Origin of the sequence: Alteribacillus sp. JSM 102045 (assembly GCF_041949975.1) — a bacterium.
Lineage (GTDB): Bacteria > Bacillota > Bacilli > Bacillales > Marinococcaceae > Alteribacillus.
Genome location: NZ_JBHFQG010000003.1, coordinates 57,672 through 113,112, shown reverse-complemented (window position 1 = coordinate 113,112; position 55,441 = coordinate 57,672). Strand labels below are relative to the sequence as shown.

63 protein-coding genes and 3 pseudogenes (1 of these 66 running past the window's edge) are annotated in these 55,441 nt (G+C 40.8%); 45 read left to right on the top strand and 21 right to left on the bottom strand.

The annotated features are described in order from the left end of the window. Positions 1–460, bottom strand: partial view of a YhjD family protein gene (locus ACE1TI_RS03270; RefSeq protein ID WP_375006152.1) — the 5' portion only. It extends 11 nt beyond the left edge of the window; only the first 460 of its 471 coding nucleotides appear in the window; its start codon is at positions 458–460; its stop codon lies beyond the left edge, outside the window. A 1,305-nt stretch (positions 461–1,765) separates the two neighbouring features. On the opposite strand from ACE1TI_RS03270, the gene ACE1TI_RS03265 reads away from it, so the two are divergent. The 4 genes from ACE1TI_RS03265 (at position 1,766) to acsA (ending at position 6,473) form a co-directional block, all read left to right on the top strand. Then, positions 1,766–2,065: an IDEAL domain-containing protein gene (locus ACE1TI_RS03265; RefSeq protein WP_375006151.1), complete on the top strand. Its 300-nt coding sequence runs from the start codon at positions 1,766–1,768 to the stop codon at positions 2,063–2,065. Positions 2,066–2,432: 367 nt separating this feature from the next. Further along, positions 2,433–3,773, top strand: a complete 1,341-nt coding sequence (locus tag ACE1TI_RS03260) for a polysaccharide biosynthesis protein (RefSeq protein WP_375006150.1) — start codon at positions 2,433–2,435, stop codon at positions 3,771–3,773. 119 nt (positions 3,774–3,892) lie between these two features. Beyond that, positions 3,893–4,435 carry a dCTP deaminase gene (gene dcd / locus ACE1TI_RS03255; protein ID WP_375006149.1) on the top strand — a complete coding sequence of 181 codons (543 nt, stop codon included), beginning with the start codon at positions 3,893–3,895 and terminating at the stop codon, positions 4,433–4,435. 316 nt (positions 4,436–4,751) lie between these two features. Next, entirely contained in the window at positions 4,752–6,473 is a 1,722-nt protein-coding gene (gene acsA, locus ACE1TI_RS03250; protein WP_375006148.1) for an acetate--CoA ligase, read from the top strand. Positions 6,474–6,740: 267 nt separating this feature from the next. Here acsA and ACE1TI_RS03245 read toward each other — a convergent pair whose 3' ends face one another. Continuing rightward, positions 6,741–6,863 carry a hypothetical protein gene (locus ACE1TI_RS03245; protein WP_375006147.1) on the bottom strand — a complete coding sequence of 41 codons (123 nt, stop codon included), beginning with the start codon at positions 6,861–6,863 and terminating at the stop codon, positions 6,741–6,743. A gap of 314 nt (positions 6,864–7,177) precedes the next feature. On the opposite strand from ACE1TI_RS03245, the pseudogene ACE1TI_RS03240 reads away from it, so the two are divergent. From ACE1TI_RS03240 to queF, 6 genes and pseudogenes are all read left to right on the top strand, one after another. Then, positions 7,178–7,357, top strand: a pseudogene (locus ACE1TI_RS03240) (EAL domain-containing protein); the annotation flags it as partial. A 20-nt stretch (positions 7,358–7,377) separates the two neighbouring features. Further along, positions 7,378–7,575, top strand: coding sequence for an EAL domain-containing protein (locus tag ACE1TI_RS03235; protein WP_375006146.1), 198 nt, complete (start codon positions 7,378–7,380; stop codon positions 7,573–7,575). A 213-nt stretch (positions 7,576–7,788) separates the two neighbouring features. After that, positions 7,789–8,457 (top strand): 7-cyano-7-deazaguanine synthase QueC, encoded by a 669-nt coding sequence (gene queC, locus ACE1TI_RS03230; RefSeq protein ID WP_375006145.1) that lies wholly within the window; start codon positions 7,789–7,791, stop codon positions 8,455–8,457. Next, on the top strand, positions 8,457–8,906 hold the full coding sequence (gene queD, locus ACE1TI_RS03225; protein WP_375006144.1) for a 6-carboxytetrahydropterin synthase QueD: 450 nt from the start codon (positions 8,457–8,459) through the stop codon (positions 8,904–8,906). Before queC ends, queD begins: the two co-directional genes overlap by 1 nt. After that, positions 8,903–9,622 (top strand): 7-carboxy-7-deazaguanine synthase QueE, encoded by a 720-nt coding sequence (gene queE / locus ACE1TI_RS03220; protein WP_375006143.1) that lies wholly within the window; start codon positions 8,903–8,905, stop codon positions 9,620–9,622. The genes queD and queE overlap by 4 nt, the downstream gene beginning before the upstream one ends. Positions 9,623–9,626: 4 nt before the next feature. Next, positions 9,627–10,118, top strand: coding sequence for a preQ(1) synthase (gene queF / locus ACE1TI_RS03215; RefSeq protein ID WP_375006142.1), 492 nt, complete (start codon positions 9,627–9,629; stop codon positions 10,116–10,118). Positions 10,119–10,639: 521 nt separating this feature from the next. Here queF and ACE1TI_RS03210 read toward each other — a convergent pair. The 4 genes from ACE1TI_RS03210 to ACE1TI_RS03195 all read right to left on the bottom strand — a co-directional run bounded on the left by ACE1TI_RS03210 (position 10,640) and on the right by ACE1TI_RS03195 (position 14,028). Next, entirely contained in the window at positions 10,640–10,921 is a 282-nt protein-coding gene (locus ACE1TI_RS03210; protein WP_375006141.1) for a hypothetical protein, read from the bottom strand. Between the two features lie 183 nt (positions 10,922–11,104). Continuing rightward, entirely contained in the window at positions 11,105–11,944 is an 840-nt protein-coding gene (locus ACE1TI_RS03205; protein ID WP_375006140.1) for an ABC transporter ATP-binding protein, read from the bottom strand. Between the two features lie 15 nt (positions 11,945–11,959). Further along, on the bottom strand, positions 11,960–13,018 hold the full coding sequence (locus ACE1TI_RS03200; RefSeq protein WP_375006139.1) for a FecCD family ABC transporter permease: 1,059 nt from the start codon (positions 13,016–13,018) through the stop codon (positions 11,960–11,962). Continuing rightward, positions 13,015–14,028, bottom strand: coding sequence for a FecCD family ABC transporter permease (locus ACE1TI_RS03195; RefSeq protein WP_375006138.1), 1,014 nt, complete (start codon positions 14,026–14,028; stop codon positions 13,015–13,017). The genes ACE1TI_RS03200 and ACE1TI_RS03195 overlap by 4 nt, the downstream gene beginning before the upstream one ends. 191 nt (positions 14,029–14,219) lie before the next feature. On the opposite strand from ACE1TI_RS03195, the gene ACE1TI_RS03190 reads away from it, so the two are divergent. The 4 genes from ACE1TI_RS03190 to ACE1TI_RS03175 all read left to right on the top strand — a co-directional run bounded on the left by ACE1TI_RS03190 (position 14,220) and on the right by ACE1TI_RS03175 (position 19,617). Next, positions 14,220–15,191 (top strand): ABC transporter substrate-binding protein, encoded by a 972-nt coding sequence (locus ACE1TI_RS03190; RefSeq protein ID WP_375006137.1) that lies wholly within the window; start codon positions 14,220–14,222, stop codon positions 15,189–15,191. Positions 15,192–16,021: 830 nt separating this feature from the next. Beyond that, the gene (gene coxB / locus ACE1TI_RS03185; RefSeq protein ID WP_375006136.1) at positions 16,022–17,059 is read left to right on the top strand and encodes a cytochrome c oxidase subunit II; all 1,038 of its coding nucleotides are present in this window, start codon (positions 16,022–16,024) and stop codon (positions 17,057–17,059) included. A 127-nt stretch (positions 17,060–17,186) separates the two neighbouring features. Further along, a complete protein-coding gene (locus ACE1TI_RS03180; RefSeq protein ID WP_375006253.1) occupies positions 17,187–19,019 on the top strand; it encodes a cytochrome c oxidase subunit I in 1,833 nt (610 codons plus the stop codon). Then, positions 19,012–19,617 (top strand): cytochrome c oxidase subunit 3, encoded by a 606-nt coding sequence (locus ACE1TI_RS03175; protein ID WP_375006135.1) that lies wholly within the window; start codon positions 19,012–19,014, stop codon positions 19,615–19,617. The genes ACE1TI_RS03180 and ACE1TI_RS03175 overlap by 8 nt, the downstream gene beginning before the upstream one ends. 61 nt (positions 19,618–19,678) lie before the next feature. On the opposite strand, the gene ACE1TI_RS03170 is transcribed toward ACE1TI_RS03175, so the two are convergent. The 5 genes from ACE1TI_RS03170 to ACE1TI_RS03150 all read right to left on the bottom strand — a co-directional run bounded on the left by ACE1TI_RS03170 (position 19,679) and on the right by ACE1TI_RS03150 (position 21,593). Next, entirely contained in the window at positions 19,679–19,996 is a 318-nt protein-coding gene (locus ACE1TI_RS03170; protein WP_375006134.1) for a hypothetical protein, read from the bottom strand. Then, on the bottom strand, positions 19,986–20,444 hold the full coding sequence (locus ACE1TI_RS03165; RefSeq protein WP_375006133.1) for a DUF948 domain-containing protein: 459 nt from the start codon (positions 20,442–20,444) through the stop codon (positions 19,986–19,988). The genes ACE1TI_RS03170 and ACE1TI_RS03165 overlap by 11 nt, the downstream gene beginning before the upstream one ends. Positions 20,445–20,505: 61 nt before the next feature. Then, entirely contained in the window at positions 20,506–20,715 is a 210-nt protein-coding gene (locus tag ACE1TI_RS03160) for a DUF5665 domain-containing protein (RefSeq protein WP_375006132.1), read from the bottom strand. Positions 20,716–21,028: 313 nt separating this feature from the next. Further along, positions 21,029–21,211, bottom strand: a complete 183-nt coding sequence (locus ACE1TI_RS03155; RefSeq protein ID WP_375006131.1) for a hypothetical protein — start codon at positions 21,209–21,211, stop codon at positions 21,029–21,031. Positions 21,212–21,308: 97 nt separating this feature from the next. After that, positions 21,309–21,593: a 4a-hydroxytetrahydrobiopterin dehydratase gene (locus ACE1TI_RS03150; RefSeq protein ID WP_375006130.1), complete on the bottom strand. Its 285-nt coding sequence runs from the start codon at positions 21,591–21,593 to the stop codon at positions 21,309–21,311. A 126-nt stretch (positions 21,594–21,719) separates the two neighbouring features. Between ACE1TI_RS03150 and ACE1TI_RS03145 the strand changes: the two genes are divergently transcribed. From ACE1TI_RS03145 to meaB, 8 genes are all read left to right on the top strand, one after another. Further along, positions 21,720–22,562: a dimethylarginine dimethylaminohydrolase family protein gene (locus ACE1TI_RS03145; protein WP_375006129.1), complete on the top strand. Its 843-nt coding sequence runs from the start codon at positions 21,720–21,722 to the stop codon at positions 22,560–22,562. Between the two features lie 429 nt (positions 22,563–22,991). Then, positions 22,992–24,338 (top strand): acetyl-CoA carboxylase biotin carboxylase subunit, encoded by a 1,347-nt coding sequence (gene accC, locus ACE1TI_RS03140; protein ID WP_375006128.1) that lies wholly within the window; start codon positions 22,992–22,994, stop codon positions 24,336–24,338. Positions 24,339–24,359: 21 nt separating this feature from the next. Continuing rightward, on the top strand, positions 24,360–24,995 hold the full coding sequence (locus ACE1TI_RS03135) for a TetR/AcrR family transcriptional regulator (RefSeq protein ID WP_375006127.1): 636 nt from the start codon (positions 24,360–24,362) through the stop codon (positions 24,993–24,995). Positions 24,996–25,052: 57 nt separating this feature from the next. Beyond that, complete coding sequence (gene accB / locus ACE1TI_RS03130; protein ID WP_375006126.1) at positions 25,053–25,565, top strand: acetyl-CoA carboxylase biotin carboxyl carrier protein; 513 nt, start codon at positions 25,053–25,055, stop codon at positions 25,563–25,565. Between the two features lie 117 nt (positions 25,566–25,682). Continuing rightward, complete coding sequence (locus tag ACE1TI_RS03125; RefSeq protein ID WP_375006125.1) at positions 25,683–27,236, top strand: acyl-CoA carboxylase subunit beta; 1,554 nt, start codon at positions 25,683–25,685, stop codon at positions 27,234–27,236. 18 nt (positions 27,237–27,254) lie between these two features. Further along, positions 27,255–29,357, top strand: coding sequence for a methylmalonyl-CoA mutase family protein (locus tag ACE1TI_RS03120; RefSeq protein WP_375006124.1), 2,103 nt, complete (start codon positions 27,255–27,257; stop codon positions 29,355–29,357). After that, positions 29,354–31,534: a methylmalonyl-CoA mutase gene (gene scpA, locus ACE1TI_RS03115; RefSeq protein ID WP_375006123.1), complete on the top strand. Its 2,181-nt coding sequence runs from the start codon at positions 29,354–29,356 to the stop codon at positions 31,532–31,534. The genes ACE1TI_RS03120 and scpA overlap by 4 nt, the downstream gene beginning before the upstream one ends. Before the next feature lie 32 nt (positions 31,535–31,566). Further along, complete coding sequence (meaB, locus tag ACE1TI_RS03110; protein WP_375006122.1) at positions 31,567–32,583, top strand: methylmalonyl Co-A mutase-associated GTPase MeaB; 1,017 nt, start codon at positions 31,567–31,569, stop codon at positions 32,581–32,583. Positions 32,584–33,041: 458 nt separating this feature from the next. Here the strand turns inward: meaB and ACE1TI_RS03105 are convergent, their stop codons facing one another. After that, entirely contained in the window at positions 33,042–33,248 is a 207-nt protein-coding gene (locus ACE1TI_RS03105) for a hypothetical protein (protein WP_375006121.1), read from the bottom strand. A gap of 161 nt (positions 33,249–33,409) precedes the next feature. Between ACE1TI_RS03105 and ACE1TI_RS03100 the strand changes: the two genes are divergently transcribed. From ACE1TI_RS03100 to ACE1TI_RS03090, 3 genes are all read left to right on the top strand, one after another. Then, a complete protein-coding gene (locus ACE1TI_RS03100; RefSeq protein ID WP_375006120.1) occupies positions 33,410–34,000 on the top strand; it encodes an NAD(P)H-dependent oxidoreductase in 591 nt (196 codons plus the stop codon). A gap of 271 nt (positions 34,001–34,271) precedes the next feature. Beyond that, the gene (locus tag ACE1TI_RS03095) at positions 34,272–34,424 is read left to right on the top strand and encodes a hypothetical protein (protein WP_375006119.1); all 153 of its coding nucleotides are present in this window, start codon (positions 34,272–34,274) and stop codon (positions 34,422–34,424) included. 29 nt (positions 34,425–34,453) lie between these two features. Next, a complete protein-coding gene (locus ACE1TI_RS03090; protein ID WP_375006118.1) occupies positions 34,454–34,696 on the top strand; it encodes a hypothetical protein in 243 nt (80 codons plus the stop codon). 251 nt (positions 34,697–34,947) lie between these two features. Here the strand turns inward: ACE1TI_RS03090 and ACE1TI_RS03085 are convergent, their stop codons facing one another. Next, complete coding sequence (locus ACE1TI_RS03085; RefSeq protein WP_375006117.1) at positions 34,948–35,886, bottom strand: arsenic resistance protein; 939 nt, start codon at positions 35,884–35,886, stop codon at positions 34,948–34,950. Between the two features lie 112 nt (positions 35,887–35,998). Here ACE1TI_RS03085 and ACE1TI_RS03080 point away from each other — a divergent pair, with 112 nt between their 5' ends. Continuing rightward, complete coding sequence (locus tag ACE1TI_RS03080) at positions 35,999–36,199, top strand: YfhD family protein (protein WP_375006116.1); 201 nt, start codon at positions 35,999–36,001, stop codon at positions 36,197–36,199. Between the two features lie 135 nt (positions 36,200–36,334). Here ACE1TI_RS03080 and ACE1TI_RS03075 read toward each other — a convergent pair whose 3' ends face one another. Next, on the bottom strand, positions 36,335–36,541 hold the full coding sequence (locus ACE1TI_RS03075) for a hypothetical protein (protein ID WP_375006115.1): 207 nt from the start codon (positions 36,539–36,541) through the stop codon (positions 36,335–36,337). A 212-nt stretch (positions 36,542–36,753) separates the two neighbouring features. On the opposite strand from ACE1TI_RS03075, the gene ACE1TI_RS03070 reads away from it, so the two are divergent. The 7 genes and pseudogenes from ACE1TI_RS03070 (at position 36,754) to ACE1TI_RS03040 (ending at position 41,386) form a co-directional block, all read left to right on the top strand. Then, positions 36,754–37,944: an MFS transporter gene (locus ACE1TI_RS03070; RefSeq protein ID WP_375006114.1), complete on the top strand. Its 1,191-nt coding sequence runs from the start codon at positions 36,754–36,756 to the stop codon at positions 37,942–37,944. Positions 37,945–38,162: 218 nt separating this feature from the next. Beyond that, entirely contained in the window at positions 38,163–38,465 is a 303-nt protein-coding gene (locus ACE1TI_RS03065) for a hypothetical protein (RefSeq protein WP_375006113.1), read from the top strand. Between the two features lie 27 nt (positions 38,466–38,492). Continuing rightward, positions 38,493–39,061: pseudogene (locus ACE1TI_RS03060) on the top strand (cysteine hydrolase family protein). After that, complete coding sequence (locus tag ACE1TI_RS03055; RefSeq protein WP_375006112.1) at positions 39,058–39,612, top strand: DJ-1/PfpI family protein; 555 nt, start codon at positions 39,058–39,060, stop codon at positions 39,610–39,612. Before ACE1TI_RS03060 ends, ACE1TI_RS03055 begins: the two are co-directional and overlap by 4 nt. Positions 39,613–39,762: 150 nt before the next feature. Beyond that, on the top strand, positions 39,763–40,017 hold the full coding sequence (locus tag ACE1TI_RS03050) for a NifU N-terminal domain-containing protein (RefSeq protein ID WP_375006111.1): 255 nt from the start codon (positions 39,763–39,765) through the stop codon (positions 40,015–40,017). A gap of 194 nt (positions 40,018–40,211) precedes the next feature. Continuing rightward, the gene (locus ACE1TI_RS03045; protein ID WP_375006110.1) at positions 40,212–40,931 is read left to right on the top strand and encodes a YobA family protein; all 720 of its coding nucleotides are present in this window, start codon (positions 40,212–40,214) and stop codon (positions 40,929–40,931) included. A 2-nt stretch (positions 40,932–40,933) separates the two neighbouring features. Then, positions 40,934–41,386: a GNAT family N-acetyltransferase gene (locus ACE1TI_RS03040; protein ID WP_375006109.1), complete on the top strand. Its 453-nt coding sequence runs from the start codon at positions 40,934–40,936 to the stop codon at positions 41,384–41,386. Here the strand turns inward: ACE1TI_RS03040 and ACE1TI_RS03035 are convergent. Both ACE1TI_RS03035 and ACE1TI_RS03030 read right to left on the bottom strand, forming a co-directional pair. Continuing rightward, positions 41,379–41,540: a hypothetical protein gene (locus ACE1TI_RS03035; protein WP_375006108.1), complete on the bottom strand. Its 162-nt coding sequence runs from the start codon at positions 41,538–41,540 to the stop codon at positions 41,379–41,381. The genes ACE1TI_RS03040 and ACE1TI_RS03035 overlap by 8 nt on opposite strands. 15 nt (positions 41,541–41,555) lie before the next feature. Next, the gene (locus ACE1TI_RS03030; RefSeq protein ID WP_375006252.1) at positions 41,556–42,458 is read right to left on the bottom strand and encodes an SDR family oxidoreductase; all 903 of its coding nucleotides are present in this window, start codon (positions 42,456–42,458) and stop codon (positions 41,556–41,558) included. A gap of 218 nt (positions 42,459–42,676) precedes the next feature. On the opposite strand from ACE1TI_RS03030, the gene ACE1TI_RS03025 reads away from it, so the two are divergent. From ACE1TI_RS03025 to ACE1TI_RS03005, 5 genes and pseudogenes are all read left to right on the top strand, one after another. Continuing rightward, on the top strand, positions 42,677–43,249 hold the full coding sequence (locus tag ACE1TI_RS03025; protein WP_375006107.1) for a hypothetical protein: 573 nt from the start codon (positions 42,677–42,679) through the stop codon (positions 43,247–43,249). Positions 43,250–43,326: 77 nt separating this feature from the next. Further along, complete coding sequence (locus ACE1TI_RS03020) at positions 43,327–43,512, top strand: hypothetical protein (protein WP_375006106.1); 186 nt, start codon at positions 43,327–43,329, stop codon at positions 43,510–43,512. Further along, positions 43,509–44,186: a hypothetical protein gene (locus tag ACE1TI_RS03015; protein WP_375006105.1), complete on the top strand. Its 678-nt coding sequence runs from the start codon at positions 43,509–43,511 to the stop codon at positions 44,184–44,186. The genes ACE1TI_RS03020 and ACE1TI_RS03015 overlap by 4 nt, the downstream gene beginning before the upstream one ends. A 19-nt stretch (positions 44,187–44,205) precedes the next feature. Further along, positions 44,206–44,340, top strand: a complete 135-nt coding sequence (locus tag ACE1TI_RS03010; RefSeq protein ID WP_375006104.1) for a hypothetical protein — start codon at positions 44,206–44,208, stop codon at positions 44,338–44,340. Beyond that, positions 44,337–44,463 (top strand): annotated as a pseudogene (locus ACE1TI_RS03005) (acetyltransferase); the annotation flags it as partial. The gene ACE1TI_RS03010 and the pseudogene ACE1TI_RS03005, both read left to right, overlap by 4 nt. On the opposite strand, the gene ACE1TI_RS03000 reads toward ACE1TI_RS03005, so the two are convergent. Both ACE1TI_RS03000 and ACE1TI_RS02995 read right to left on the bottom strand, forming a co-directional pair. Further along, positions 44,460–44,963, bottom strand: coding sequence for a hypothetical protein (locus ACE1TI_RS03000; RefSeq protein ID WP_375006103.1), 504 nt, complete (start codon positions 44,961–44,963; stop codon positions 44,460–44,462). The pseudogene ACE1TI_RS03005 and the gene ACE1TI_RS03000 overlap by 4 nt on opposite strands. 45 nt (positions 44,964–45,008) lie before the next feature. Continuing rightward, positions 45,009–45,644, bottom strand: a complete 636-nt coding sequence (locus ACE1TI_RS02995) for a hypothetical protein (RefSeq protein WP_375006102.1) — start codon at positions 45,642–45,644, stop codon at positions 45,009–45,011. Between the two features lie 394 nt (positions 45,645–46,038). Here ACE1TI_RS02995 and ACE1TI_RS02990 point away from each other — a divergent pair, with 394 nt between their 5' ends. Further along, the gene (locus ACE1TI_RS02990; protein ID WP_375006101.1) at positions 46,039–46,617 is read left to right on the top strand and encodes a hypothetical protein; all 579 of its coding nucleotides are present in this window, start codon (positions 46,039–46,041) and stop codon (positions 46,615–46,617) included. Positions 46,618–46,653: 36 nt separating this feature from the next. Here ACE1TI_RS02990 and ACE1TI_RS02985 read toward each other — a convergent pair whose 3' ends face one another. Next, positions 46,654–46,869, bottom strand: coding sequence for a methionine aminopeptidase (locus ACE1TI_RS02985; RefSeq protein ID WP_375006100.1), 216 nt, complete (start codon positions 46,867–46,869; stop codon positions 46,654–46,656). A 222-nt stretch (positions 46,870–47,091) separates the two neighbouring features. Here ACE1TI_RS02985 and ACE1TI_RS02980 point away from each other — a divergent pair, with 222 nt between their 5' ends. Then, a complete protein-coding gene (locus ACE1TI_RS02980; protein WP_375006099.1) occupies positions 47,092–47,523 on the top strand; it encodes an Hsp20/alpha crystallin family protein in 432 nt (143 codons plus the stop codon). 249 nt (positions 47,524–47,772) lie between these two features. On the opposite strand, the gene ACE1TI_RS02975 is transcribed toward ACE1TI_RS02980, so the two are convergent. Further along, the gene (locus tag ACE1TI_RS02975) at positions 47,773–49,539 is read right to left on the bottom strand and encodes a B12-binding domain-containing radical SAM protein (protein WP_375006098.1); all 1,767 of its coding nucleotides are present in this window, start codon (positions 49,537–49,539) and stop codon (positions 47,773–47,775) included. 128 nt (positions 49,540–49,667) lie between these two features. On the opposite strand from ACE1TI_RS02975, the gene ACE1TI_RS02970 reads away from it, so the two are divergent. From ACE1TI_RS02970 to ACE1TI_RS02950, 5 genes are all read left to right on the top strand, one after another. Next, a complete protein-coding gene (locus ACE1TI_RS02970; protein ID WP_375006097.1) occupies positions 49,668–50,237 on the top strand; it encodes a hypothetical protein in 570 nt (189 codons plus the stop codon). Between the two features lie 205 nt (positions 50,238–50,442). Beyond that, the gene (locus ACE1TI_RS02965; protein ID WP_375006096.1) at positions 50,443–51,492 is read left to right on the top strand and encodes an ABC transporter substrate-binding protein; all 1,050 of its coding nucleotides are present in this window, start codon (positions 50,443–50,445) and stop codon (positions 51,490–51,492) included. Between the two features lie 79 nt (positions 51,493–51,571). After that, the gene (locus tag ACE1TI_RS02960) at positions 51,572–52,582 is read left to right on the top strand and encodes an ABC transporter permease (protein WP_375006095.1); all 1,011 of its coding nucleotides are present in this window, start codon (positions 51,572–51,574) and stop codon (positions 52,580–52,582) included. Beyond that, positions 52,569–53,363 (top strand): ABC transporter ATP-binding protein, encoded by a 795-nt coding sequence (locus ACE1TI_RS02955; RefSeq protein ID WP_375006094.1) that lies wholly within the window; start codon positions 52,569–52,571, stop codon positions 53,361–53,363. The genes ACE1TI_RS02960 and ACE1TI_RS02955 overlap by 14 nt, the downstream gene beginning before the upstream one ends. Positions 53,364–53,445: 82 nt before the next feature. Then, entirely contained in the window at positions 53,446–54,354 is a 909-nt protein-coding gene (locus ACE1TI_RS02950; RefSeq protein WP_375006093.1) for a fumarylacetoacetate hydrolase family protein, read from the top strand. A gap of 44 nt (positions 54,355–54,398) precedes the next feature. On the opposite strand, the gene ACE1TI_RS02945 is transcribed toward ACE1TI_RS02950, so the two are convergent. Further along, a complete protein-coding gene (locus tag ACE1TI_RS02945) occupies positions 54,399–55,142 on the bottom strand; it encodes a hypothetical protein (RefSeq protein ID WP_375006092.1) in 744 nt (247 codons plus the stop codon). Positions 55,143–55,441 lie beyond the last annotated feature (299 nt).

The following is a 55,441-nucleotide window of genomic DNA, read 5'->3' as shown; positions in this document are numbered from 1 at the left end:
CAGAATCGGATTGAAGAGGGGATGTTTTTAGAAAATAGGCTTCCATACAATGACGGGTCTGGCGTTTTAGATTAGCATTTAAGTAACTGCTCGATCCTTCATGCCCTCTACACACATAGCTGTAGCGTGAAAACATGCCGTCGTTCTCTTCGAAGGTGACGCGGATTTGCTTTTGATGCATGTACTGTTTAATATGGCGCATATCTTTGTGCAGAAGCCGTAATGCTTCTTGGACCATGTCTAAATAAGGATCTTTCACCTTAAAGGACCCGGTTTCAAAAAGCTGAAAATCTTTTTCAAGAACTTTTTTAACAAGAGGAAGCAAAATGAAGTAATGAATCATAATATGTTCTTCTTCTTTTATTTGCATAGCCATCCCTCTCTCTTTTTCGAACGTTTGTTTGTATTTTATTATACCGAAAAATTTCTCTAATATACAAGTGACGTTTTTTTCCTTCATTGGTGATCCCTTTTAGGAAAACTCGGCTTGCCGCCGTGTATAAAGGAAACCGCCTAAAAACGCTGCGTCCTGTAGCAATCCTGTACGTTGGAAGCCTTAGTCTTTACTTATACTTTTATTCCTTTAGCAAAGTTAAACTTTTTAAAGGATAAGAAAAAAGCTGAGATCAGTTATTTAAATGGACCAGCAACATACGTTATAATATAAGAAAGCGCATACAAAAAAAGATTAAAATCGAAACAGCGCTTTTTTAAAGAGAAAATAGCGACGTGGGGGTACACATTCTGTGCTCGGTGTTTGAGTCCTGCGGAGGGGCGGGTCACCCCTGCCGAACCGCTCATAAAAGTCAGAAAAGTTTGATTGCGACTGCCTATGGTCAAGTAGTGGAGCACCTGTCTGCTGTAACACTTAGAACGGATACGGCAATTAAAGGAAGTAAATGTCCCAGATAAGCCGGAAAAAGAAAGTAAAATAGCACAAGAAGGACGGAAAAACTGCAGCAGCCGAAAGAGAAAAAGCAGGAAAAAAGAAGTTTATGAAGAAGTTGTAAAGAAGGCTGAAAAAGCCACCCGGTACACACCTGACAAAAAGCCCGCAGCGCTGAAGAGAATCAGCAGAAGGTCGAGGAAGCCAAGGAGAGCAGGAAGGAGCGTACCCCGTTACGTGACCTGACTAAACGACTACAGCTGAGGAAGAGTCTCGTAGTTGGCTAGAGTTTTTGAAGAAGAAGCAAGAAGGTCGAGGAAGCCAAGGAGAGCAGGAAGGAGCGTACCCCGTTACGTGACCTGACTAAACGACTGCAGCTGACGAAGAGATTCGCAGCTTATTCTTCAAAAACCAGATTCTTCAAAAACAGGATAGAAGCCCGCATTTATACAAGAACTATCACATATAAATATAACAAACACGCTAAATAGTGTCCTGTAATATAATAAAAAAGAAGCCACCCACACAAGAAAAAATTGTATTTTCCGGCCGCTCCTCAAACAATCAAAAGCCTAAATGCTTTCCTTGTACCATAGGAGACACAAAAGCATTAGAAATAAGCGGCAGCAGAATAGTCATCAAGAGGGTTTCCTTAGAAAAGGAAGAAGCATCAAAGCCAGCCGTATACCCTAAGAAAAGAAGTATAAAGAAAGATGTAAGCAGAAAGCGTTTAGAGGAAGCGCCATGCGGGTATGTTGTCAGTAAACAAACACATGCTTGAGCCCGGGCCAGTACTTCATGCGCGCGTCGCCCGCCAAGGACAGGACAGAAAGCCAAAAACCGGTAAAGGCCGGTGAAAGGATAGGGGGTTCGACGAAAATGTTACATCCTACTCATGAACAGCATTTTATGAAAAAAATCAAGTCGGCAAAGCATGGCAGAAGACCATCAAGACAGGTGCTTCAATCGCTATATGCCCAGATGACTATGGAATACGCTGTTTATTACTTTAATAAAGAGCGGCTGCAGCGCATGATTGACAAGGCACTAGACCAGAAGGACCCGGAAAGCTTTCAAGTATTAACCAATCAATATAATGCCCTAATTGGAGAATACAAATATGGCAAGGTCATCTCAGAGCAAGGATATGAAGTTGAACTGGAATTTAAAGTGAAATAAGAAATAAAAACCGTCAGCCTGGATGAGGGCTGGCGGCATTTTTTTGCAAAAAGCTCGCTTAACAGAAGAGGGCGTTTTTTTGTAGAGGGGCCAGACCTCAAGTTATTCCCACATTTGAAGAAATTGATTCATAAATTTTGGAAATATGTGCATATGTTTCTCAAAATGAGTCATAAACGCTCGCACTTCCTTATATCACCTAGAACGTCATCCATTTCTCCGCAATCCTCCCTCCGTTTTTATATCATTTCTTCTCTTTTTCTTCAGTCATAAAGATGGATTTTCTTATTTAGGTCTCGAGGTGAATAAATACTTCTCCAACTTGTCTCATATGATAGAAGAGATGTGGAAAAGAAGGGGAGGCCATATGAAAAACACGTTTGTGGTCGGGACATTCTTACTTATCATTGCTGCCTTTTTAGGAGAATGCTTAGAATTTTTGATTAATATGGTATTAGCCCGTGAACTGGGAGAAAAAGGTCTCGGTTTATATATGTCCATTCTGCCAACGATCGTGTTTCTTGTTGTGATTGCAAGCATGGAGCTGCCTATTTCTATTTCCAAAGCAGTAGCCGAAAAAGAAAAGGCCTACCATAAAAGCTTACTGCATCACACGATACGTTTTACGACAGCATTTATCGTTGCTTGTTTAGCTGCAGCTTTTATTGTGTTTCCGCTGATTCCAGTTTTTGATAAGTATCACCCAGCACTGCCGTATTTACTGTTAACCCTTATTCCTATCATTGCGTTATCCTCGATTGCTAGAGGCTATTTTATGGGAACACAGCATATGGGAAAAATTGCCATAGCAAATTTTCTAAGAAGAGCTGTACAATTAGTCCTTTTAATTGCGGTGTTTAAATTATTTCATTTCCAGGCGGATATAGCTATACTTTTAAGCTTATGTACTTTAATAGGAACTGAGTTAGTCGTGTTTTTGTATCTATTCGTATTGTTTTTAAAAGAATTAAAGCAATTGAAGCAAAAGCCGTCTCTACCTATGAAAAAAGCATCCGTTCTGCAAACTCTCTTAGCTGTTTCCTTACCGACAACGGGGCTGCGTATCTTTCATGCAGCATCTTTTGCGGTCAAGCCGTTTTTAATTAAAGCAGCACTGATGAACGCAGGAGTAGTAGAAGAACAAGCAACCATACAATATGGAAAGCTTGCAGGGGTTGCGTTTACAATAGGATTTTTCCCGGCTTTTATTGCTCATTCGTTATTAATCATTCTTATTCCAACAGTTTCTGAAGCCTATGCCAAAAAACAGGTGTCTTCACTGAGCACTCTGTTAAACAAGATTATGGCCGGGACATTTCTATATGCCGTTCCTGCTGTTGGAATATTTTATTTTTTCTCAAATGAATTGACTAGTTTGTTTTTTGAAAAATCACCGGCCGCGGTATACCTGCAGCTGCTTGCTCCGTATTTTTTCTTTCATTTCTTTGTTATTCCTATGCAGGCCTTTCTAATCGGTCTTGGGCTTGTGAAGGATGCATTTCTTCATTCTATTTGGTCGACAACCGTGTCGTTTGTACTTATGTATGTATTGGGTTCTATTCCCCAGCTGCAAATGGATGGGATCATTATCGGTATGAATACAGGGATAGTGATTCTTACACTCATGCATTATGTGACGATCCGCAAACGAATGGAAGAACCTGTAGGACTGCGTTTTCAAGAAATATACAATGGCAAAACATTCTAGCTGTTATGCATGAAGAAGAATAAAGAATGAATTATCAAAACCTTCTCTAGCGTAAGCGGGCACAATTATATATACTGAATGAGGAGAAGAAATAAACGAGAGAGCAGGAGGCAATACTGTTGATTTTATCGGACCAAACCATCAAAACAATGATAGAGCAGGATGAGCTGCAGATTGAACCAATAGAAGACCATCAAGTACAGCCGGCATCTGTAGATATTAGACTCGGAACTCACTTTTTAAAAATTGATGAAAACGCAATTGAATCGATTGCACTGGATGAACCTGCTAAATATCTAGAATTTGAAAGTGAAGAAGTCATCATTCCTCCTCATTCATTTTTACTTGCTACGACGAAAGAATATATTAGGCTACCTGATCAGGTAACGGCGTTTGTGGAAGGACGAAGCTCGATCGGACGCATGGGGCTGTTCATTCAAAATGCCGGCTGGGTTGACCCTGGATTTGAAGGAGAAATTACACTCGAGCTCTACAATGCGAACCGCCTGCCTATTCGATTAAAAGCAGGCCGCCGGATCGCTCAGCTTGTGTTCGCGTTCATGGATAAAAAAGCAGCTGTACCTTATCAAGGAAAATATCAAGGACAGCGAAAAGCAGTCGGAAGCCAAGTATATTTAGATGAGGAAACAAGCAATAATTAATACATCACAAATGACGAAAAAGGAGCTATCTCAAAGCAGGGGATGGCTCTTACATTTATATGTGACACTTCCATTTCGTTATTGTCCACACAAGATGTGGTTGCAGAAATTCCTTCTAAAAAGCGCTCTCATGAAGTGCTCAACCTCCCCTCCTTCATTGCACCGTACTAAATTTAACCGTTCGAAAAATAACCCATTACTTATTAAAAAAACTAAAAATTCTTTATCTTTAGTTAAGTATTCCAAAATGAGTATCGCTGTTATATAATATAAAATGATAAATTTTCTGTTATAGAACATATTGAAGGAGGTTATTATGGGAAGAACAGTAGACGTACAAGAAATAAAGAGTATGAATAACAATGCTAATCTCCAAAACTATGAAGAAACGGTAAAAACGATGGATTGGAAAAAGGTGGAAGATCGTTTTACCTGGTCAAAAACCGGGAAGGTCAATATGGTATATGAAGCTATTGATCGTCATGTAGAGGAAGGAAAAGGAGACAAAACAGCATTTATTTATACGGATAGTAATTATGAAGCATCCTATACGTTCTCAGATTTGAAATCGCTGTCATGTAAATTTGCAAATGGTCTGAAAAAATATGGAATTGAAAAGGGAGATCGAGTATTTATCTTTATGCCGCGCAGTCCTGAGCTATATATCTCTATGCTCGGTACCCTTCGAATCGGAGCTATTGCCGGCCCGTTATTTGAAGCGTTTATGGAAGAAGCAGTAAAAGAACGATTAGCTGACAGTGGTGCAAAAGCAGTAGTAACCACGCCAGAACTGTTCGAACGTATCCCGACGGACCAGCTTCCTGATTTGGAATACGTTATTTTAGTAGGTGCAGACAAAACGATAGAGGACAATCAATTATTATATGACGATCTTTTATCTGTTTCAGAACAGGAAGTGATCGAATGGGTTGACCGTGAAGATGGAATGATGCTCATTTATACATCGGGGTCAACAGGGAAGCCAAAAGGTGTGCTTCAGGTACACGATGCCATGGTCCATCAATACATAGCAGGGAAATGGGTATATGATTTAAATGAAGATGATATTTATTGGTGTACGGCAGATCCAGGCTGGGTAACAGGGACATCAGCTGGAATGTGGTCTCCATGGCTGAATGGTGTTACGAATGTCCTTCGCGGCGGCCGTTTTAATGCCGAAGAGTGGTTTGCTACTTTAGAGAAATATCAAGTAACAGTCTGGTTCAGCGCGCCTACTGCTTTTCGTTTACTAATGAGCAGCGGAGATGAGCTGCCGAAACAATATGATTTGTCCCAACTTCGTCATATGCTCTCCGCTGGTGAACCGCTGAACCCTGAAGTCATTCGCTGGGCTCAAGAGGCATTAAACCTGCGAATCCATGATAACTGGTGGATGACCGAAACAGGTGCTCCAATTTGTGCTAATTTTACATGCAATTCCATCCGGCCTGGTTCAATGGGAAAGCCTCTCCCTGGAATTGAAGCTGCTATTATTGACGATGATGGAATAGAGCTTCCTGCACGGCAGATGGGCAACCTTGCGATAAAGCCGAAATGGCCTGCAATGGTTCGAACCATTTGGAACAATGCGGAACGTTATGAAAAATATTTTCTAAACGGATGGTTTATAACAGGTGACACAGCATATCGGGATGCAGACGGCTATTTTTGGTTTGAAGGCCGTGTCGATGATGTAATTAACACTTCCGGAGAACGGGTAGGACCTTTTGAAGTAGAAAGCAAGCTTGTCGAACATCCTGCGGTAGCCGAAGCAGGGGTGATAGGAGTACCTGACCCTATACGAGGGGAAGCAATCAAAGCATTTATTACATTGCGGGAAGGATATATGGAAAACGAAGAGTTATTAAACGATATTCGCCAGCATGTAAAAACGAAGCTGGCTGCTCATGCAGCTCCCCGGTTGTTTGAAATACGCAGATCTATTCCTAAAACAAGTTCGGGTAAAATCATGCGCCGTGTCCTAAAAGCCTGGGATCTTGGATTGCCAACAGGAGATTTGTCTACGTTAGAAGATTAGCCTTTTTCATTTTTTCGCAGTAATAATAACGAGATTGTCACAAATGCCATTGCATGGTAAACAGCCGGTCTTGGAAAAATCACGACCGGCTGTTTTGCTTGGTTTTTTCTTTTCTTTACAGGCAGTAACAAAGTTGGCAGCGGTACTTGATATGAACTGATTATAGGTTACATTCTTATCAATTTTTTGATTTTTGACATTTAGCAGATTTTTTAGGTAAAATAAAAAAAGAAGACATCTTTTAAAGATCCTTCATTTATAGCTTTATTATTTTAAGAAAAAGTGGTCAATGTGCCCTTTTCCATGTTGATATTCTTTAATAACCCGCGCCGCTTCTTTTTTCGAACGTGCAAATTTGCTTTCAAGAAAATCCTCAAAGAATTTCTTCATTTGTTATTCCTTCTTTCCACTCATTATATCTTCATTATCCTCCTCCATGAATAATCAAGCAAAATCCAAATATAAAAAGGAAAACGGAAACATTCGCTATGAAAACGGATAAAATCCGTCATTTTCTACTTTTTTCTTCCTATTACTCTTTATTTCTCCCTTATTCTGTAAGGGGAAAAAATAAAACGAATAACCTGTTTTAGAAATCCGAAATAAGGAACAGAAGTTGAATCAATTTTGTTTTTAAAGGAAGAAGCAAAAGCGTTTTATGAATTGGAAAATGATCTTTATCATGCGCTTCACAATCAAAAGCTTTTTTAGTCTATCAGCCTATTATATCCAGCTGGTCAGGAGGAGAAATGATGGGTATGGAGGCTTTGATAAGATGGAAGCATCCGCGAAAAGGATATATTTCTCCTGCTGTATTTATTCCAATAGCAGATGGAAATGGATTTATACATAGTATTGGGCGCTGGACCATTTATCAAAAATAGACCGTTCTTTTATAAAAGATATGAACGATAGAGAAGCCAACCTTGCGATTGTGAAAACGATCATTGCTACAGCGGACTTGAAAGTGATCGCAGAAGGTATTGAAGAAGAATCCCAGGAGAGAGAGCTGCAATTATTGCAATGTCACTTCTTTCAAGGTTATTATTACTCTAGGCCGAAAAAATTGTTAGAACTCCATCATTTCATTCAACAAGGCTAAAAGGTTCGGTTCCTTATAGAATCGGGCCTCTTTGTTTGTGAGTTGTGAACATCAAAAAAGCACTTTAAGTATTTTTGAACAGCTTAATGTGGTGGAAGATGTTATAATAGGAATATTGTCAAAAAATCGTCAGCAAAAGACCCAGGTCTTACGATGATAAATATATATTATGGAATGCTATGAAGGGCATATTTATAGAAAGAGGGTTTGGCCTTGAGTTTTGCGAATGAAAAAGCAGTAGTAGTATTTAGCGGAGGACAGGATAGTACCACTTGCTTATTCTGGGCGCTTGAACGGTTTAAAGAGGTCAGCGCCGTCACGTTCGATTATGGCCAGCGTCATAAAGAAGAATTAAAAGTCGCTAGAGCTATTACAGAAGAACTGGGAGTAGAACACCAGGTTATGGATATGGGATTATTAAACCAGCTTGCACCGAACGCTCTCACAAGAGATGACATAAAGGTGGAGGACGGAGATGAGGGAGAATTGCCAACTACCTTTGTAGAAGGAAGAAACCTGTTGTTTTTCTCCTTTGCGACCATATATGCATCTCAAAAAGGAGCAAAGCATATTGTTACAGGCGTGTGTGAGACGGATTACAGCGGATATCCGGATTGCCGGGACGTTTTTGTCAAATCGCTGAATGTATCCTTAAATCTAGCAATGGACAAAGACTTTGTCCTGCACACCCCGTTAATGTGGCTTGATAAAAAAGAAACCTGGGAGCTTGCTGATAAACTTGGCAGACTGTCATATATTAAAGAGAAAACATTGACATGTTATAACGGTATTCCAGGGGATGGCTGCGGAGAATGTCCTGCATGCAGGCTGCGCCAGGCTGGTTATGAACAATATATTACAGAAAAGGAACGGGAAGAATAATGCTTCATCAATTTTACCCGCAAGTACAGCATGACTATCGGTATGAACTGAATAAGGACATGCATTTGGCTGCGGCGCATTTTATTCCTGCAAGTGCGGCAGGCAAGTGTACAAATATTCATGGCCATACGTATGTAATTAACTTGACGATCGCGGGAGACGAATTGGACGACACTGGCTTTTTAATAGACTTTAAATTGTTAAAAGACATTGTTCATAAACGCTTTGACCATTCCTTGTTAAATGACCATAATGAATTTGGCGAGTCTGAAACGAGTGACCCAGAGACGTTTCCAACAACAGAGGTAGTGGCCCGGACAATATGGCAGCTGGTACAGCGAGAATTAGATCGCAGCAGCAACAAACCGTGCTGCATCCAGGTGCTTGTACGGGAAACACCGACAAGCTATGTAGTTTACCGCCCGAAGAAAGGGGATTTTCAGTCATGAAAAAAGTCCCCGTCTTAGAAATTTTCGGTCCAACCATCCAGGGTGAAGGAATGGTGATCGGGCAGAAGACGATGTTTATTCGGACTGGCGGCTGTGACTACCGCTGTTCGTGGTGCGATTCTGCCTTTACGTGGGATGGCTCGCAAAAAGCAGAGTTATTATACGTCGATGAGATTATCGCTAAGCTCGAAAGCATCGGCGGTTCTGCTTTTAACCATGTCACGATTTCTGGCGGAAACCCGGCTCTTCACAGCGGATTAGGTGAAGTGGTTGCAGCACTTCAAGAAAAAGGCATAAAAACAGCTGTAGAAACACAAGGAACCATATGGCAGCCCTGGATGAAAGATATTGATGAAGTGACGATTTCTCCTAAACCGCCGAGCTCTGGGATGGATACCAATTGGGAGCAGCTTGACCATTATATCCATCGATTACAAGGCCGGGAAGATAAAGAAGTCAGTTTAAAAATCGTCATATTTGATGATACAGATTTAGAATATGCTGCTCAGGTCCATGAACGCTACCCGGAGATTGCTATGTTTTTGCAAACAGGCAATGAGCATATAGAGACATCTGATGATAGCTGGCTTTTATCTCACTTATTAAAAAAATATGAAGAGCTGGTCGAAAAAGTCATTGCTTCTGAGCGCTTAAACGAAGTGAAAGTCCTGCCGCAGCTTCATACCTTGCTGTGGGGAAATAAACAAGGAGTGTAAAAACATGCCGGAAAGAAAAGGTGTAGAGCATCTTTCCCACTTGGGAAGTGAAGAAACAAGCTATACGTTTGAATATGATCCTTCTCTCTTAGAGACATTTGAAAATAATCATCCAAACCGGGATTATTTCGTGAAATTTAACTGCCCGGAATTTACTACCCTCTGCCCGAAAACAGGGCAGCCAGACTTTGCTGCATTATACATCAGTTATATACCAGAACAGAAGATGGTAGAAAGCAAGTCGTTAAAATTGTATTTGTTCAGTTTTCGAAACCATGGCGGCTTTCATGAAGATGCTATAAACATGATCGTCAATGATCTGGTGGAATTGATGGATCCTCGTTATCTAGAAGTGTGGGGGAAATTTACTCCGCGCGGAGGAATCTCGATTGATCCGTATGCAAACTATGGCCGTCCTGGCACAAAGTACGAAGAAATGGCGTCAAAGAGGCTCTTTTATCATGACATGCATCCAGAAAACATCGATAACCGCTAATCTTGACCTGGTCCGCAGATCTTCTGCTGGATCAGGTTTTTAGCAGATAAGAAAGTATACATTTTAGTGTTTTGATGTCTAGCTTCAGCACCCAGCCGCTCGGGCGCGCACGATAAAGAGGAACTTTTGATAAAATCGCAAAAGGTCCTGTTCCGGGGCACGATAGTCAGCATTTTACTGAGTCATTTCAGCGTTTTTAAAGGAAGTACTTTAATACTAACAGATTTTATTTATTTTCTGAAAAAATAGACTACTGACGCCAGGTAAATGAGGAATATGTATATGCTATTCAAACGCCGCCCATGGCTGGGAGTGTTAGAAAGTTTGTGCGCAGCTTTCGGGAAATTGCTACATGTGTCTTTCCATTATATTTATCTCGTACGAAAAGCAGCACGTTTTTCTTATTCTAATTTCTGTGCCATCAACGTTCTTTTTTTGTTATGCCGCATCTTCTCCAAACAAGGAGGGTGGAGCTTGATACAATAAAAAGGCAAAATCTTCTTTCAGCCATATTTATCGTTTTATCCGGAAAATCTTGTTTCCAACATTGATTCATCAAGCCAAAAAAGATAAATGGATGTATTTTCCCATAGTATTGGCTTCGGAATGTTGCTGATCTTAGATAAATTAGTCCATATAATTTGCAAATGGTTGGCAAATATAGTTTCCGCAACATTCTTTCTTAGCTGTACTCTTTCTGTGCGATTATCAGGCACTGTAACCTGGTGATCTTTATAACATATTTCAGGAAGCCAGCGATCTTTGACGCTGGAGCCTTCAACAACTAACTGATCAATGGACATATTATTTATTCCACACTGAAAAAGAATAGAAGGCAGGGACCATCAGAAGATAACTGTACCGTTACAGAAGCAGCGACCATAATGGTATACATATAAACGATCAAACGATCTCGGCTCAATAAATCTTTAGCGGGAATAGACAATCATTTAAAACAAACCCGAAACGGATGTAATTATTCTTGTTCATCCGATTTTAAATGCAGATTTTTCATGTTTATCCTCCACCTTATTAAATAAGCAGCGTCCCTTTCCGTAAGGGATGCAAAGTGGTGTACCAAAAAGTGGATCTTCGGTTACCTGGCATTCCATGTGAAATACATTTCTTACTAAATCACAAGAAATAATGTCTTCAGGCTTTCCTTGTGAATAGATTGTTTTATCTTTAATAGCAATGATATGGTCTGCATACCTGCAGGCTAAATTAAGATCGTGCAGCACCATTACAATGGTGCGGCCATATTGTTTGTTTAAATCAAATAATAGATCAAGAATGTCAATCTGATGAGTCATATCAAGGTAAGTTGTAGGTTCATCTAATAATAATGTTTCTGTGTTTTGAGCAAGTATCATAGCAATCCAAGCCCGTTGCCGTTGTCCGCCGGAGAGAGAATCGACAGGACGATCTTGAAAATCAGTCATGTTGGCTGCTTCTAGTGCTTTTGTTACAGCCTCTTCATCCTTTTTTGACCACTGCTTTGCCCAGCTTTGGTATGGATAGCGCCCTTGTTTAACGAGCTGAAGAACGGTCAGGCCTTCAGGTGCTGTTGGACTCTGAGGAAGAACAGCCATCTTTTTAGCTATTTCCTTTGTACGCATTTTTGAAATATCCGCACCTTCTAAAATAATCTGACCAGCATCTGGCTTTAGCAGACGTGATAAAGAACGCAGAAGAGTAGACTTCCCGCAGCCATTACCACCGATTAAAACGGTCACTTTTCCCTTTGGAATAGCAACGTCTAAAGAGTCAATAATGGTCGTATCACCGTATCCAATCGTTACATTTTCGCCTTCAATCGTTTTCATTACATATTCTCCCCCTTAGGATCTGTTTTTACTTTTATATAATAAATAAATAAAATAAGGAGCCCCGATCGTGGCGGTGAATACGCCGGCTGGAACCTCATGCGGTGAAAAGGCGGTTCGGCCGAGTAAATCAGCACCCATAACAAGGATGGCGCCAATAAGAGCAGATAAAGGGATAAGTGCTCCATAGGAAGAACCGACAAGACGCCTTGCCATATGGGGAGCCATTAATCCCACAAATCCAATCCCTCCTGCAAACGCCACAGTAGTACCTGCTAATCCTGTGCATAAAATAAGGATAAGGATGCGATCCCGCTGCAGATGAGCTCCAATGCTTAAAGCAAGTTCTCCTCCCAAAGTTTGAGCATTTACTTTTCTAAAGCTTAAGAGTGTGAATAGAAATAAGATAATAATGACAGGAGCAATCAATTGAACGTCTGTCCAACTGGCTCCGTTTACACTGCCTGTAAGCCAAAGGTTGGCTTGGGCAGCTCTATGTATCGGGCCTAGCATCATAAACATCGTTGTTAATGCTTGCGTTAGCGTTGATAAACCAATGCCAATTAAGATAAGACGTATCGGAGAAATTCCGTTTTTGTAGGAGAGAAAATATACAATAAACCCTAATGCGGCCGCTCCAAGAAAAGCTGCTAGTGGCATCCATTGCACGCTCACGATAAGGGAGTGATTATCGTCGCTAAATAAAGCAAGAAAAAGAACGACAGTTACACCCGCTCCCCCTGTAATTCCAATTATATCTGGTGAAGCTAGCGGATTTTTTATCATACCTTGCAGTATCGCTCCAGATATGGCAAGACCTGCACCGGCAAATAAGGCGACAAGCAATCTTGGCATCCGCAAGGTCTGAATGATGAGCTGATCGCCTGGTTCCCCATGTCCGAACAAAGTTTTCATAACTTGAAGCGGATGTATAAAAGATTCTCCTATAGAAGCGGAAACAAGAAACAAAAGCAGTAACACACATGTCATGAAAAGAATGTTAAAAACTGCTTTTTGATCAAACATGAATGAAAATCGATCGTTTTTCGTTCGGAAAACCTTATTTTTGCTCATGATTCTTTCCATCCTTTTCGGGCTAAATAGACGAAAAAGGGAGTGCCAATAATAGCGGTCATGACCCCGACTGGAACTTCCTCCGGCATAATAATAAAACGTGCACTAATATCCGCTAACAAGAGTAATACGGCTCCAAGAACACCAGAATACGGAATAACCCAGCGGTGATCCTGGCCTGCAATAGCGCGTGCAAAATGGGGGACAACAATACCAATAAAAACAATTGGTCCTGCTACGGCGACTGCCCCGCCCGCTAAACCGACAATCAGTATTCCAGCTATCGCTTTTATAACAGCGATCCGTCCCCCGAGACTTTGGGCAACATCTTCTCCCATGATAAGTATGTTAATGTGACGTGAAATAAGCAGCGAACCGGCCCAAGCACCGATAAAATAAGGGAGTACCGGAAATAAATATTGAAGTCCTCTTCCTTGTACAGAGCCGGCCAGCCAAAATAATACTTCATCTAAAGCTTTTTCATTTAGGACTAGCAGGCCTTGTGTTAGGGAAGAAAACAATGCTGCAATCGCTGCACCGGCAAGTGTCAAACGAAGCGGCGTTAAACCTTCTCTTCCTAATCCTCCAACCGCATAAACAATAAGAGAAGCTGCTGCAGCACCAGCAAATGAAACCCAGGTCATTCCTTGTAATGAAATGGACGGAATATATATGACAACCACTACAATAAATAAGGAGGCTCCTGCATTAATACCAAAAATGCTGGGAGAAGCTAGCGGGTTTCTCGTCAAAGCCTGCATTAGTACCCCAGCAATCGCTAGAGATGCCCCTACACAAATTGCAATAAGCGCTCTTGGAATTCTAGCTTCAAGGATAATAATATGTGTATTAGACTCTTTAAATTGTTCAAAGTGAAAAAGGACCTGATACAAGTGATTCAACGTTACCTCGGTGTATCCTAAGACGATACTTCCCATTGTAGCCAAGCATAACACTAGAATTGCTGCAACGAATCCCCATCCCTTAATTTTCGTTGTTTTCATTTCCATATTTAACCAAATCCCTGTTTTGAGTGATGTTTACAATACCAAAATATCCTCTATCTACATTAATTCTTCCGGTTCCCACTGTCAACGATTTTGAGAATCATTATCAATTTGTTGACGAAACAAAGTATTTATATTACGATACGATACGTAATTGAAAATAATAATCAGTTGCAGGGAGGATACATAATTTTATGAAAAAAACATATTTTGCATTCATGTTTGTATTAGCAAGTATTTTCTTATTAGCAGCTTGCGGAACAGATGAAGAAACAGTTGCGTCTTCTGATTCAGGAGATGATAAGTCAGAAGAAGAGTTTGAAAGTTACACAGTAGAACACGCAATGGGTGAAACAACCATTGAGGAAGAACCGGAAAACATTGTTATTTTAACAAATGAAGGAACAGAAGCTTTGCTCGCCCTTGGCAAAAAACCCGTTGGGGCCGTGGAATCATGGACGGGCGACCCTTGGTATGATCACATATCTGATCAAATGGAAGGGGTAGAAGTAGTTGGTGATGAATCCAACGTTAATATTGAAAAAGTGGCTTCGTTAAATCCAGATTTGATCATTGGAAATAAAATGCGGCAAGAAGATATTTATAATCAGTTAAATGAAATTGCGCCAACCGTTTTCTCTGAAACGTTACGTGGAGAATGGCAAACGAACTTTAAGCAATATGCTGAAGCCTTAAATATGGAAGAAGAAGGAGAGGAATTACTCACTGAGTATGATGAGCGTCTTTCCGATTTTGCTGAGAAAGCAGGAGAAGACACACTTGATCAAAAAGTTTCCGTCGTGCGTTTTATGCCTGACCATGTCCGAATTTATCACCAAGACTCTTTTTCAGGTGTCATTCTTGATGACATTGGGTTTGACCGCCCTGAAAATCAAAAGAGTGATGATTTTATAGAAAAAGCAACAAAAGAGAGCATTCCGGATATGGATGGAGATGTACTGTTTTACTTCTCGTATGAGACAGGAGATGGGGCAGCAACAGAACTTCAAGAAGAATGGACGGAAGATTCTTTGTTTCAAAATCTTGACGTTGTAAAAGAAGGTAATGCTCATCAAGTGAGTGATGCTATATGGAATACAGCCGGAGGCTATCTTGCTGCTAATCTGATGGTAGAGGATCTCGAACAATATTTCATAGAAGAATAAATAGGCACATGACGATAAGTGTCAGACCCGGAGTGATATGGCTTCGGGTCTTTTTAGTTTCTAAAAACAAACTACTCTTTCAAACCAATTATTACAAAATTATATTTTCTTAGTTATTAGTTGATATTTTCCAATTCATTCAGCATATCTTTTATCAGGTCAGGATCTGCTGCTTGCTTCTTTTAAAAATTCTTCTCCTACTGGAAAAGCAATTTCCTTCCATTCTTCTAATTCTTCTTCTGAAAGTTCTATAATTTTAATTCATTCCTCTTCCATTAATTCTGTTTTAATTCCAGCTATGAGAAAACAGGGATATGATATTTCGGCAGGTGTTAAGCGGGTATTATGTATGTATCCATTTTTCCTCCTACAAATCATGATATTTTGAAAATTTTTTCTAAACTCCCTCTTGACCTAAATTTCCTACCCTTCTTCGGTTATTATCTTTATGTGAATAAATTTATTCTGAGATGAAAAAAGATAACTTTTGCTGTACAACAATAGGTTTTGGTCACTAAATTTTCTTTATGCCATTTTTTTAACTACTCTTTTTCATAAACCGACGGGTAACGTTCTTGATCAAAAAAACATTTAACATTTGTAAATACATATAATAGAAAAATTTTGGATTTCATAGTGGGGTTTCTGATAGAGACGTTTGACTGTGAACGAAATGAACCACTGCTTTTTGAATGTGTCCACAAACAACGATGAAGCGAAATAATACAAGAACGAGAGAAGCAGATATGTCTCGACATTTCCATGTTTGCAGATAGAGCAAAAAGGAAAAAGTTCTCAAAAGAAGTGCAAAAAAGACGGGAGGCATATGGATGAAAGGAGCATGGACAAGTACCTGGGTTTTGTTGTTAATCATCCTGACTTCTGGCTGTCAAATCCGAATGGACGTTCTGGACCCGGCTGGCGGGGTTGCCGAAGAACAACGACATTTAATCGTTTTTAGTTTAGTTGTTATGATGATTGTTCTTGTGGTCGTGTTTATCCTGTTTACAAAGTTTATATGGAGGTACCGGGAAAATTCAAAAGCAGACAGGCCTGATCATACGCTTCGCAACGACAATAAAAAATTAGAAATTACCTGGACCGTTTTACCGGTAGTTGTACTGGGAGTACTGGCCGTACCGATGTTAATGCAAGCATATAATTTAGAAACAAAAGCAGATCGTGATGCTTACCGGGTCAAAGTAACCGGCCGTCAGTACTGGTGGCAATTTGATTATCCGAATGAAAACATACGAACATCACAGGAGCTTCATTTACCGGCGAATGAAGAGGTCGTTATTGAACTTGAAGCATCTGATGTGATTCATTCCTTTTGGGTTCCGCAGCTGGGAGGAAAAAAAGATGCCATCCCTGGAGAAACGAACCGATTATATTTAGAAACAGGTGATCCTGGAGTCTATGAAGGAAAATGTGCGGAGCTGTGCGGAGCGGCTCACACAGATATGCGGTTTCAGGTTGTAGTTGAAGAGGAAGAGGACTTTGAAGCATGGAGTGATGCGGTAAAGCAGGATATAACACCAGAAGAAACAGAGCCGGAAGAAGAAGGATCTGCAAATAAAGGCGAACGTATTTTTCAAGAAAATTGTCTGGCTTGTCATGCTGTGGATGGAGCAGATACAGAAAATGACAGAGGTCCTAATTTAGCTTTATATGGGGACCAGAAAAAAATTTCGGGGATGATGACAAACGACAAAGAGAATTTAAAAGCTTGGCTTCGTGAGCCGGAATCTTTTAAACCTTCAACAGAAATGCCGGCATATGACAACTTGACGGAAGAAGAAATGGATGCACTGGTCGATTATTTACACAGTATTACAAGCGACAAAGCAGAAGAAGGCAGGGATTGATATGGATTCTATCCCATTTTTTAATACAGAAATAGATTTAGTGTCAGACGTGATTTTTGGACATATCAGCGCGCTTCTATTAGGAGCCGCAGCGATTTTTGTCCTCTCGTATAAAAAAAAGTGGGGCATGCTTTGGGATTGGATGCGCACTACCGATCACTTAAAGATCGGGATAATGTATTTGGTAGCTTCGTTTGCTTTTTTCTTAAGGGGCGGACTTGATGCTATGTTTGTCCGTCTTCAGTTAGCTTTTCCGAACGCAGAGTTCTGGGTGTTTCAAGGGGAAAAGTACAACCAAATGATTACTACCCACGGCACCACTATGATCTTTTTTGTGGCAACTCCTTTATTAATCGGATTAATGAATGTAGCGGTGCCGCTGCAAATAGGAGCAAGGGATCTTGCTTTTCCATTTTTAAATTCCCTGAGTTTTTGGCTATTTATATGCGGCGGGGTACTTATTAATATCAGCTACTTATTAGGAGGTTCGCCGGAAGCAGGCTGGACGTCATATTCCCCATTAGCTATAGGCGGTTATTCGAACAATACCGGAAACAACTTCTATGCGTTAGGGCTTCAGGTGGCCGGTATCGGTACGATTATTACAGCCATCAATTTTATCGTCACAATTGTAAAAATGAGGGCTCCTGGAATGACATATATGCGGATGCCTTTGTTTACATGGGGAAGCCTGGTTGCTGTTGTTTTAATTTTACTGGCTTTTCCGGCACTGGGTGCAGCTGTCTTACTTTTAATGTTTGATAATATTTTTGCTGCCGAATTCTTTGCAGGCGGCAGCGGAAATCCCCTTTTATGGCAGCATTTGTTTTGGATTTTCGGCCATCCTGAAGTATACATTATTGTTCTGCCAGTGTTTGGACTGTTTTCTGATATTATCAGTACCTTTTCCAAAAAGCCTGTATTTGGTTATTTATCCATGGTGATTGCCCTTGTTCTTATTACTTTTCTCAGTTTCATGGTATGGGTGCACCATATGTTTACAGTCGGCTATGGTGCGACCGTTAATGCGATTTTTGCCATATCAACCATGCTTATTGCCGTTCCTACTGGAATTAAAGTATTTAATTGGCTGTTTACGATGCGGGGAGGCCGCCTTCTGTTTCCGACAGCCATGCTGTTTTCAGTTGGTTTTATCCCGACATTTGTCATCGGCGGGGTAACGGGTGTTATGGTAGCCATGGCAGCAGCTGACTATCAGTATCATGACAGTTATTTTGTTGTCGGCCATTTTCACTATGTAATGGTTGGCGGCACGATTATGGGAGCTTTTGCAGGTATTTATTATTGGATGCCGAAAATGTTTGGATTTCTCTTAAATGAAAAGCTGGGAAAAATTCATTTCTGGACATTTCTAATCGGATTTCATCTTACCTTTTTCCCGATGCATTTTATGGGACTAAATGGCATGCCGCGCCGGGTCTATACGTATCTTCCGGAAGATGGGCTTTTCGGCCTGAATTTTGTCAGTACCATCGGCGCGTTTATTATGGCAGCAAGTGTGTTGTTGTTTTTATATAACATCTGGTACAGCTATAAAACACAGTCAAGAGATGTGGGAGACGATCCTTGGAACGGACGTACATTAGAGTGGGCCATTCCTTCGCCTGCACCGTCTCATAGGTGGAAACGGCTTCCTGTTATTCCTCATAAAGAACCTCTTTGGCAAGCAAAAAAAGCAGGTCGGACAGGCTTAGAATATGCAGAATATGAGGAGCGTCATTTAGAAGAATATTCGAGTATTTTACCGGTTCTCATCAGCGGAGCCCTTTTCATTGCGTCATTCGGGTTTGTATTTGAAGTATTCTTTATAGCAGCTGCCGGCTTAGTATTAACCTTTGGCCTTATGATATACCGTTCGCTTACGTTTGATAAAAATGTCGAATGGTCTGGAAAGGACCCGGAAGAAGAGAACGGAAAAGGAGGGAGCAATCATGGCTGAAGAAACGACCGCAGCAAAAGTAAACAAACCATGGACAGAAGCGGATGACAGGCTGGGGATGTGGTTGTTTATTGCAGCAGAATCCGTTGTGTTTCTTTGTTTGATTGCCACCTATCTTGTGTCGAGCAGCAGTACATTAAACGGCCCGGATGCCGCTGAACTTCTGAAGCTTCCTCCAATTTTGATTCCAAGCTTTCTGCTGTTATCAAGCAGCTTGACATTTTATTTCGCTGAAAAGGGCATGGAACAAAAAAACATTCAAAAAGCCATGCTCTGGCTTTCGGTAACGCACAGCTTTGCGCTTATCTTTCTGGGATTTGAAGTGTATGAGTTCTTTGAATATGCCAAAGAAGGTCATACGTTAACGGAGTCTCCTTTTCTTGCATCTTTTTATGTACTCGTTGGCACCCATGGAGCCCACGTCCTGTTAGGATCGATTTGGATGGGACTGCTGCTTTGGCACCTTCATACAAAGCGGGCAGTATGGACGAACTGGAAGCGTATTAGAGCCTTTGGACTGTATTGGCACTTTGTAGATGTGGTCTGGGTATTCATTTTTATACTCGTTTATATTCTCGGCTCCCAAGGAGTTTACTAGAAAAGTTTGGCAGCCGTGTTATATCAACAAAAAGAGAAGGAAGCTGATTTATTTTATTCGATCAGCGTCCTTCTCTCTTTTCATTTTCTTCAGAACTGCAAGCTTCTTCTTTTAAACTGTTTATTTCTTCTTGCAGGTGCTCGTATTTCGTATGACCCAGTTCGCGGAATTTTTCTTTACGGCCGCGATAAGCAGCCACTGCTTTCGTCGGGTAATTTTTAAAAAGACTGAACCGGTTCACTGTTTTTTGCCGAAGAGTGGAACCTTTCATCGGGGAGGTAAGCAATGTTCCGATGAAGGCTATCAAAAATCCAGTTCCAACACCTCTGATTAGTGGTCGTTTGCTGTTGTGTCTTTTGTTCATCCGTTTATCTGTCATTTTGTTTGCCGCTGCCTTCTTTTAATTCTTTTAGCGTTTTACGCTTTTGGGTGAGATAATAAATGAGCGCTGCTGCTCCATATAATCCTCCGAGATCCTTCTTTTGAGCAGCTTCTTTTCCTTCTTCTGTATTTTTCTTTAATGAAACGGTTAAATCTGCTAAGGAAGAAGAAAGTTTTCGGGAAGCTTCACCAGCGTCACCAAGAATGTAAAATAGAGGATTAAGCGCGCGCATTTTTTCATTTAAATCTAAAAGGGTTTCATTGCTGTTATGGATCACCACGCCGGATTCTTTCATCACTTCGTCTAATTGGTCCGGCAGTTTTTCTACGGTCTTGTCTATTCCGCTTAAGACACTGCTTAAGTTATTCAGTGCCCTTATTAGAAAAATAACAAGTACTGCGAAGGCAATTGCGAAAATAAGTAAGCTGATTCCTAGTAAATCCATTCCTTTATACCTCCAATTGTATGTGTAAAATAATCATGGATAAAACTTCGACATTTTATTCTTAATTCCTCTCTCTTTCTACAACATCTAAAAGGTTACCAATATACTCACCTATTAAAGGCATCGTTTCAAATTGTGCCAGTATAAAAAATAATAACGCAATGATAAGAGCCGTGCCAACTGTTAATCCTACTCCCTGGGCGGCCCCGGCGATCAAATTGGTTTTAATCACTTCTGATCGTTTCGTGTAATGATAGGCCATATCTTTCATACGGGATTTCGTGGTAATATCATCTAGCTTTTCAACGAGGTTTTCTAGTTTTTTTACATCTTCTTGATCGGTAGGCCGTCTTTTTTTTCTCCAACCGGTAGTTTTTTATATCATTTCGGTCTTCCACGGTATTCCCCCTGTTCTCCTCCTGTTTCTTGTTCTCTACCCTTCCGTTCTTTTCTTTGAAACAGTAAAAAGAGAGGGTTGGCTTTGCCGCTATAACCGTTTTTTCAAAAAATGCAAAGCTGTTTAAAAGAAAAAAGCTGCCCCTTATTTTTTTGGGACAGCCCCTGAATCATTTGAAATTATCCCATCAATGACTGGTTAGATGTTCATAAGCGTTTCTCATGATAGGTTCATTCTGCACATACTTTTCAAATAATAATTTCAGTGCGGCAGCTTCATCCCCGCAGGTTTCTACTGCTTCCTTATAGGAAGCATGGAGAAAACGATCGTTTTCAATCATTTGCCTCATTCTTTCTTGTTGAAAATTCATGCTTTTCACCTCATAGGAAAGCGGCTGAGTTTATATGTTGTATTATATGCTGATTGCAAATGGGTTGTTTTCCGCTTCTATAATAGATAGAAAATAATTAAGAAAAGACTTGGTTGTAAGCAGCAGCAGAGTCGATGTCTTTTTTCGTAATCCCGCCTTCATCATGTGTAGAAAGTCGAACAGTGATCGAAGTGTAATCAATGGTGATATGAGGGTGGTGCTGAACCTCTTCAGCATGACGGGCTATTTCTTCAACAAACGATATTCCATTAAGAAATGAATCAAACGAAAAAGTTCGTTCGATCGTTTTTGCATCGGCCCTTTCCCATCCATCCAAACCCCTTAATTTCTGTTCAATTTCTTCATTGTTTAACGTGCTCATTTTCACCCTCCCTAATCTAGGCTAATATCTCATTTTTACCACTATCGTCTTGTTTTTAAACGTTGCATATTGTTAATTTTCTCTTAAAAGGGAATGACTAGAGGGGAGAGGAAGGAGTAGATATAAATGGAAAACAAACGACAAGGTTCAGCTCATACAGAATACGGAGAATTAATAGAAGTTTTAATGTGCGTTCCGGAAGAAATGCGTATAAAAAAACCAATTAATGAAGTACAAAAATCGTATGAAGATGAAAACATTGATCAGGAAAAAGCAATGCAGGAGCATCGCTTTCTGATAGAAACCTTAGAAAATCACGGGGTAACTGTTCATTTATTACCTGCATTATCTAAGCTGCCTGAGCAGGTTTTCACAAGAGACCTTGGTCTTGCAACGGAAAAAGGCATTATCGTTGGGAAAATGGAAACAGATATTAGAGAACCGGAAATAAAAGAATTCAAATCTTGGCTTACCGAAAATCATTGGGATTATATGTGCGTAGAAGAAGGTTCTATCGAAGGCGGCGATGTTTTAATAGATCAAGATGTACTTTATGTGGGGGACAGCAGCCGTACAAGTGACAAGGCGGTTAAACGATTAGAAGAAATATTTCCAACTAAAAAAATCATTACTATCCCCTTTGATAAGAAATATCTGCACTTAGACTGTATTTTTAATATTCTATCCCCAGGGACGGCTCTGCTTTACCCTGAAGCCCTCTCTAATGACATCGTCCGTGATATTTGCATGCATTATCGTACAATTACTGTCAATGAAGAAGAACAATTCCGCCTTGGAACGAATGTTCTTTCTATAGGAAATAAGAAAGTTATTAGTCTTCCGGAGAATAAAATAGTAAATGAAAACATGAGAGAAATGGGCTTTGAAGTTTTAGAGGTTCCTTTTTCAGAAATTATTAAATCCGGAGGGTCCTTCCGGTGTGTTACCATGCCTTTGATTAAAATGTAGATTTGTCAGGACGACATATGCCAAAGTCAAAGTATATAATATATATCAATTTCCTCTATGGAATAAGCCTCCTTCAAGTGGTTGTAAAAAATCCTGGCAAGACCCCTTCTGTAAAATAAATCAAATGACTCATTAAAAAAGACCTGCTCGACATCTGCACAAATCGAAGCGTCCGTCTCAGAAATCTTTGGGATGACTTCTTTTTTATGGTAAAAGGAAGGGACCTGCTTTTTTCTCTTGTGTTCAGCGGTTAAAATTCTTAAAATGTAGGAGGAGCAAAGGTTTTTTAAATTTTTATTTGACAGATTTGAATATATTTTTTATAATCTAAGTACAGACTGACTGGTCGGTCTAAGTAATCTGTTATCGTATGTAATCGCTTACCTTGCAAATAATAGTAAAAGCAATGACAGAGAGAAGGTGCATTTGATGTTTAAGAGAATACTTATAGCTAACCGCGGTGAAATTGCTGTACGTATAATTCGTGCCTGCCGCGAACTTGGTATTGAAACAGTGGCCGTACATTCAGAAGCAGACAGAGAGGCCTTACACGTCTTGATGGCAGATGAAGCTTATTGTGTTGGTCCTAATTCTTCTGCTGAAAGTTATTTAAAGAAAACAAATTTAATTTCTACTGCGTTAAAAACAGGAGCTGATGCCGTTCATCCTGGGTACGGTTTCCTGGCAGAAAATGCTGAATTCGCAGAAATTTGTGCAGATCATGACTTAATCTTTATCGGTCCGTCTCCAGAAGCCATTAACAAAATGGGAGCTAAAGCAGTAGCTCGTGACACAATGGAAGCAGCAGGAGTTCCGATTGTTCCTGGTACGGATGGAATTATTGAAAATGAAGAAGAAGCTGTAAAAACTGCAGAAGAAATCGGCTATCCTGTGATTGTAAAAGCAACTGCCGGAGGCGGCGGAAAAGGGATGAGAGTAGCTCAAAATCCTGATGATTTGAAAACAGCAATTAACATGGCACAACAAGAAGCAGCAACAGCTTTTGGCGACGCTGGTGTTTACATGGAAAAGTTTGTTGAAGAACCCCGGCATGTTGAAATTCAAATTATGGCCGATTCCCACGGCAATGTTATTCACTTTGGGGAAAGAGATTGTTCCATACAGCGCCGGCATCAAAAGCTGGTCGAAGAAGCTCCGTCTCCTGCGCTCGATGAGAAAACCCGCCAGGCTATGGGTGAAGCAGCAATACAGGCAGCAAAAGCAGTGAACTACTGCGGTGCAGGAACAGTTGAGTTTTTACTTGATAAAAATAAAAATTTCTACTTTATGGAAATGAATACCCGTATTCAAGTGGAACATCCGGTAACAGAAGAGGTAACGGGTATTGATTTAATTAAAGAACAAATCCGTGCTGCAGCTGGAGAACATTTATCTGTGACACAAGAGGATATTGAAATCAATGGCTGGGCGATTGAATGCCGAATTAATGCAGAAAATCCAGCGAAAAATTTTATGCCGTCCCCAGGAAAAATTGATATGTATCTTCCGCCAGGCGGATTAGGTGTTCGTATAGACAGTGCCGTTTATCCGGGTTATTCTATTACCCCTTTCTATGATTCCATGGTGGCGAAGTTAATTGTCAGAGGAAAAACAAGGGATGAAGCGATATCACGCATGAAAAGGGCCCTGTCCGAATTTGTAGTAGAAGGTGTAGATACGACAATTCCATTTCATTTGAAACTCATGGACCATCCTTCCTTTAAAGAAGGAGATTTTAACACGAAATTTCTTGAGCATCACCAAATTATGGATTAAGACTGAAAGCAGGTGATAAGAGTGCCGGCAAAATCCACCAAACAAAGGATTACTGAGGCTGCTCTTCAACTTTTTGAAGAATATGGCTTTCATGCGGTAACTGTGGATAAAATAGTAAAAGAAAGCAAGACTTCCAAAGGCGGCTTTTACCATAATTTTAAATCTAAAGATGAGCTTCTATATACCATCCATGACTCATTTATTACATATGTCATAGATAAGGCGGCTGAAGCTCATTCGAGCTATCACACACCGGCGGAAAAATTGTACGAAACCGTGCGCTCTTTTGTGAAAATGTTTGAAGTCTACCGGGCTCACGTAACTGTTTTTTATCAAGAAAGCCTGTATCTATCTCCGGACTATTTTGATAGTATCAAAAAAAAGCGGGACCGCTATAAAGATATGATGTTTTCGGTAGTAAGAGAGGGAAAAGAACGAGGCGAATTTAGAGAAGAACTGCCGGTGCCGATCATGTCGATGGCGATATTCGGCATGATAAACTGGACTTATAAATGGTACAAAGCAAGCGGCCAATATTCGGTAAATGAAATAGCAGATATTTATGCAGATTTAATCATGCATTCGGTTTTGACCGAACAAGCCAGAGAAGAGCCAGCTTATCAACGATTCTTTTTAAGGACTAATCGGGTAAGGTAACTTTTTTACTTTAAGAAAACAGCCAACTTTTTCTAATAATAAGGGAGTGTAGGAAAAATGTATAAAGTAAATGAAATCAAAGAGCTCATTCGGGCGGTGGACAAATCGACCATCGGAGAGCTTGAAATTCGCGGTGAAAACAAAGAAAAAATTACCATCAAAAAAGAAGGAATTGTACAGGCAGCAGCTGTAGAAACAGTTCAGGCTCCCCAGCCGGCACCAGCTCCGTCTGAACCTCAAAAGGAAGCACCGGCGCCAGCTGCCCCTAAAGAAGAAGCACCGGCAAAGGCACCAGCGCAAAACGAAACAGAAGCCGCTAAAGATGATTCTCTTGAAGAAATTACATCTCCGATGGTTGGTACATTCTACCGTTCTCCATCTCCGGATGCGGATCCGTATGTGAAAGAAGGAGACAAAGTAAATGAAGAATCAGTCGTTTGCATTGTGGAAGCGATGAAACTGATGAATGAACTCGAAGCAGAAATCTCTGGTGAAATTGTCGATATTCTCGTTGAAAATGGAGAACTCGTGGAATACGGCCAGCCGCTGTTCCTTGTCAAAACAGCTTAAACTTACTACAAGTAAAACGAGGGGTAATCTTCTTAGAAGATGCCCCTTCTATGCGAAAACATGAAAGCGTTTTACACATAAAAGAGATAACGTAGATAGAAAGGGAGGCTGTGTTCAATGAGTGATATGTTTGACCGGATTGATGAAATGGAGCGAAAGAAAGAAAAAGTCAAAATAGGCGGCGGGGAAGACCGCATTGATGCTCAGCATGAACGTGGGAAGCTTACAGCACGGGAAAGAATTGACCTTCTTGTAGATGAAGGCAGCTTTGTAGAATTGAATCCATTTATTGAAAATCGCGGAATGGATTATGGAGGAGCAGAAGCGCCTGGAGAAGGGGTCGTGACTGGATATGCAAAGGTCCATGGGAAATTAATATTTCTATTTGCGCAGGATTTTACCGTGTTTGGCGGAGCACTTGGCGAAATGCACGCTTTAAAAATTGCGAAAATGATGGACCTTGCCGCAGAAAACGGAGCTCCGATTATCGGTTTGAATGACTCCGGCGGTGCTCGTATTCAAGAAGGTGTGCTGTCTTTAGATGGCTACGGCCATGTTTTTTACCGTAACTCTATCTACTCAGGCGTTGTGCCGCAGATTTCAGTTATCATGGGGCCTTGTGCAGGAGGAGCAGTATATTCACCTGCTATTACCGATTTTGTTTTTATGGTGGAAAAAACGAGCCAAATGTTTATTACAGGGCCAAAAGTGATCGAAAGTGTAACCGGAGCAAAAATTAATTCGGAAGATTTAGGAGGAGCAAAGGTACATTCTAGTAAGAGCGGGAATGCTCATTTTACAGCTTCAACAGAAGAAGAAGTGCTGCAGGATGTGCGCCGGCTCATTCAATACCTTCCTTCTAATCATGAAGAAAATGCTCCGGTTTATCCGCCGAAAAAGGAAGTCGACTTAGAAGAACGAGTCGAAGAGTTATTAGACATTGTGCCAGTGGACAGCACAAAAGTGTATGACGTAAGAAAAGTCATTAAGCTGCTTTTAGACGATGAAGATTTCATGGAAGTGCAGCCTGGATTTGCCAAAAATATCGTCGTCGGTTTTGGACGAATGAATGGAGAAACGGTTGGTATTGTTGCTAATAATCCAAAAATGATGGCAGGCGGTCTTGATATTGATTCATCGGACAAATGTTCACGTTTTATCCGCTTTTGTGATTGCTTTAATATACCAATCATTACATTTGAGGATGTAAGTGGATTTATTCCGGGGGTTCAGCAGGAGCACGGCGGTATTATCCGGCACGGAGCGAAAATTTTATATGCCTATTCTGAAGCAACCGTCCCTAAAATTACAGTTATTTTACGCAAAGCTTTTGGTGGAGCCTATGTAGCACTTAATAGTAAAGCAATTGGAGCAGACATGGTTTTCGCCTGGCCAAACGCTGAAATAGCGGTTATGGGACCAGAGGGAGCGGCGAATATTATTTTTGCGAAAGAAATCAAAGAAAGCCCGGATCCTGAAAAAACGCGCCAGGAAAAAATCCAGGAATACCGCGAACGCTTTGCTAATCCTTATATTGCAGCTGGAAACGGCATGATCGACGATGTAATTGACCCGCGCGACACGAGAAAATCACTGGCGAACGCGCTTGAAATGCTGAAAAACAAAAAGAAGCAAAACCCGCATAAAAAGCACGGGAATATTCCTTTGTAAAAAGAGGAGGAAAAAAGAATGGAAGAAATCCTTCGTTCGGTGTTGAAAAATATTTGTGATTTTCCAGTTCCTGACGAAAAAACGTGGTACGAAGCAGCCCAAGCTTCTTTGAAAGGAAAGTCAGTTGAAAAGCTCCTCTCTACAGAAACAGATGAAGGAATTACTTTAAAACCGTTGTACCGGGAAGAAGACAGGGAGGGGCTTGCTTATGCTGACACACTGCCCGGTCAGTCTCCTCATGTAAGGGGAATTCATGCAGCTTCGGAGCATCCATTTCCATGGGAAGCTGCACAACCCATATGGGAGCGTACGCCTGAGACGGCAAACCGTGAAATGAAAGAAGGCCTTCAAAAAGGGCAGCATGCTGTAAGAATAAGCTGGAATAGAGCGGTAAAAGAAGGCAGAGAACTGAATCACAATGAAGTAAACGGAACCGGTGTTCTAATAGGCGATGCAGATGATTTTTTAACCCTTTTGAAAGATGTTGATATAGAAAAGACGCCCATTCACTTTGAAACAGGAGCAGATCCGCTTCCGCTCTTCGCTTTATGGGCTGCTGCTCTACAAAAGGCAGGGGTTTCTACTCCAGCAGGTGGAAGTGCTGCATCTGACCCGCTTGGAAGCTGGGTGGCAGCAGGAGAGGTGCCTGCACCGCTCAGCACGTGCTATGATCATATGGCAGAAATAATGAAGTGGTGTGATAGCAACAGCATAGATGTCAAAACGGTGCTGGTTTCAAGTGAACCTTATCATAACAGCGGAGCAGGCGCTGTGGAAGAGCTTGCGTATTCCATGGCTACTGCAGCGGCCTACGTGAAAGAACTGAAAGATAGAGGAATCGCACCGGAAAAAAGTGTCCCTCGTATTCAGTTTCGATTTCCGGCAGGATCTGACTTTTTTATGGAAATCGCTAAATTTCGGGCTGCCCGCGCACTTTGGTCTAATATCCAAGCCGCTTTTGGTATCGAAGAGGACAAACGTACTATGGCTGTTCATGGCCTAACGTCAGATAGAACGAAAACGGAGTATGATCCGTACGTCAACATGCTTCGTTCTACTACAGAAGCATTTTCCGCTGTAGCCGGAGGAGCGGACAGTTTGGAAGTTACGCCATTTGATGTGTCTTTTCAAAGGCCGTCGCCTTTTTCTAAACGTATTGCCCGTAACACGCAGGTTATTTTACAGGAAGAAGCTTACCTTGGAAGGACAATCGATCCTGCAGGCGGCTCTTACTATGTGGAGCAGTTAACCCATCAATTAGCAGAAAAAGCATGGTCCCTGTTTCAGGAGATGGAAGCAAGCGGAGGCTTAGAACAAAACCTGATTGATGGAAACCCTCAAAAACGCATAGAAAAAAAACGCCAGGAAAAAGAAAAAGCAGTCCAAAAACAGCGAAAAGTTTTCGTCGGGGTCAATAAATATCCGGACATCAATGAAAAACCAGTATCGGTGAAACCAGAAAATGATGAAAAGCAAGTGGTGGATTTTATTGAAAATTACCAATTGAAAAAAAGAAATAAAGCAAGCGCAGCGTGGCATAAAGGAGAAAAAAGCATCATTGAAGAAGCGATAGAGGCTGCTAAGAACGGGGCTGTACTCTCTCAGCTTTCACAGATGAATAGCAGCCAAAACATTTCTATTGCTCCTTTGCCGCCAGGACGAGAAGCACAAGCGTTTGAAAGGCTGCGCAAATCAGCTGAAGCCTATAAAGAAGATACAAACAAACCTCTTTCAGCACTGCTGGTTACATTAGGACCGCTTGCGGACCATAAAGCACGAACAGACTTTTCTACTGGATTTCTGCAAACGGGCGGCTTTCATGTGCAGCAGACAGAAGGTACAGATGATGCTGCTAAAGCCAGTAGTGCTGCTGTATCAGCTGACGAAACCATTGTTGTACTGTGTGGACAAGATGCAGCATATGAAGCACTCGCTTCGACGATTGTACAAGCCATTAAAGAAAACACACCAGACAAGATTGTTCTGCTGGCTGGCAAACTGACAGAAGAGCAGGAAAAAATTCTTACAGATAAAGGGCTGGATGGTACCATTCACCGCCATTCCAATGTTTACGAAACCTTAAGCTGGCTGCAGCGTACGAAAGGAGCGTCTGTACAATGACAACTCCGGACTTCACCAAAATAAACTATAATGAAGCGCTGGCTTCTCATGATCTAACCAAATGGGAGCAGGAAGTGAAAAAGAAAACCGGAAAAAGCGCAGAAGACTTATCTTCTCCTACAGTAGAAAACATAGAGCTTAAGCCGCTTTATACGAAAGAAGACACGAAAGATCTCCCTCATACAAATTATGTATCCGGGATTGCTCCTTTTTTACGAGGGCCGTATCCAGCCATGTATAAAACAAGACCATGGACCGTCCGCCAATATGCCGGATATTCCACAGCAGAAGAATCCAACGCTTTCTACCGCCGTAACCTGGCGGCTGGACAAAAAGGTCTCTCCATAGCATTTGACCTAGCTACGCACCGCGGCTACGATTCCGATCACCCTCGTGTCGTCGGTGATGTTGGAAAAGCTGGAGTGGCCGTTGATTCCATTCTTGATATGAAAGTGCTGTTTGATGGAATTCCGCTCGATCAAATGTCTGTATCTATGACGATGAATGGTGCCGTTTTACCGGTTATGGCTTTTTATATTGTGGCTGCAGAGGAACAGGGAGTAAAACAAGAACAGCTGACAGGAACGATTCAAAATGATATTTTAAAAGAATACATGGTTCGTAATACGTACATTTATCCCCCGGAAATGTCGATGCGCATCATCGCTGATATATTTGCTTATACCTCAGAACATATGCCGAAGTTTAATAGCATTTCCATTTCGGGTTATCATATGCAGGAGGCAGGAGCGACCGCTGATCTTGAGCTTGGCTATACGCTTGCCGACGGCTTGGAATATGTCCGCACTGGCTTAAAAGCAGGCCTTAACATTGATCAGTTTGCGCCGAGACTTTCGTTTTTCTGGGCGATTGGGATGAACCACTTTATGGAAATAGCAAAGCTCCGGGCAGCCAGACTGCTGTGGGCGCGCTTAATGAAGCCGTTTAACCCAAAAAACAAGAAATCGATGGCACTCCGGACACACTCTCAAACTTCAGGCTGGAGCTTGACAGAACAGGATCCGTATAATAATGTCGTGCGAACCTGTCTTGAGGCGATGGCTGCTGCAATGGGGCATACCCAGTCTCTTCATACGAACGCGCTCGATGAAGCAATCGCACTGCCAACTGATTTTTCTGCGCGGATTGCGAGAAACACACAGCTTTATCTCCAGGAAGAAACAGGGATTACCAACGTCGTAGACCCGTGGGGCGGCTCATATTACGTAGAAAGCTTAACCGCGGAGCTGGCTAAAAAAGCATGGGAGCATATTGAGGAAATCGATGAAGCTGGCGGGATGACAAAAGCGATTGAAACAGGACTTCCAAAAATGAGAATCGAAGAAGCAGCTGCCCGCCGCCAGGCCCACATTGATTCCGGCAGGGAAACAGTGGTCGGAATTAACAAATACCGATTAGAAAAAGAAGACCCGCTTGATATTTTAGATATTGATAATTCAGCTGTACGACAATCGCAAATAAAACGTCTGGAAAAGCTGCGAGCAGAACGAAATGAAGATAAAGTAGCAGAAACCTTAAATGCTCTGACAAAAGCAGCAGAGGACGGCAGCGAAAATTTATTAAAGCTTGCCGTAGATGCCGCAAGAGCTCGGGCAAGCCTTGGAGAAATTTCAGATGCCATCGAAAAAGTTGCGGGAAGACATCAGGCTGTCACACGTTCCATCAGCGGCGTGTACAGTGCAGAATTTGGAGAGGAAGAATTAATGGATGATGTGAGACGGTTAACCGATGAATTCGCTGAAGCAGAAGGCAGACGTCCGCGTATTATGATCGCAAAAATGGGCCAGGACGGCCATGACCGCGGAGCGAAAGTCATTTCTACGGCTTTTGCTGACCTTGGCTTTGACGTGGATATCGGTCCGCTTTTCCAAACGCCGGAAGAAGCCGCATTACAGGCGGTTGAAAACGATGTTCACATCCTTGGAATGAGCTCGCTTGCTGCTGGGCATAAAACGCTGCTGCCCGAAGTAGTAGAAGAGTTGAAAAAGCTGGGAAGAGAGGATATTGTCATTGTTATAGGCGGTGTTATACCAGCGCAGGATTATGATGAATTAAAAGAAAAAGGAGCAGCAGCCATTTTTGGTCCAGGGACGGTGATCCCGGCAGCAGCGAAGCAGGTCATGGAAGAAGTAATTAAACGTTTAGAAGAAGTTTAAATCAAAAGGGCCAGTGAGAAAGGAGGGCCCGTATGGACAATCAGCAGCGACCACGAACGAAACGAAGACGGTCTCTCTCGGTTGAGGAGTATGTGGACGGGGTGCTGAATCGCAACCGGGCGGTAATTGCCCGGGCGATTACCCTTGTAGAAAGCAATTCTCCGAAGCATTTTGAAACAGCCCAGCAGGTCCTCAAACAACTGATGCCATATACCGGACAAGCAATTAGAATAGGAATCACTGGTGTTCCTGGAGCAGGGAAAAGCACATTGATTGAGAAGTTTGGAGCAATGCTGTGCGATGAGGGGCACCATCTGGCGGTACTTGCTGTAGATCCGTCTTCTAGTGTAAGCAAAGGCAGTATTCTAGGAGATAAAACAAGAATGGAAACCTTGTCCAAGCATCCAAACGCATATGTCCGGCCCTCTCCATCCGGTGGCACGCTTGGCGGTGTAGCAAGAAAAAGCAGAGAAACGATGCTCATCTGTGAAGCAGCAGGCTATGATGTCATTTTTGTAGAAACCGTCGGAGTGGGGCAGAGTGAAATCACCGTCCGCTCTATGGTCGACTTCTTTTTAGTTCTCATGCTGACTGGCGGGGGAGACGAACTGCAAGGAATGAAAAAAGGGATCATGGAAATTGCTGATGCAATCTTTATCAACAAAGCCGACGGGAAAAACAAACAAGCTGCCTTAAATGCAAAAGCAGAGTATAACCGGTTGCTGCATTATTTGCAGCCAGCAACTCCCGGCTGGGATACAAAGGCTTATACTGTTTCTGCGCTAACAGGAGAAGGGGTTCCTGATATTTGGGATATTGTAACCAGCTACGAAAAGAAAATGAAAGAAAGTGGATTTTTCCAAGAAAGAAGAGCTTCACAGTTGTCAGAATGGATGGATCGTTTCATTGAAGATGAACTAAAAATTTCTTTTTATCAAAATGAAAAAGTAAAATTGAACCTGCCCGAGCTGAAACAAAAAGTAACAGCAGGTGAGCTTCCTTTGGCACAGGCAGTAAAGCAGCTAATGGAAATATACCGCAGTTATTAAAAAAGCTAAGGATAGCTACTTTGAAGTTTCAGTTACCTGCATTTTGGGGATTGAAGCGGATTGAATCAGCGCAATTTGGAGAAAAGAGAAAACCAAGCTAAACAGCCGGTCGTGAAAATAAATCACGACCGGCTGTTTACTATACAAGGGCTTTTTGGGACAGCTTAAATCATTACACCGAAAGAATCAAGCAGGATATCTTATACACAAACTCTTCTTACATAGTAGAGCCAAATACCATGATGGTAACACCAACGAACCCCAGCACAAACGGCAAGTTTTTCACAAGATAATAGCTTTGTGAAGAATATTTCAACAGCAAAAAGAATCGGTCAGCCACAAAGAACAGAACAGCGGCTAAAACAGCCATAATGGTTATATCTATATTTTGCGTTACAATGTAAGCAGTACATGCCCCTGCAATATGAAAGAAAAAAGAGAGAGGTTGAAAGTGCCACTTAATCCGGCGGGCAAGCCAGTCGGATGCAAGTGATACAATAGTACCGTAGAAAACAATCGGGGTTAAAGAGAAAAATCCATAAATCGTAATGCTCTGCAGGATCTTTCCGATAACCGGTATCAGTGGTTGTAGGTATTGGAAACAATACCCCCATTAAAATCAAAAATAGTGTCCATACAGTAAGCCCTGTCAGCATTTTATTCATGTTGCTTTCGCCTCCGCTATTTAATTTTTACTTGTGTAGTACAATATCTACTATGTTTATATCCCCGTTTGAAAAAACTAAACAAGGTAAGCGTTTTCATATAAGGTTTTTATGTTTTTAAATATTTGTTAACGAATTGTAATGAAGAAAGGAAAGATTTTTTGAAACGATTTTTAATTTGGTTTATGCATCCTGACCGCGAAAGTTTTAATGGAACAATAGTAGATGCTTACACGGAAGAGCTGAAAAAACAAGGAAAAGAAATAGAAATCCGCACCATTGCTGAGATCAACCTTTCTCCTCACTTGGTTCGTGATGAGTATCATGCCTCGCTTGAGGGAAGATATCCGGAAGTTATAAAAAAAGAGCATGAAAAAATGAAATGGGCGGATGTGATTACGTTTATTTTTCCGCTTTGGTGGGGAAGTTTTCCTGCTGCTGGCAAAGGATTTTTAGATCGCGTGCTGTCTTATGGTTTTGCTTATGAATTAGAAGGAGAAACACCGGTACCTCTAATGAACGGTAAAAAAGCAGCAGTTATCTATACAACGGGCACCCCTACAGAAGAATTTATTGAAAAAGGAAGCAAACATTGTATAGAAGAAACATGGAAAGAAGAAATATTTTCTTTTTGCGGCTTTGACTGTTTGCCATTTTTACATTTTGGTGATGTGGTGCAAGCAGGAGATGAAAAAAGAAAGCAAATGCTCGAGAAGGTACGGGAATATGCCAGGGAGCATGCTGTTTTTTGATTAGTCTGCTTCTCCGGAGGATGCAGCGGAAACCCGTTCCTTTATGCTCTTTAAAAGTAGCATTTTTGAGGTGTGACGGACATTCATTTCGCTAAACTTTGCTATAAACATGAAAATTTCGTAATTTGCAGCAGATAACGGAACTAGTGGCCTCGAAAACGCTATAAAGGAAGGATTTTAATAAAATAAGGAATCTGATGTCCGCTGTGCAATGGTCACTCAAGGTTTGCAAAACGCCATCTTCTCCATACTTTGTAAATGAGGTGAAGCCATGAATTGGAAATTATTACATATGTATATCTTCTCCGCACTCCTCCTGTTAGTTTCTTGCTCGCAAATGACAGATCGTTTAAGGAATTGTCCGGATGCAGCTATTTCCTGGATGGATGTTTTAAAAATTGATGATCTTCCAAGGTATGAATAAGGGCGTGGAGCTGGAAAAAGGGGCAGTGATTGGGGGAAGTAGAATATCAGATGGCAGATAACGCTTGTTCCAATCACAAAATGAGTAATGGCGATGCTGCCTTTCTTCCTGTTGGAATAAAAATTTATAAAATGAAGGGCTATGATCCTGACTTTCGAGTAATTGCTGAAGATAAAGTATATCAAGTAGAAGAAAACCCAGAAGCACGAACCATTGCGGACTTATATGACATAGAAGGAAAGGTTGATAAAATAAGCATGGAAAGCATTTGAGGACGGAAGCCACATTTCGGATTTTTCTTCAGCGAATACAAAGGCATTTGTAGAAGATTTCCTGTCATTAGAATACGCAGGTATGGAAGAAATCGAGAAAATGCGAGAGAACAGCAGCCGCACCTTCTTGCGATTCCATTTAAAAGACGGCACATCTTTTCGGACTGCTTACTATATTGAAGAAAATGTCTTAATCCCGGCGCGTTTGGCACAGAGAAAATGAGTATTATGCTCGAAGAAACAAATATAGATTAATTTTTGCGTGTGAACAATAATAGTTGGGTGATCCCGGCTAATAGAGGCAGCTCAAGCAGTGGTCCGACGATTAAGGTTAATGCAATAAACGGCTGATCTGGAAAAGCGGTCAAAGCAACAGCGAGCGCAATCGGTGAATTTCTTGCTAATGTCGTTAAGCTGAGGCTTGCTTTGTCTTGATACGAAAACTTCATTATACTGCCAACTTTTTGACCAATAATAAAATTAATCGCAAAAAATAATAAAATAGGAAGCGTTAATTTCCATAACAAATCCAAGTGTTCGAGCAGGAAGTGACCATTTGATGCAAACATAGCAGCAATCGCTAAACTTAAAAAAACAACCGGAGCATTAACCGCGGTTGAACGTATTTTTTCTTTTAGAGGATCTTTAAAAAAGGTATTCGTCATAACTGCAAGCAGTAATGGCAGTAATAAAACAAGCAATATGCTTTCAGCTAACATGGAGAAATCCACAAAGCCTGCTGTACCACTAAATACCAATAAATAAACAGGTAAGAGCAATAGCTGCAATAGTAAGTTTATCGGCAAAATGGAAGCAGATAAGGCGGTATTTCCTTTTGCTATTCCGGTGAAAATTAAGTACCAATCCGTACATGGAGTGACCATCAGCATGATGAATCCAAGCGACAGTGCTGGATACTCCGATAAAAAAATAGAAGCCAGCGCCCAGGCGAACACAGGTGTCCACACAAAATTTATCAAGAGAGATGTATCAGTAAATTTTATATTTTGCAGTGACTTTTTTATGTTTTCAAATGGGATATGTAAAAAGGTGAAATACAGCATCCCGACCAGCAATGGCGTAATCACGTATTCTGTATTGGTTCGGAATATGTCAAACTGACCTAGCCCCAGTCCGAATAATACAGCACCTAAAATAATAAAAGAATATAATTTTTCCAACGTTGTCATAATGGCAGCTCACCCTAATATAAGTAGCTATTATCGTATTGTATCACTTCCTGGAATGCATAATAAATAGAATATCGCGGAAAATTAAAGGAAAAGGAAGGGAGTGTTTGTGATGACAAGAGGGCAATCTCGAAACAACAAACATAAAAATAAAGCAAGGCTGTCGCAGACGCCGAAAAAAGATATCGTCGTTAATGATGGATTAGATGTGGAATATTCCGAAGAGCTGGCGGATACTGATGATTTAGAAGCACAGGAGCGTGCAAGAGAGGCAGATGAACGAGCACACAACCGTCCGCTTGATGAATTGTAAAGAAAATCCAATGGGTCAGGTCCTGCAGGGGTCTGACCCTTTTTTGCTGTTGTTTCTTTTTAGAGCAAGCAATTCCTGCTGACCTCCTATATTATATAAATAGAAAAGAGGTCCGTGGATATTTGAACAGGATACTTAAGAAGACTGCTGCATGGCGGAAGGGGACGGTTTTTTAGAACCTGAATAGCTTTGTACCATCCGCTGTAAATCTTTGTGTGCTTCTCTTACTTTTATCGTTTGATCGAGGATTTCCTGAAACCCTTCCAGGTCTTTGTCTGACGCATTTAATACCGACTTAGGGATGCCTTCTGCGATCTGTTTCAGTGTGAGATCACGGTTCACTAACAACGACCACCTTTCTTATAGTGTATAAATACTGCTTAATACATTTGTGGCAAACATGGTATTTTCCTGCTAAAAACAGCCATGAATTTATCTACAAATAACACCATGAAGGTATAAATTCTGATAGGGTGAGCAAAAAATTTCGAAATATTTAGGTTTTTAGGTATAATGTAAGTAATTAACTTTTTATGACAAAGGTGGCCAATGCGTTGAATCGGTTATTATGGACGTTAGCTATTGCACAATTTCTTAGTATGCAAGTATGGTTTAACTTTTCTGCGGTGATGCCAATCGTAGAAGAGGAATGGGGTTTAACACCCACACAGTCCGGTATCATTGTTTCCTTTTTTCATATAGGCTATGTAGCAGCGGTCTTTTTTTATAGTTTTTTAAGCGATAAATATAATCCGAAATATTCTTTTATGTACGGTGCTTTGCTGGCTGGCGTTTCTGGTGTTTTGTTTGTTTTCTTAGCTGACGGGTTTATGTCAGCTCTTCTGCTGCGTTTGTTATCTGGTATTGGCATAGCAGGGATTTATGTACCGGGAATGAAAATCGTAGCACAAATCGCTCCCCCAGAAAAAAGAGGAGCAGCGATGGGCGTTTATGTAGGCTCGTTAGTAGTGGGTTCTGGTTTTTCCCTGCTAGTATCAGGAATGCTTATTAATTTAACGGGCTGGCAGGGGGTTATTTTGATTACATCCTGCTCTGCACTTGTGGCTTCAGGAATGCTTTTCTTTTCTAACATTCCAAGCAACTTACATATCGAGGGACAGCGTTTAAATATGGCACTGCTGAAAAGAGTGCTGACGAAGAAAAATTTGCTCGTAAATGTCAGTTACACCGGCCATTGCTGGGAATTGTATGCGATGTGGGCGTGGATCGGCCCGTTTCTCGTTTATTATTTTGCAAATAATGATGTAGAACATGCTGTGAGTTATGGAAATCTAACAGGATCACTCGTTATTATGGCAGGCGGATTTGCTACGTTTTTGGGCGGGCAATTGTCGGATAGGTTCGGACGGCTGAATATAATTCAATTATTTATTTATATCAGTATTATCTGCTCTTTGGCTGTTGGCTGGCTCATCGAAATTCCGATCTGGATTCTGCTTCCGCTCGTTTTTATTTATGGATTTACAATTATTGCAGATTCCCCGATTTATAATACCGCCTTAACGGAAATTGCCGATCCCGATATTATCGGCACCGCCCTTGGTATTCAGTCAGTTATGGGTTTTAGTGCAACAATTTTTTCTCCTGTATTATTTGGTCTTTTGCTTGACTTTTACAATTGGGGTGTGGCTTTTACATCCATTGGACTGCTTACGTTCGTAACCCCTGTTTGCATATGGATATTAAGGCGACAACTGGCGACAAAAGATATTAATGTAAAATAAGCCGGAAAACATTGTAAAGGGGGAAACTGTATTAAAATTAAAATAATGATTTCCGTTGCTTTTTTGGGGGTTATGGTTTTTCTAAGCTGGTTTTATATTAATAATATTGCTCCAGAAACCCATTATGTAGAGGTTTAATTTGCTTACATTACAGCTTATTTTGTCACCATTTTGTTTGCTGTTACTCTTCTTATTTCTAAAAAACAAAAGGTTCTGTTATGTACTTTTTCGATTGTTTTTCTCGTAATCATGCTGGGGTTGGTATGTGGGTTATCCGGCCTTATGTTATTTTACATCACGAAGTGCCCAAAAGAATGGAAGTATTAGAACACCATTTAGAAGAAACTTACCCTGATCGTTCTTGGGAAATGGAAAAGGCCGAATCTACCTTTTCCAGCCATTATCTCTTTTATGTCACGTTTGAAGATGAACCCGATTATTCTTATTCCTACCATATCTCTAATGATGTAATCCATGGAAGGGAGGAATTACAAAGCACCGGCGGCCGTAATAACAAATAATCTACGTAGTAAAGGGAGTTTTTCTAAATGAACAAAGTGTCTCCTCTGATCATTATTGATGTGCAGAAAGCTTTTGAGGATAAAAAATGGGGAAAGCGAAACAATCCTTTGCAGAACAAAACATCCAAAGGCAGCTCACGGCATGGCGGGGAAAAGGATGGCCGGTTATACATATTAAGCACACTTCTTCTAATCCTGCGTCTTTGTTTTTTCCTGAAAATGAATCATTCGTTTTTAAAGGATGCTGCAATGCCAAAAGTAAATGAAACAGTTATAACCAAAAAACAGAACAGTGCATTTATCGGCACGAACTTAAAAGAGCATTTACATTCCAATCAATGGGACAACGTAATCATCACAGGATTAACGACACCTCATTGTGTATCAACAACTACTAGGATGAGCGGGAACTTCGGCTTTTCTACATATTTGATTGCTGATGCGACGGCAGCTTTCGGTTTATGGGATATAATGTTCGATATTACGAGCCTGAGGTCGTACATGACTTATCACTAGCCGCTCTTCACCAGGAATTTGCCACAGGAATCACAACCGTTCAAATCATTGAAAAAATAGAAAAGGAGCAGTTGAAATGAAAACAGCATTTATTTTGTTCGACGGTGTAACTGCTTTAGATTTTGTCGGGGTATATGATGCTTTGACGAGGTTGAAGACGATGAATGTGATGCCAGAATTTCAGTGGGATGTTTGTTCGTTTAACCCTGCAGTTAAAGATGGGGCTGGACTTATATTTTCTCCAGATAAAGTGAGTAAACCATTAGATCATTATGACATGATTGTTGTACCGGGCGGAATGGGGACAAGACGGCTGCAGGACGACCCTGCCTTCCTTCAATGGTTGAAAACGGCGGAGAACTGTGATCTAAAAGCTTCCGTATGCACGGGTTCCCTGCTTCTTGGAGCTGCTGGTTTTTTAAAAGGAAAAAAGGCGACGACCCATCCCCACGCATTTGAATTATTAAATACATATTGCCAAACGCTGGATCAAAGAATTGTAGATGAAGGAGATGTTATCACAGCTAGAGGGGTCAGCTCATCTATAGATTTAGGCTTGTATCTTTGTGAAAAATTTGCCGGGACAGAAGGAAAAGAACACATCCGCAGGCAGATGGATTATCAAACATAAATAATGGGTCACAACATGGAATGCTAGCAAGAAAAGAGAAAAAAGGTACCACTTTTTAATGACCTATTTTTAAAACGTGGCTTAAAGTGTTATTATTTTATAAATAGAATAATTTTAAAGTGTGAAATCGAAAGGGGACTCATTAAACCTATGGAAGTACAAGCTCAATCTACACCTAACCCAAATGCTGTAAAATTTACAGCGGACCAAGTAATCTTTGATGGCAGCACGTCTCTGAAAAAAGGGGACGACACCGATCACCCGATTGCAAAAGCATTGCTACAGATTGAAGGCGTAGACAATATTTTTGGCTACAATGATTTTGTTACGGTAAATAAAACGATGGATGCAGAGTGGGATGACTTGATGCCTAAGATCCAGCAGGCGTTTAACGCAAACGAATAAAAAGAAGGACCTTTTATAAATGCTCCCTGATCCATTTGAATGGGAGCATTTTTTATTGGCTGAAAAAGTCATAAAGTACTCGTGGCCGTCATAATAGAAATCGATCGGAATACAGTGTTAATGGGCTATATGCTCGGAAAACAATAGATGGAGCAGGCTGTCCATTATTATATAATGGGGGGGCGGAATAAATCATGTGGGGAAAGATTTATCAATGGATTGTTTTCATTTCCGGTGTGATTCACTCAAATATTTCTAGGAGACGAAAGACAATGGCTGTTCATTGCTCTTTCTCTTGTGATTATCGGTATGACCATAATAAGGCTGGTGGAAATTTATCACGAATCATAAATGAAAAAAAGAAACCTTTACCTGCTTTAAAACGTTACATAATAAATAGCAGGAGTGATAATTTGAAAAGCAGGTTGATGTTTTTCCTATTTTTATTAATAGGCATGGGGATGAATGGCTGTGCTTCTGGTGATAAGCCTGGCTTTCCGCCGGGAATGACTGGTTACGTGGTCGATAAAAAAGATGGCAGGGTCCTTGTTGCAGCGTCTGAGCCGAAAGATTACAGCGATACCGGCGGCCAGGAGGTATTTTACAGCGCCATCTGGTTTTCCAACGCGGCGGATAATGCAGAAATAGGGCATGGAGTAGAAGTATGGTATGAAGTGGTGGCTGAATCGTATCCAGGCCAGTCAGAGGCGGAGCATATGGAAATCCTTCCGGGAGAAAAGCCAGAAGAAGCAAATCTTACAGAGCAAGAAGCTGTAAAACAAGCCCTGGAATCAAAAGATATTCAAGGAATTCCTGCGGTCACAAGTGTCGATTTTCAAACGGAACATAAACAGTGGAAGGTTGAAATAACAATGCATGACGTAACGGTTAATGATTATAACAGGGGGAACTAAATATGACTATTCAAAAAGCAGCACTAAACGACCTTAATTCATTAACCGAACTTTTTGATTTATACCGGCTCTTTTACGAACAATCATCTGATAGGGAAGGGGCGAGGGAATATTTAAAAGAAAGGATGAAAAATAAGGAGTCGGCAGTTTTTATAGCTTACGAGAAAAACCATCCTATCGGCTTTGTGCAATTGTATCCTTCTTTTTCATCCGTAAGTATGAAGAAGACGTGGATTTTAAATGATTTGTTTGTGAAAGAATCTGCTAGAAAAAAGGGATTTGGTGAGAAATTATTAAAGAAAGCCATTGATTATGCATCGAAAACAGGGGCAGCATCCCTTTCTCTCGAGACAGGAAATGAAAATACAGCAGTGCAAAGTCTATATGAGAAAATAGGATTTAAAAGAAATTCTCATTATTTTTATGATTACTCTTTTCGTTTTCCACTTAAATAATAGGATAATAAGCTTCATAATTAGGGTAGACGTAATATGGAGGACGTGGGCCGATCTTAGGTAATTCAAAAGAATATGGACTATACGTAACTTCCACTTTTTCATTGGACTCGTTTACAAGAAGCAGTTTAACTTCCGGGTTGAATGTATACATCCATGCCCTCCTCTTTTATTCAACTGATTCCCCGCCATTTACATGAAGCACTTGGCCTGTCACAAAACTAGAATCGTCTGAAGCGAGGTAAACATAAGCTGGGGCGAGTTCAAACGGCTGGCCTTGCCGATCCATCGGGTTATTGACTTGGGTGACTTCATCAGCAGAAAAGCTTGCCGGTATAAGCGGTGTCCAAATGCGCCCCGGAGCGACCGCGTTTACACGGATGCCATGCTTTATAACATTGTTTGCTAACGCACGTGTGAAGCCAACGTTGGCCGCTTTTGTTGAAGTGTAGTCAATCAGCTGTTCATTGCCTGAATAAGCCACCACCGATGACGTATTAATGATAGAGCTTCCTGCTTTCATGTGGGGCAGTGCTGCTCTTGTTGTGTAAAAATGAGAGTAGACGTTGACTTTGAATGTTTCATCGAATTGCTCATCTGTAATATCAAGCAGGCTTAATTGCTGAAATTGAATGCCAACGTGGTTGCACAAAATATCAAGTCTGCCAAAAGTTTCAACCGTTTTTTCCACTATCTTTTCACATTGGCTTTTTTCTCGAACATCTCCTGGTAGCAGTAAACAACGCTGGCCTCTTTCTTCTACTCTTCTTTTAGTACGATTGGCATCGTCATGCTCATTTAGATAAGAAACCGCCACATCTGCTCCTTCTTTGGCGAAAGCTATAGCGACTGCCGCTCCAATTCCGCTGTCGCCTCCCGTAATAAGGGCGATTTTGCCTTTCAGTTTTCCACTTCCTTTGTAATTGGGGTTTTCAATGATTGGTTTGGGAACCATTACTTTTTCGATACCAGGCTGGTGGTATTGACGCTGCTCGGGTACCGCCAGCGGCACTTCCTCGTAACGAGTGATTTTCCCGTAATGCGGATACATGGGATAAGGTTCTTTTTTCATATTTTCTTGAAACATCTGCTGCATCTGCTGCACTTGCTGCCACGTATTTTGACTCATTCCGACCTCCTAAGGAGTAATTTCTCTTATTTCACGTTATGAAGAAACGTCACTATTTATGTGATGACATGTTTTTTGGAACAAATATGGGAAAAAAGCCTTGTAGGAAAATTACAAAAAATGGTACGGTGTAGAAGAAGAAAGTAATGGAGTTGAAATGAATGAAAAAAATCCTTTGGATAACAGCCGGGTTATTAGGATTGGCGGGAGCCATAATGGGCATCAGCTTCTTTACGGTGGCATGGATGAGTAATTTGGAAGACGATACAGAAGCTTTTGCGGGTGAATCAGCCGTTTCTGAGGTAGAAATTTTAGAACATTCGAAAGCTGTGTCCTACCTAGATGATGACGGCACGCTGCACATTGAGGATGCGGTGCAGCATAAAATCAGGGAAACCCATGATATCATGAACGGGTTGGTTGGCTGGGGAGAATTAAATTTTTTTCAGCAGCAGGATCACTGGTTAGAAAAAAATGAGGACATTGAAAAAGTTTATAACGAATTTAAATCGATGGCTGACGCTTCAGAGGGAGAACTGCAGTCTGATTTTCATAATCTCATGGATTTGATAGAGTATGCCGTCTTTAAAAGAGATAAAGAGGCATTGAAGTATGCCCATCGGATTATTCAGGATTTAGACATCATTGTTAATGATTATCCGATTGACGACTTGTATCATGTCACGAATACTTCTCATAATGACGCTGAAATTCGAAGTTTTTTACAGGATTAAAAATAGGTAGAAACGCTTGACAGGAGCCAGAGAGATTCTGGTTCTTTTATTTGTTAAATGATATTGGAGGGAGCTTGGTGGAATTGCACTCATTTTGGTTTTCATTTTTTAGTTGGGTTCCGTCCCTATTTTCATTGCTTATTATTATATTTTTCATTTATACGGTAGTTACGATGATTAAATTAATGAAAGAAAGGAATAAAGTGCTTAAAGATATTCATGAAGAGCTAAAGCGGAACAAAGATACGGGGGCTGGTTTATGATAAAACATCCTTACCTATTATGGGCTGGTATTAGCCTGTTTAGTTTGGCATACCTGCTTCAGTTTCCGTTTCCTCATCGGACTCCATTTGGGGAAGCAATTTTTCGAAACCTTGGTATTCCCCCTTATTCAAATATGGATACGGAAAGCGGGCTTCATTTTTTTGGTTTAGCCAGCTTAGCTGCTCTCATTCTTAGTCTTTTTTTCATTGGCCATTCACTTAAAAAATGGCAGGGTAAGATTTTATTTGCAAGTATATCAATTTTTATAATTACACCATCAGCTATTGTATCTGCATATCAAAGTACGATGGCGGCTGGTGTTTATGCGGTTGATTATGACAGAGAGAAGAGTTCGTGTTCCTATGAAGCAGATGAAGAGAAGAAAGAAATGTACATACAATTTTCTATTCCGCTGGAAAATAAAAGCTCGGAAGAAGTAAACGTTACAGTGGAGTTTATTGAATCCATTCACCGCGTGGAAGATGTTCCAACGATATCTCTTTTGAACAAAGAGGGAATCCAAGAAGAAACGCTATTACCAAAAGAAAAAGATACCTTTCATTTTGAAGAAACCGTGGATATTTCAGATTTGGAAAAATATTATTATGGAGGCCAGGCAAATGGAATCAATCTTATCTTAAGGGATTCTAATGGAAATGAACGAAGCTTATAAGATGGAAAGAGGAAATAAAATGGAATTTTTAATTTTTGCTGCAATATTTGCTGTTTTTGATGCACTGGGAAGGATTAATAAAAACCAACTTCAAGAAACAAGAGAGATAAAAAAACTGCAGGAAGTGATAAAGGATAAAAATGGCGGTGTATAAACCCCGGCGTTACGATAGGGGATAATGCGGTGATTGCTTCCGGGACTGTTGTAACAAAAAAGTGTACCTAATAACACAGTTGTTGGAGGCAGTCCCGCGAAAGTGTTAAAAATTAAAAATTAGTTTTTCTCGTCACTTTTTCGTGAGTGATAAATTATTTCTACTAACAGTAAAAAGACAGCCAGACATAAGGAAATGATGCTTGCTTTTACTGAACTAATTGATAAAAAAAGACAAACGATAAATATGAAAATAAACCTCAGAGCGAATAAGAAAACAAGACGCATGGATGCACTCTCGGTTATATACTTAATAACAGCTGTGAATAGATGATCGGCGGTAAACATATAAACGGCTGTCGCAATAACCAGCGTTCCTAATTGATTTTTGTCTATATCGAGACTGAATAACGAATTAATAAAAGCTGCTGCCCCAGTAAAAATAAACACAAAAAACATAATAATTGCGGTTGAGATGAGGGAAAGCACAGCGGATGCAACAACAGAAGACAGTAAATATTTTTCATTATAATCATGGTTTTCTTTCTTTTCACTTTTAACGATGAAAATAAAAAATACGATAAAAGATAGAAGGAAAATAATAATGGCCAATCCTAGATGCATAATACCCCTCCGAATCGATAAAGAGCGGGACCGGCCCGCTCCTTGTTAACCTAAAAAGAATACAATAAATTTAGCGATATACAAGGCGTCAGCAGGAGGAATCCCAGCTTTTGTCAGCCCTAATGCTACAGCGGATTCTGTAAAATTGTTTAATTCTTCCAGTACGTCAGCCGCTTTATTTCCATATTTTGAAATGGAGTCGCCCGCTTTATCTGCCCATTTATATGGAATACGCTTTATTAAATCTCCCGCGTATGTACCTCCATAGCGTAATGCCTTTTGAACGGCTTTTTTTGTAATGGAAGCCCAAATTTGCGGCTGCACTTGATGCTGCATTTCAGCTTTCGGTGGAACGGCTTCAGCGGATTTCATGGAGCTTTGCTGTTCATTTGCATTTCCTTTATGAATAGCGCCATTTTTTTCATATTCATAGTATACGTTTTGAGTTTCAGGACTTAATTCATTAATTTGTGCGTCTGTGTTTTCTTCTAAGTGTTGAAGGTCAATACCTGCTGCTTCCATTTCTTTTAACAAGTGTGTAAATTCATCAAGCTGATTTTCTATTTCAGAGGAATTCTTTACAGTCGGTGACTCTTCAGCTTGTGCGAAATGAGGCAGAACTGCTGAAAGAACAAGAGATAAAGCTAGTAAACTTGCAGCGCATTTAAATTGCTTTTCCATCCCCAAAATCTCCTCCTTACTAGTTTTATTAACACAAGCAGATGTTATAATCACCTGACAATTTTGTCAATTAATGGATGTAAGGTAAAAGTTTGTTCATAAAACAAGAAATAGGTCGTTAGCAATAAGCAAGATAAAGAAGGCTTGAACAATAGAAAAGCGAAACAAAAACAGTGAAATCACATAATCATAAGAAGTTAAAAAAATGCAGGATAAATCAAGTCTTTCCTAACTGGGAAAAAAGATGATGAGGCTTTAATAGATAACGATCTTTTTTGTAAGAAAAGCGTTCTATTTTACTGTTTTTGATGAAAAAGGATGGAGGTAGATATAGATGAAGCATTAACCGATCTTTGGTGTCCTTCTGATTGGTTTAGCAGGCTGTGCGAATGACATGCCAACAAACAAAGAGCCGGTCCTGAAGGAAAAAGAGCTTTCAGAGGATCAACAGCGCTATCTTCCATTTGGAGTGGAGAATTATGTGGTATATGAACCGGAGTTTCAACAGAATAATATAAAAGCGGTAAAAGTGGTCATAGACGTATATGAGGATGGAGAACGTTTAGAAGAAGAGTCAGGTACTAAATTAGGCATTGGACTTGAAAAAGAGGAAAAAGAGTACATAAATGAACTTATATTCGGTTTAAATGAGCTTAATCATGCGGGAAATGATAATAAAACAGATATGGAGCTTTATTTCCATGAGGCGCAAGCGGCGGATGAAGGAGAGAGGCCTTTTCAATATTCGACTGCTTCTACAGCATTTCAGCTGCCTTTTGCATGGGATGAAAAAGTTTACACTCATTTAAATGAAGTGCCGGTGGACCAAAACGAAACGTCTTGGATGGCAATCATGCAATCTGGGTCGTCGATTTCTGCGGACTGGAACGAAGAAAAAGAATTAGAGCGTACAATTGAACAAAAAGAGCATGTAGTAGTGTTTGGCCTCCGCTGGTCTGAGGAAGCATTGTAAAAAATGAGTGGACGGCGGAAATGTTTCCAGCCGCCTTTATTGGCTTGTTTGGCTGTTCCAATCGGAAAATAAGCCGCTTCCATTGCAGCCGGGACATTCAACGGAGGGAGTCGTAGTATAATATTCAACGGGATAATAAAGATCAAAACCTCGCCCGCGGCAGTCCGGACAGATCCCCTTTGCTTCCATGTTGGCAATATGCTTTTCCTGCCTTGCTTTTTTCCATTCTTTTATCGAGGAAAAGAGTCCCATCTTAGTTCACCTCCAACATTAATTGTGTACGCTTACATTATCATTTTGTGGAAAAATATGTTGCTTTATACCATATTTTATTCATCAATTGCAAAAAGGTTATGGCAGAAGCGGTTGGACAAATAGGGATATTTCTCTGAAAAGCTTTGTCTAGGCTGGAGTTTATAAATTTTTGACGGGGATGCATATGATGAGATCAGAAAATAAAAAGGAGGAATCCACATGACTAAAAGACCTATACGCCATCAATCTGATATATTTAACGAAGTTTTTGATACGTTTCATGATTTGTTTTCATCATTTCCAGGTTTACGTGATAATGAGAAAACGGCCATTCGGGAAGAAGGCAGTTATTATGTAGTGGAAGCATCGCTGCCCGGGTTTGAAAGTGACAGGATATTTATAGAATATGAGGATGAATATGTGACGATCAAAGCGGTACACGATGAAACGGACAAAGTAGAAAGTGATCAATTTTTTCGACAAACGTCCCGCTTTGAAGAGTTTTACAAGAAAATACACCTCGGCCCAATAAAAGGCGAAGAAATTAAAGTTTCGTATGTAGAGGATCTGCTTGTTCTGCATATTCCGAAACGCGAGAATCCTTTGTCACGCGAACGTTTTATAGGAATTGATGAGAAGGAGAGAAAGTGACTGAACCCTACACATAGCAGAGGCTGCCTCTAAGGCAGCCTCTTTTCACATTGGTTTTTGTTTGAGTTTAAGACACGGACCCTCGTTCCGTTATTTCACGAACGAAAAATCTACGTGTTTAGGGTTAATAGCCGAATGTGGGTCCGCGAAACTGTTTGAAAGAGTACTATTGATAACATTAGCGGAACCTCGGTCTGGAAAGGGAAGCAGGTACCGTGTACTCAGCACCTGACTCCCCGTTGTTCCCGCCTATTTGGCTGCAGCAGGACGATTTTTCAATATGGTATCATATGGAATAAACCGGGTCGTTTGTTTTTGGTTTTTAACATCATAATGAACAAGCAGTATTTCTTGTTTTTTTACTATGCTGCCTGTTTCAAGGTAAGCCTGCAGGGAAAACGGCATCAGTTCGGTTACTGCGTGTTTATGCCAATCCTGTTTCTTCAACGAAACTGGTAAATGAGGCAGTTGTGGCTGATCAGCAAATAAATTCATCAACTCTGTATGCTCTTTTTTGGAAAGCTCCGGTGTTCCCCAGGATTTCCGAGGTTTATGCTTTTGGTGCAAAAAGTAATCATAGGTCATTATCCCTTTGATCACCGCAATGTTTTTCACCCCGTGATGCTTTAAAAATTCTTCAAGGCGGAGGAAAAGGTCTTCAAGCTGATGCCCGATTCGGCCCCAGCCTTTTTGATGCCAGTAATCCCCGAATTCCTGAAAGAAGTCAAACGCAGTCGGAAAGCTTTGGTTTACAAGGTATTCTATCGTGTGATCCATGCGGTGGTCGTTCCAATATTTTTCTAAAATGTCTTCAACTCGCTTAATGCGGGCGATGTCAGCAAAGCTAAGTACGTCATTTCTTAGCATTTCATACGGTGCGTTGTCCATATACACATAGCCGTGGTCTTCTGCCCGTATTCGCAGGCCTGTCCCTCTCAGCATTTTCAAGAATCCGAGCTGCAATTCTTCCGGCCCCATCGCAAAGACATCATTAAAGGTTTGTTTAAAGCGGCCGTAATCTTCTTCCGGCAGACCTGCGATGAGATCAAGGTGCTGTTCGATTTTTCCGCCTTCTTTTACCATCGTTACCGTTCGTTCCAGCTTTTTCAGGTTTTGGTGGCGTTTGACTAATTTATTCGTAGCGTCGTTGGTCGATTGAACACCAATTTCAAACCGGAAAATCCCCGGCGGTGCATTTTCGTTTAAAAATGTCAGTAGTTCAGGCGGCATAATATCTGCGGTAATTTCAAATTGAAATTGACAGCCCTGGTGGTTGTCAATTAAAAATTGAAAGATTTCCTTTGCGTACTCGCGCTGAATATTAAAAGTGCGGTCCACGAATTTTACCATTTTTGCACCGTTTTCTATTAAATAAAGCAGGTCTTTTTTGACTTCATTTATATCAAAATAGCGGACGCCATTTTCAATAGAAGAAAGACAGAATTGACAGCTGAAAGGACAGCCGCGGCTTGTTTCAAAATACGTAATCCGTTTAGACAGTGCTTCTTTATCTTCTTCGAAACGGTACGGGCTTGGCAGGTCTTCAAGAGGAACTTTAGGACGAGGCGGATTTATTCTGACTCGGCCGTCTTTACGATAAGCTGTTCCGAAAACCATATGAAACTTCTGTTCGCTGTTCATTTCCTCAAGAAGGTGTTTAAACGTTTCTTCGCCTTCTCCCATGACGATAAAATCAACTTCAGGAAGACGTTTCATCCAGTAGTCCGTATCATATGAAACTTCCGGACCGCCAAGTACGATCGTTATATTGGAATCTATTTTTTTCAGCATAGACACTACTTCAATGGTTTCTTCAATATTCCAAATGTAGCAGGAAAAGCCGATGACATCGGGCTTTTTCTCAAACAGGTCTGTTACAATATTCATAGCAGGATCTTTAATCGTATATTCTGCTATATTGACATTATAATCTGGTTCTGCAAAAGCCTTTAAATAACGAAGGGCCAGGCAGGTATGAATATACTTAGCATTTAATGTACTTACAACGACATTCAAACAAAATCGCTCCTTTTACTGCTATTTCATCGCATAAAACACTAGGAATATGATATCATATGTTCGGCTTTCATTTCTTCCTATATCGTAGTAATGAAAATATACAGCTGTTTTAAAGGATGGTAGGAATGATTTTAACGCTTGAACCGTGGTTGTTTCATCTATTATTATCCCTTACTATTTTAACTCTGACGTTTCTTTTAGGGCTGGCTCTTCATTCATTTATGAAAAAAAAGGAAAAGCCTCGTAAAAATATAGAAAGGCTGGCCTCTATTATACTTGCCGTCATAATGGCTGCTCTGTATCTTTACGTTACCGAAGTATTTGCAGACAGAGCATCGCAGGGTGAACGGGTTTTATCAGTAGAAGGGGCTGAGAGAATAGAATCAGCACAGGCTGTTATTGTTCCGTTTGACGATTATGCAGTACTCGAACGTCTTTACGATTTTGGCTACACCGTAGAAGATGAGATAGATGGAGAATCATATCAAATTACATTTAATATTCAGGACGGTGCTCTTTTGGTCGATGAGTATAATGACTATATTAAAGGAAATCATGTCTTTTCAAATCATGCTAGGCTGTCTTTTCCTGAAATATATGAAAACGAATGGAAACCGGTGATTCAAGAAAACATAAGAGCGAATGAAGAAATTGATTTACCAGGGGTGACCGTAAATATAGAATCGATTTCTTGATGATAACGATGGGGATGTCTCGAAAGGAAGAGGCATCCCTTTTTAGCTTCCTCCAAACAAGGATCTTGAAACCTGGGAACTATCTCCACTGAATTACTTAGACGCTTTACTGCGTAAAAAATAATTATTTACAAGTTTTGCAGAATCCTATAAGATAAATGTAACTATTAGAAAATTCCTACATATAAAGAGGGGGAGAACAACTATGAAAAAAAGATGGCTGCAGCTGCTTTTAACCGGAGCGTTATCTGTCACCGTTTTAGCAGCGTGCGGAGAAGGGGAAGAAGAAGCGTCTGGGGAAAATGAGACGGCTACCGGCGGAACAGAGGAAGAAGATGCAGAAGGGGAAGCGGAAGATAGTGTGGTAGTCGGAGCTACACAGATTGTTGAACACCCTTCGCTCGATGAAGCATATGAAGGGTTTAAAGAAGGTTTAGCCGATCAAGGATATACAGAAGGAGAAAATATCGAGTTCGATTATCAAAATGCTCAGAATGATCAGAATAATACGGCAACGATTGCGAATAATTTTGTTGCTGATGGAGTAGATTTGATTTTTGCCAATTCGACGCCGAGTGCGCAATCAGCACTGCAGGCAAGCTCTGAAACTCCGATTATTTTCACATCAGTAACCGATGCTGTAGAAGCTGGCCTTATAGAGGACACCGAAACACCGGGAGAGTTGATTACAGGGGTCATGGACCTTCATCCTGAAGCCATTGAGATGACCGTTGATTTTATCACAGAATACTTTCCAGAAGCGACTGTGGGGATGATTTACAATTCTGGAGAACAAAATTCTGTTTCTCAAATAGAAGCAGTAGAAGCAGCTATGGAAGGCACGGACTTAGAGGCAGCTACGAGAAGTGTTTCTTCTTCTGCAGAGGTGCAGCAGGCCGCTGAATCTCTAGTTGGAGATGTAGATGTTATGTACATTGTTACAGACAACACGGTAGTTTCTGCGCTTGAAACCGTGGTGAATGTGGCAGAAACACAAGGTATTCCGTTAGTTGTAGGAGAGCCTGATTCCCTTGAACGCGGCGGATTTGCTACCTTTGGAATAGATTATCATACCATTGGTTACCGGGCCGGTGAAATGGCTGCAGAAGTATTAAGCGGTGAAAAAACACCTGCTGATATTCCTGCAGAATACCCGGAAGACATGGAACTATTTATCAATAAAGAAGCTGCTGAAGCCCAGGGTGTAGAGATACATAAAGACTGGGAAGAAGAAGCTCAATTTATTAACGAATAATGCATCAGGCTTGGCCTGCCTCTAAAAGAGGCAACAGGCCAGGCTTTTTGTTTATTAGAGAGAATGGAGGAAGGAAAACATGTTTGTTTCCATGTTCGGAGCAGTGGAATCCGGTATCATTTACGCGCTTATGGCGCTTGGTGTTTATTTGTCTTTCCGGATCCTGGACTTTCCGGACTTAACCGTAGATGGAAGTTTTGTCACAGGTGCAGCGGTTGCTGCTGTGATGATTATTAATGGGCAGTCTCCGCTGTTTGCTACTGTTGTTGCGGTGATTGCCGGGTTTTTAGCAGGGTGTGTGACCGGGCTGCTTCATACAAAAGGGAAAATTAACCCTTTGTTATCTGGTATTTTGATGATGATTGCTTTGTATTCGATTAACTTGCGGATTATGGGGCAGTCTAACATTCCATTATTAAATGAGGAAACTATTTTTACGTCTATTACAGCTTTTTGGGAAAATTTAAATTTAAGTGGTCCTTTTAATAACACAATCGCAGCGCTTGGGGTGCCTGGAACACCTAAGACATGGGCGGTTTTGTTTTTCTCATTAATTCTTACTTTTGTTATTAAATTTTTAACTGACTATTTTTTGAAAACAGAAGTCGGTCTGGCCTTAAGGGCTACGGGAGACAACAAAAAAATGATCCGCAGTTTTTCGGCTAACACGGATATTCTCATTATTGCTGGGCTGGGACTTTCTAATGCCTTCGTAGCACTATCAGGTGCATTGATTGCCCAGCACGGCGGCTTTGCCGATGCGGGAATGGGGATCGGTATGATTATTATCGGTCTTGCCTCGGTTATTATTGGAGAAGCACTGTTTGGAACGAAATCCATTGCGCGTACCACCCTTGCTGTTATAGGCGGAGCGATTATTTACCGTATTGTTGTATCGATGGCGCTGAGAGTGGACTTTTTGGAAACCGGTGATATGAAATTAATTACGGCAGTCATTGTAGTAGGAGCGCTGGTTACACCTAAAATTCTCGAGTCACAGCGGGAAAAACGAAGAAGACAGCGCAAGAAAGCAGAGATCACCCAGCTGTCAGGTGCAAGGAAAGGGGAGAAGGGAAATGCTGCAACTTAATCAGGTATCCTTAACGTTTAATGAAGGAACGATGGATGAAAAAAAAGCCTTACAGCATGTAAACCTGGATTTAAACCACGGTGATTTTTTAACCGTAATCGGAAGTAACGGAGCAGGAAAATCCACGCTGATGAATGTCATTTCCGGCTCCTTGATCCCTGACATTGGCGATGTATTCATTGATGACAACCAGGTAACACACCTTCAGGAATATCAACGATCTCGATTAATAGGCAGGGTGTTCCAGGATCCCATGGCAGGAACCGCACCTTCCATGACCATTGAAGAAAACCTGGCCATGGCCTGGTCCCGTGATAAAAAACGCAGCTTAAAACCAGGTGTCAATAAGAAAAGAAAAGCCCTTTTTCATGAGTATCTTGAAACGTTAAATTTAGGCCTCGAAGATCGTCTTACCGCGAAAGTAGGGCTTCTCTCGGGTGGGGAAAGGCAGGCATTATCTTTGCTAATGGCTACTTTTACAGAGCCAAAAATACTTCTTCTCGATGAACATACAGCAGCACTTGATCCTTCAAGAGCAGAGCTGATTACAAACATCACCGCAGAAGTAGTAGAAAAGTTTCAACTTACCACATTAATGGTTACCCACAATATGCAGCAGGCCCTTGATTTAGGCAATCGCTTGATTATGATGGATAAAGGCCAGATTATTTTAGATGTAGACGGAAAGGATAAGCAATCTTTAACGATTGAAAAGCTGTTAAATGAGTTCCAGCAGATTCGCGGAGAAAAAATGGCAAACGATAAAACTGTGTTAGGATAAAACAAAAGAAAAGGATTCAATCTCGTAAAAAAGGTAGAATTCTTTCTACATCATCTATGTGAGATTAGAAAGGGGCAGCAATATGAAGCTTGCAACGGTGGCTGTTCAAAATGAAGAAAAGATAGCGGCAATCATAAAGGATGAATACGTCATTGACCTTCAGGCAGCTGGACAAGCACAAAACATAGATTACCGTTTTCCCAATACGATGTTTGAAGCTATCCATAATGGAGACCAGTTTATAGAAGAGGCTGAGAAAGCAGCGGAATCAGCAATGCAGTATACAGACCAATCTTTCGTATATCCTCTTTCGTCAAAAGATGTTAAGCTAAAAGCACCTATCCCGGTCCCACGGAAAAATATTATGTGTGCCGGTAAAAACTATGCTGAGCACGCGATCGAAATGGGAAGTACCGCAGACATTCCTGATGATCCGATCATTTTCACGAAATCGCCAACAACGGTAATAGGACCAGGTGAACATATCCATCCTCATACAGACGTCACCGAAGCGCTTGACTATGAAGGTGAAATAGCAGTGATTATTGGTAAAAAAGGGCTTGGAATTAAAGCAGAAGAAGCAGAGGATTACATATTTGGATATACGCTGTTAAATGATGTGACGGCAAGAGACCTGCAAAGCAGGCACAAGCAGTTTTTTCTTGGTAAAAGTCTGGATACGTTTTGTCCGATGGGACCCGCGATCGTTCCTGCCAAAGAATTGAAGGGAAAAACAATAACTATAAACACTCTCGTAAACGATGAAATTCGACAAGAAACAACAACAGATAAAATGATATTTTCGATATCCCAGTTAATTGAAATTATTTCCCGGGGAATGACCTTAGAACCAGGTGATATTATCGCAACAGGAACGCCTGCCGGGGTAGGAAAAGGGTTTAAGCCTCCTAAGTTTTTAAAGGAGGGCGATGAGGTAGTTATCCAGGCAGAAGGGATTGGAGAGTTAAAAAATAGAGTTAATAAAAAATAGAGCATGCCTTTTAGGATGCTCTATTTTATGTCCCAAATGTTAATTTAATTAACCGGAAGGACAAACGGTAATTCCCAAATCAGTTCAGAGGATTCAGGCCGTTCAGCGATAAGAGTAAAATCTTCTTCTGGTTCGACCGCAAACTCAAAGCTGCCTTTAAAATAGTGCTCTTCTTCCGTTTCTGTATTTGTAAAAACAGGATAAATTTGCTGCTCTTCTGCTAACAAACTCCATTCTACATTTCGAATATCTAAAACATCCGTTGCTGTTAACATAAGCTTATTATCGTTCCATTCCATGGCTTGGATGGTCAGTTCTTCACGGGTAACAGGTACGTTGTCTGTATTGATTTCTTCAAAACGAACTGTTTTATTGGGTTGTAAAACTAATTGAGCCGTTGACATCAATTGGCTGCTGTCAGGATGGAGGTTATTTGCAAAAAACTGTTTGATATGGAGTACGTTATCTTCTTCTTTATCTTTTTTTATATCTGTCTCTTTATATTGCGGATGTTCGTTTCCGAACTCATCCTCAATCTCTTTAGGGAATTTCATGCTTATTTCAGAAGGAGAAAGCTTTCGGCTTTCATCCGGGCTTGTAATAGTATAATGCAAAAAAAATCCATCTTTTCCTTCATGGCGGCCCTCTTCTATTTTTTCAAATTCGATATCATAAAGAGAGTTTGAAAAGGAAGTAGTTTCTTCGGCACGCATTTCCTCTGAAGCCGAAGAATTGCAGCCAGCAATCATAAAAAGAAACAAAAACACAAGGGAGTAAAACCAATTCATTTCATACATCCTTCTTCCTCTGTCTGCGCTTTGAGTCTATTTTAACACGAAAAAAGATACAGAAAAGGAAAATGTCGAATCATGAAACACTTTTTACATTCTTTCGTAATTTTACAAAAAGGGTTACTGTATTCTGTATTCTTACAAAAGGTGGTCCAAGAATGTGTACCATGTTTTTACTCTTCTTTTTATCGTTTTAGGCTTTTTATTCTTATATCAATAAGATAATATCACGATCACGTTTGAAGAGAGATACACCGATGTAAACGAGTATGGAATTAAAAAACCAGGGAAGAGAA

Coding starts and splice junctions, on each gene's coding strand:
- ACE1TI_RS03265 (WP_375006151.1), top strand. CDS start 1,766: ATGTTACATCCTACTCATGAACAGCATTTTATGAAAAAAATCAAGTCG.
- ACE1TI_RS03260 (WP_375006150.1), top strand. CDS start 2,433: ATGAAAAACACGTTTGTGGTCGGGACATTCTTACTTATCATTGCTGCC.
- acsA (WP_375006148.1), top strand. CDS start 4,752: ATGGGAAGAACAGTAGACGTACAAGAAATAAAGAGTATGAATAACAAT.
- ACE1TI_RS03245 (WP_375006147.1), bottom strand. CDS start 6,863: ATGAAGAAATTCTTTGAGGATTTTCTTGAAAGCAAATTTGCACGTTCG.
- ACE1TI_RS03235 (WP_375006146.1), top strand. CDS start 7,378: ATGAACGATAGAGAAGCCAACCTTGCGATTGTGAAAACGATCATTGCT.
- queD (WP_375006144.1), top strand. CDS start 8,457: ATGCTTCATCAATTTTACCCGCAAGTACAGCATGACTATCGGTATGAA.
- queE (WP_375006143.1), top strand. CDS start 8,903: ATGAAAAAAGTCCCCGTCTTAGAAATTTTCGGTCCAACCATCCAGGGT.
- queF (WP_375006142.1), top strand. CDS start 9,627: ATGCCGGAAAGAAAAGGTGTAGAGCATCTTTCCCACTTGGGAAGTGAA.
- ACE1TI_RS03210 (WP_375006141.1), bottom strand. CDS start 10,921: ATGTCCATTGATCAGTTAGTTGTTGAAGGCTCCAGCGTCAAAGATCGC.
- ACE1TI_RS03205 (WP_375006140.1), bottom strand. CDS start 11,944: ATGAAAACGATTGAAGGCGAAAATGTAACGATTGGATACGGTGATACG.
- ACE1TI_RS03200 (WP_375006139.1), bottom strand. CDS start 13,018: ATGAGCAAAAATAAGGTTTTCCGAACGAAAAACGATCGATTTTCATTC.
- ACE1TI_RS03195 (WP_375006138.1), bottom strand. CDS start 14,028: ATGGAAATGAAAACAACGAAAATTAAGGGATGGGGATTCGTTGCAGCA.
- ACE1TI_RS03190 (WP_375006137.1), top strand. CDS start 14,220: ATGAAAAAAACATATTTTGCATTCATGTTTGTATTAGCAAGTATTTTC.
- coxB (WP_375006136.1), top strand. CDS start 16,022: ATGAAAGGAGCATGGACAAGTACCTGGGTTTTGTTGTTAATCATCCTG.
- ACE1TI_RS03180 (WP_375006253.1), top strand. CDS start 17,187: ATGCTTTGGGATTGGATGCGCACTACCGATCACTTAAAGATCGGGATA.
- ACE1TI_RS03175 (WP_375006135.1), top strand. CDS start 19,012: ATGGCTGAAGAAACGACCGCAGCAAAAGTAAACAAACCATGGACAGAA.
- ACE1TI_RS03170 (WP_375006134.1), bottom strand. CDS start 19,996: ATGACAGATAAACGGATGAACAAAAGACACAACAGCAAACGACCACTA.
- ACE1TI_RS03165 (WP_375006133.1), bottom strand. CDS start 20,444: ATGGATTTACTAGGAATCAGCTTACTTATTTTCGCAATTGCCTTCGCA.
- ACE1TI_RS03160 (WP_375006132.1), bottom strand. CDS start 20,715: ATGAAAGATATGGCCTATCATTACACGAAACGATCAGAAGTGATTAAA.
- ACE1TI_RS03155 (WP_375006131.1), bottom strand. CDS start 21,211: ATGAATTTTCAACAAGAAAGAATGAGGCAAATGATTGAAAACGATCGT.
- ACE1TI_RS03150 (WP_375006130.1), bottom strand. CDS start 21,593: ATGAGCACGTTAAACAATGAAGAAATTGAACAGAAATTAAGGGGTTTG.
- ACE1TI_RS03145 (WP_375006129.1), top strand. CDS start 21,720: ATGGAAAACAAACGACAAGGTTCAGCTCATACAGAATACGGAGAATTA.
- accC (WP_375006128.1), top strand. CDS start 22,992: ATGTTTAAGAGAATACTTATAGCTAACCGCGGTGAAATTGCTGTACGT.
- accB (WP_375006126.1), top strand. CDS start 25,053: ATGTATAAAGTAAATGAAATCAAAGAGCTCATTCGGGCGGTGGACAAA.
- ACE1TI_RS03125 (WP_375006125.1), top strand. CDS start 25,683: ATGAGTGATATGTTTGACCGGATTGATGAAATGGAGCGAAAGAAAGAA.
- ACE1TI_RS03120 (WP_375006124.1), top strand. CDS start 27,255: ATGGAAGAAATCCTTCGTTCGGTGTTGAAAAATATTTGTGATTTTCCA.
- scpA (WP_375006123.1), top strand. CDS start 29,354: ATGACAACTCCGGACTTCACCAAAATAAACTATAATGAAGCGCTGGCT.
- meaB (WP_375006122.1), top strand. CDS start 31,567: ATGGACAATCAGCAGCGACCACGAACGAAACGAAGACGGTCTCTCTCG.
- ACE1TI_RS03105 (WP_375006121.1), bottom strand. CDS start 33,248: ATGAATAAAATGCTGACAGGGCTTACTGTATGGACACTATTTTTGATT.
- ACE1TI_RS03095 (WP_375006119.1), top strand. CDS start 34,272: ATGAATTGGAAATTATTACATATGTATATCTTCTCCGCACTCCTCCTG.
- ACE1TI_RS03085 (WP_375006117.1), bottom strand. CDS start 35,886: ATGACAACGTTGGAAAAATTATATTCTTTTATTATTTTAGGTGCTGTA.
- ACE1TI_RS03080 (WP_375006116.1), top strand. CDS start 35,999: ATGACAAGAGGGCAATCTCGAAACAACAAACATAAAAATAAAGCAAGG.
- ACE1TI_RS03065 (WP_375006113.1), top strand. CDS start 38,163: ATGTACTTTTTCGATTGTTTTTCTCGTAATCATGCTGGGGTTGGTATG.
- ACE1TI_RS03055 (WP_375006112.1), top strand. CDS start 39,058: ATGAAAACAGCATTTATTTTGTTCGACGGTGTAACTGCTTTAGATTTT.
- ACE1TI_RS03050 (WP_375006111.1), top strand. CDS start 39,763: ATGGAAGTACAAGCTCAATCTACACCTAACCCAAATGCTGTAAAATTT.
- ACE1TI_RS03045 (WP_375006110.1), top strand. CDS start 40,212: ATGTGGGGAAAGATTTATCAATGGATTGTTTTCATTTCCGGTGTGATT.
- ACE1TI_RS03040 (WP_375006109.1), top strand. CDS start 40,934: ATGACTATTCAAAAAGCAGCACTAAACGACCTTAATTCATTAACCGAA.
- ACE1TI_RS03035 (WP_375006108.1), bottom strand. CDS start 41,540: ATGTATACATTCAACCCGGAAGTTAAACTGCTTCTTGTAAACGAGTCC.
- ACE1TI_RS03030 (WP_375006252.1), bottom strand. CDS start 42,458: ATGAAAAAAGAACCTTATCCCATGTATCCGCATTACGGGAAAATCACT.
- ACE1TI_RS03025 (WP_375006107.1), top strand. CDS start 42,677: ATGAAAAAAATCCTTTGGATAACAGCCGGGTTATTAGGATTGGCGGGA.
- ACE1TI_RS03015 (WP_375006105.1), top strand. CDS start 43,509: ATGATAAAACATCCTTACCTATTATGGGCTGGTATTAGCCTGTTTAGT.
- ACE1TI_RS03010 (WP_375006104.1), top strand. CDS start 44,206: ATGGAATTTTTAATTTTTGCTGCAATATTTGCTGTTTTTGATGCACTG.
- ACE1TI_RS03000 (WP_375006103.1), bottom strand. CDS start 44,963: ATGCATCTAGGATTGGCCATTATTATTTTCCTTCTATCTTTTATCGTA.
- ACE1TI_RS02995 (WP_375006102.1), bottom strand. CDS start 45,644: ATGGAAAAGCAATTTAAATGCGCTGCAAGTTTACTAGCTTTATCTCTT.
- ACE1TI_RS02990 (WP_375006101.1), top strand. CDS start 46,039: ATGCCAACAAACAAAGAGCCGGTCCTGAAGGAAAAAGAGCTTTCAGAG.
- ACE1TI_RS02985 (WP_375006100.1), bottom strand. CDS start 46,869: ATGGGACTCTTTTCCTCGATAAAAGAATGGAAAAAAGCAAGGCAGGAA.
- ACE1TI_RS02980 (WP_375006099.1), top strand. CDS start 47,092: ATGACTAAAAGACCTATACGCCATCAATCTGATATATTTAACGAAGTT.
- ACE1TI_RS02970 (WP_375006097.1), top strand. CDS start 49,668: ATGATTTTAACGCTTGAACCGTGGTTGTTTCATCTATTATTATCCCTT.
- ACE1TI_RS02965 (WP_375006096.1), top strand. CDS start 50,443: ATGAAAAAAAGATGGCTGCAGCTGCTTTTAACCGGAGCGTTATCTGTC.
- ACE1TI_RS02960 (WP_375006095.1), top strand. CDS start 51,572: ATGTTTGTTTCCATGTTCGGAGCAGTGGAATCCGGTATCATTTACGCG.
- ACE1TI_RS02955 (WP_375006094.1), top strand. CDS start 52,569: ATGCTGCAACTTAATCAGGTATCCTTAACGTTTAATGAAGGAACGATG.
- ACE1TI_RS02950 (WP_375006093.1), top strand. CDS start 53,446: ATGAAGCTTGCAACGGTGGCTGTTCAAAATGAAGAAAAGATAGCGGCA.
- ACE1TI_RS02945 (WP_375006092.1), bottom strand. CDS start 55,142: ATGAATTGGTTTTACTCCCTTGTGTTTTTGTTTCTTTTTATGATTGCT.